This window comes from Streptomyces sp. NPDC050738 (assembly GCF_040654175.1).
Lineage (GTDB): Bacteria > Actinomycetota > Actinomycetes > Streptomycetales > Streptomycetaceae > Streptomyces.
In genome coordinates this window covers 227,424-282,963 of record NZ_JBFAHN010000005.1, presented here as the reverse complement: position 1 = coordinate 282,963, position 55,540 = coordinate 227,424, and the positions used below count along the sequence as shown (strand labels likewise).

The following is a 55,540-nucleotide window of genomic DNA, read 5'->3' as shown; positions in this document are numbered from 1 at the left end:
GCAGCGCGGCCGCCAGATCCCAGGGCTCCCCGCTGCTCAGCACGTCCTCGGTCTGCAGCCCGATGTCCTTGGGCCCGGACCCCGCCCAGCACCGGAACCGCTCGAAGATGTCAGGGAGGTCGAGCCCTCCGCACTCCAGCAGCGACTCGCCGACCATCACCGCCATCTGCGTGTCGTCCGTGGCCTCGCCCGGATCCCAGCCGCCGCCTCCGCGCATCTGGCCCGCCCCGTCGGGGAACCGCTCGGCGAAGATTCCGGGCAGGGCGAACTCGAACGGCGCCCCCAGCGCATCACCCACCGCCGAGCCGACGACGGCCCCTGCCACTCGCTCGCTGCGCTCCATCTCACCAGCGTACGGAGGGCGGTTACGCGTTCTCGGTGCGCCCCCGCCGCAGCCGGTAGGCCGCGCCGAGCGCGACCGTGGCGCCGACGAACAGCACCGCGAACCAGCGGAAGTACCAGTGGCCGCCCGTCGGGTCGTAGACCGCCGCCCGCGGCCACGCCAGGTTGACCGTCATGAACAGGCCGTAGACCAGGGCCAGCGCATTGACCGGCACACCCCACCTCCCGAGCGAGAACAGCGGCTCGCCCCGCTCGTCCACCGCGTCCGTGCGCGGTGCGTACTCGCCGCGCAGACGGCGCAGCAGCATGGGGCCCGTCACCATCGAGTACGCCAGGTACAGCATCACGATGCAGGTGGTCCCGATCGCCAGGAACGCGTCGGGCGAGGCGAAGTTGAGCAGCAGGAGCGCCGCCGCGAGCACGCCCACGACCAGCGCGGGCGCGGTCGGCATACCGGTGCGGGGGTTGACCCGCGAGAGCAGGCCTGAGCAGGGCAGCCGGCCGTCGCGGGCCATGGAGAAGAGCATCCGGCAGCCCGCCGTCTGGATCGCCAGCGTCGCCACGGCGATGGCGACCACCACGTCCACGAGCAGGGCCCGGCCGATGCCGTCGCCGAGGCTGCTGGTCAGGACGTAACTCAGCCCGTCGACCGCCAGACGGCCGTCGGTCAGGCTGGGCGCCGCGAGCAGACCGCCGAGTACGAGCAGCCCGCCCAGGACCCCGGCCGCACCGAGCGCGGTGAGGACGGTACGGGGCGCGGTGCGGCGGGGGTCGCGCGTCTCCTCGCTCATCTCGCCCGCGCTGTCGAAGCCGATCAGGACGTACGCCGCCGTGAACGAGCCGACCAGCAGGGCGCCGAGCAGGCCCGCCTCCGTACCGCCCGTGTGGAAGGTGATCCCCGGGGTGCGCTCGGAGTGGGTGAAGAGCAGGATGGCGATCAGTACGGCGCCGATGATCTCCGCGGTGACGCCGACCCGGTTGATGACCGACATCAGCCGGTTGTCGAGGACGTTCACGAGCGTCGTCAGGAGCAGCAGGACCGCCCCGAGCACGGCCGCGTTCGCCGCGCCGCTGGGGGAGAGAGGTGACGGGTCGTCGCCGATGAGCTGGAAGCCGGACCAGATCGGCGGCATCACCATCTGCAGCGCGAGCGCCGCCGCGGCGACCACCACGACCTGGCCGATGACCATGATCCAGCCGGCGAACCAGCCGAAGGAGGGCGTGCTGAGCCGGGTGGACCACTGGTAGATCGCACCGGAGATCGGGTAGCGCGCGGCGAGTTCGGCGAAGCAGGCGGCGACGAGGAGCTGGCCGGTGAGGACGGCGGGCCAGGCCCAGAAGAAGACCGGGCCGCCGAAGGCGTAGCCGACGGCGAAGAACTGGAAGACGGTCGTCAGGACGGAGATGAAGGAGAACCCGGCGGCGAAGGACGCGTACCGGCCTAGGCTGCGGTGCAGCTCCTGCTGGTAGCCGAACTCCCGCAGGGAGAGGTCGGGTTCGGCTTCGGGGCGTACGGGCGGATCCGGACGGACGTCCGTGGGGGCGACGGCGGACATGACGGCACCTGCTCTCAGGCGGGGCACGCGGCCTGGGCCGCATTCCTGTCGGATGACAGAAATTAGGGACGGCCTGTTTCTGGCGGATGACGCAGCCGTGTCCGGGGGGCACCTAAGTGCTCACGGTGCCGGCGTCCCCGCCGAGGTTGATCGCCGCACCCAACGCCGCCTCGAAGCCGGTGGTTCGCAGCGCCCACAGCGCGGAGCCCAGGCAGGGGCCAGACCGCGCTGTTGAACTCGGCGGCTTGCTCCGGGTGCCAGTCGGGCGTCAAGGCCGTGGTCCACCAACCGCGGTGATCGGCCGGCTGAGCCCAAGCTCAGGAGATGCTGGACGTGGCCGAGCAGGCGGGATTTGCTGGTCCCGTCGCCGTTGACCGGTGAGCAGTGGGAGCGCGTCTGTGCGGTCATTCCGTCGGCGGGCCGCTCCGACTGCATGGATATGCGCCTGTTGCTCGAAGGGGTCCTGCACAAGCTGCGGGAGGGGATCGCATGGAAGGATGTTCCGAAGGATCGGTGGCCTTCATGGAGGCCCGTGTACAACCGTTCGCGCGAGTGGTTGGAGGACGGGACCTGGAAGGCCGTCATCGAGGCCTTGGGGTCGTATGAAGGGACGGAGATTCCGCCCGCTTATCAGCTCCCGCCACTGCACGTTACGGGAACCTTTAGCCCTCGGCTCATGGGCACCGCTATTGAGATGAGCGAAAGCGGCGATGCATTCGGCGCACCTTCTTGATGCTGTCGGCGGCGTTCCTCACTTCGGCCTTCGTGATGCCGTCCTGGATGCAGCACATCGCGGACTTCAACCCGGTCAACTGGGCGATGCTCGCGGGCCGTTCGGCGATGTCCGCCGACCCGGACCGGGGCGTGGTGCTCGGCCGGGGCGGCGCGCTGCTCGCCCTGGCCGTCGCCGCGGTGTGGCTCTCCACGCGCACCTTCTGCTCGTACCGGAAGTCCGTCTAGTACGAGGGCGGGGCGAGCCCGGGCCGGTCAGGCGGAGGCCTGCTCCTGCTCGGCCTCGACCTGCGCGTTCCAGTCGCGCTTGATGGCGCGCCAGCCCTCGTCGGTCTGACCGAGCCGCCAGTAGCCCGAGATCGAGAGGTTCTCGCGCGGAACCTCCCGGTCCAGGCGCAGATGACGGCGGAGTTCCTTCACGAAGCCCGCCTCTCCGTGGACGAAGGCGCAGACGTCCCCCGCGGGGAAGTCCAGTTCGCGTACGGCGGCGAGCAGGGCCTTGCCCACCGGGGCGTCGCCGCGGTGCAGCCAGGTGATCTCCACGCCGTCGGGGGAGGCGACCTTCTGCTCCTCCGAGGAGTCCGTCACCTCGACGAGGGCGCGGACGACCGCGCCCGGCGCCATGCGCTCCAGGGAGGCGGCGATCGCGGGCAGTGCGCTCTCGTCGCCCACCAGGAGGTGCCAGTCGGCGGCCGGGTCGGGGGTGTAACCGCCGCCGGGGCCCAGGAAGTTGACCTTCGCGCCGGGCTGGACCCGTGCCGCCCAAGGACCCGCGAGACCCTCGTCGCCATGGACCACGAAGTCGACGGTGAGCTCGCGCTGCACCGCGTCCCAGGCGCGCACCGTGTACGTACGGGTGACGGGCCACTGCTCGCGCGGGAACTCCTCGCGGATGCGGTCCATCGCGAACGGCTCGGGATAGCTCACACCCTCAGGGGCGAAGAGCACCTTGATGTAGTGGTCGGTGAACTCCGTGGCGTCGAAATCGGACAGCCCCTCGCCGCCGAGCACGAGGCGCACCATGTGCGGTGTGATCCGCTCGGTGCTGAGGACCTGCGCCTCGCGGGACTGCGGCGCCTTGCGGACGGGCTGTTCTGCCACGGAGCTCTCCCCTGATCACGTATCGCTTAGGTTTGCCTAAGTTAGCACTCTAGGCCGAGAGCGTGGTGAGCAGGCGCTGAAGAGAGCCGCCCAGGCCCCACTGCGCCGCCAGCTCGTCCAGCGTCGCGGGATCCAGCGGCTCCTTCGGCAGCGCGGGGTCGAACTCCGGCAGGGGGACGTCCGACGCGACCCGCACCACGGTGGGGGCGACGGCGATGTAGGGCCTGGCCTCGTCCAGCTTCTTGCGCTGGGAGGGGGTGAGCTTCGCTGCCGGGTCGTCGACCGCGGCCATGATCCCCGCCAGGTCGCCGTACGCGTCGAGCAGCTTGGCCGCGGTCTTCTCGCCGATGCCGGGAACGCCGGGCAGACCGTCGCTCGGGTCGCCGCGCAGCAGCGCCAGATCCACATACCCCGAGCCGGTCACGCCGTACTTCTCGCGGAGCACCGCCTCGTCGGTGAGCTGCAGATTCCCGACGCCCTTGAGGGGATAGAGCACCCGCGCACCGCGGGCGTCGTCGACCAGCTGGTACAGGTCACGGTCGCCGGTGACGATGTCGACGGGTCCCCGCGCAAGGCCCGCGAGGGTGCCGATGACATCGTCCGCCTCGTACCCCTCGACACCCACGCGTGCGATGCCGATCGCGTCCAGTACGTCCTCGATCACCGGGATCTGCGGGGCGAGAGTGTCCGGCGTCTCCTCCGCATCGGGTCCCTCCTCCGTCTCCTCCGCGACCCGGTGCGCCTTGTACGAGGGGATCAGGTCCACCCGCCACTGCGGACGCCAGTCGGCGTCCATGCAGGCCACCAGGTCGTCGGGACGGTGGTCCTGGACCAGGCGTGCGATGAAGTCGAGCAGCCCGCGCACGGCGTTGACCGGGCTGCCGTCGGGTGCGCGCACCGAATCGGGGACCCCGAAATACGCGCGGTAGTAGAGGGAAGCGGTGTCGAGAAGCATCAGACGTCGGGTCATCACTCGATGATGCCGTACCGCACTGACAGTCACCGCTGGTGAGCTGGCTCACTCCTGTGTTTGGTGCGCATAAACGAGGGCAGGCGCGGCATCGGAGCGAAACCTGTCCCAATTTCAAGTAACGGACAGGTGAGAGCGGGCCGAACCCGTGTCGCTCCACGACCTGTCGACACGGGGGTGCCAGGTCGTTTTCCGTTCAACGCGTGAGGTGTATGTGTCCAGGCTGCAGGCCGAGCACTTGTACAAAGTCTTCGGCAGACGACCCGACGAAGCTGTGACCCGGCTCAAGGGCGGGACCGACCGGGACGAGCTGCGCGCCGACGGGACGACCGCCGCCGTGATCGACGCCTCGTTCAGTGTCGACCCGGGCCAGATATTCGTCGTCATGGGTCTCTCCGGATCAGGTAAGTCCACGCTTCTGCGCATGCTCAACGGCCTGCTGGAGCCGACCGACGGACGCGTCCTCTTCGACGGCCAGGATCTGACCGCGCTGAGCGCCCGTGACCTGCGTGCCGTGCGCTCCAAGAAGATCAGCATGGTCTTCCAGCACTTCGCTCTCTTCCCGCACCGCAGCGTGCTGGAGAACGCCGCCTACGGCCTGGAGGTCCAGGGCGTACCGCGTGCGGAGCGCGAGAAGCGCGCCACCGAAGCACTGGAGATGACCGGTCTGGCCGGCTGGGAGAAGTCCTGGCCCGACGAGCTCTCGGGCGGTATGCAGCAGCGCGTGGGCCTGGCCCGCGCCCTGGCGACCGACGCCGACCTGCTCCTGATGGACGAGTCGTTCAGCGCGCTCGACCCGCTGATCCGCCGTGACATGCAGGACCAGCTCCTTGAGCTGCAGAAGCGGCTCAAGAAGACGATCGTCTTCATCACCCACGACTTGAACGAGGCCATGCGCCTCGGCGACCGTATCGCCGTCATGCGCGACGGGGAGATCGTCCAGAACGGCACCGCCGAGGACATCCTCATCAACCCGGCCAACGACTACGTCGCCTCCTTCACCAAGGACGTCGACCGCACCCGGGTGCTCACCGCCGCCTCGATGATGACCGACCCGCACCGCCCCGACGCGGGCAGCGGCTGCAGCTGCGAGACCGTCACTCCTGACACGAGCTTCAACGACCTCTGCGGAGTGGCCGCGCGCGTGCCGCACCCGGTGACCGTGAAGGACGCCCAGGGCAAGCTCGTCGGTGTCGTGCATCAGTCGCGGCTCGTCGGCTTCCTCGGGGAGTACGCCGAGGGACCCGTCCCCTGTGACGCCGCCCCCACGAAGAAGGCGGTCGCCAGTGCCTAGGATTCCCTTCGGTGACTGGGTCAACAGCACCGTCGACTGGCTTCTGGACCACATGTCCTGGCTGTTCGACTTCTTCAAGACGATCTTCGAGGGCGCGTACGACGGCGTCTACGACGTCCTGTCCGCCCCCGAGTCCCTGCTCATGGCCGGCATCCTCGCGCTCATCGCCTGGTGGTTGCGCGGTCTGCTCGGCGGCGTCCTCGCGTTCGTAGGGTTCTCCTTCATCATCTCCCTCGAGCTGTGGGACCACGCGATGATGACGCTGTCCCTGGTGCTCGTCGCCACGGTCATCGCCCTCGTGATCTCCGTGCCCGTCGGCATCTGGGCGGCCCGCTCCCAGACGGTCAGCTCGATCGTCCGCCCGGTCCTGGACCTGATGCAGACGCTGCCGGCGATGGTCTACCTCATCCCGGCCCTGCTCTTCTTCCGGATGGGCGCGCCCGCGGGCATCGTCGCCACCCTCGTCTTCGCGCTCGCCCCCGGTGTGCGCATGACGGAGCTGGGCATCCGGCAGGTCGACAAGGAACTGGTCGAGGCCGCCGAGGCGTTCGGCACCTCGCCGCGCAACACCCTCCTGCGCGTCCAGCTCCCCCTCGCACTCCCGACGATCATGGCGGGTGTCAACCAGGTCATCATGCTGGGCCTGTCCATGGCCGCCCTCACGGGCATGGTCGGCGCCGAGGGTCTCGGCGCGGACGTCAACCAGGCGATCGGCCAGCTCGACGTCGGACTCGGCGCCGAGGGCGGCATCGCCATCGTGATCCTGGCCGTCTTCCTGGACCGCATCACCAGCGGCCTGGGCCAGCAGGTCTCCCCGCTCGGCCGCCGCGCGCTCGCCAAGCTGCGGGCCGCGCAGGGCGTGAAGCTCTGGAACTACCAGCTGCAGCCCGTCGCCGCACTCGCCGGTGTGGTCGCTCTCGCGCTCGTCGCGGGCGGCATGGGCGTCTTCGGCGGTACGTCGTCGCCGGCCACCACCTCGGACGCGAAGAACGTGGGCCAGGGCAAGAAGGTCAACATCGGCTACATCCCGTGGGACGAGGGCGTCGCCTCCACCTTCCTGTGGAAGGAGGTCCTGGAGCAGCGCGGTTACGAGGTGACCACCAGCCAGCTCGACGCCGGCCCGCTCTACACCTCTCTCGCGCAGGGCGATGTCGACTTCCAGACGGACTCCTGGCTGCCGACGACGCACGCCGAGTACTGGAAGAAGTACGGCAAGGACCTGGAGGACCTCGGTTCCTGGTACGGCCCGACCTCGCTCGAGCTCAGTGTGCCCTCGTACATGAAGGGCATCGACTCGCTCGATGACCTCAAGGGCAAGGGCGGCACCTTCGACGGCAAGATCACCGGCATCGAGCCGAGCGCCGGGATGATGTCGATCCTCAAGGACAAGGTCCTCAAGGAGTACGGCCTCGACAAGGAGTACAAGGTCGTCGACGGCTCCACGCCCGCGATGCTGGCCGAGCTGAAGGCCGCGTACGCGAAGAAGGAACCGATCGTCACGACGCTCTGGTCCCCGCACTGGGCGTACAGCGACTTCGACCTGAAGAAGCTCAAGGACCCGAAGGGTGCCTGGGGCAAGGGCGACGGCGTGCACACGCTGGCGCGCAAGGGCTTCTCCAAGGAGAACCCCACCGTCGGCAAGTGGCTGAAGAACTTCAAGATGACGGAGAAGCAGCTCACCGGTCTCGAGGCGGAGATCAACAAGGCCGGCAAGGGCAAGCAGCAGGAGGCCGTGCAGTCCTGGCTGAAGGCGAACCCGGACGTGGTCGACAAGATCGCCCCGCTGCCGAAGAAGTCCTCGGGGTCGGGCGAGTCGAAGAGGCCGCTGAACGCCGCGTACTTCGCGTGGGACGAGAACATCGCGGTCGTGAATCTGTGGAAGCGCGTGCTCGCCGACCGCGGCTACAAGATGAACCTGACGCCGTCCGACGTCGGCCCGGTCTACACCGGGCTCGCGCAGGGCGACCTCGACATCAACTTCGACGCGTGGCTGCCGACGACGCAGAAGACGTACTGGGAGAAGAACAAGGCGAACCTCAACGACCTGGGGTCCTGGTACAGCCCCACCTCTCTCGAGGTCGCCGTCCCGTCCTACGTCAAGGACGTGAAGTCCCTCGCCGACCTCAAGGGCAAGGGCAGCACGTTCGGCGGCAAGATCATCGGCATCGAGCCGGGCACCGGCGTGATGGCCGCGCTCAAGGACAAGGTCCTGCCGGGGTACGGCCTCGACAAGGAGTACAAGATCGTCTCCGGGTCGACGCCGGCGATGCTGACCGAGCTGAAGGCCGCGTACGCCAAGAAGGAGCCGATCGCGGTGCTTCTGTGGTCGCCGCACTGGGCGTACAACGAGTACAAGCTCACCAAGCTGGCGGATCCCAAGGTCGCGTTCGGTGCGGGTGACAAGATCCGCACGATCACGAGCAAGGACTTCCCCTCGCAGTACCCGCAGCTCACTCAGTGGATCAAGAACTTCAAGATGAGCGAGTCCGAACTCGCCGGCCTGGAGAACGAGATCAACAAGAAGGGCAAGGGGCATGAGGCCGACGCGGTCGACGCGTGGCTGAAGGCCCACCCGGGGTACGAGGACAAGATGGCTCCGCAGTAGTCCCAGCGAGCCGGTAACTCCTTCGCTCCGTAAGGGGTGGGCGGCGTCGCACAGCCAGGACACAGTCCCGGCGTGGTGTGGCGAAGCCCACCCCTTCGCGCTGTCCGCGCGGTCGCTGCCCGCGCCTAGTGTCGGCCAGATGCAGCAGTCGACCGCCACCACCCTGCGACGGCCTGTGGCCCTCGCCGCGGTCGCCCTCGCCGCAGTTCTCGCCCTCGCGCAGATACGGACCGCCGACGCGACGCCCGTCGCGGCGGCCGCCACCGCTCTCGCCTCGTCGATCGAGGACGTCCAGGCGTCGGACGGTCATGAGTACAACGCCACCGACTCCGCCGGGCACACCATGGACGCCGCAGAGATCGTCCAGTCCGCCGACGGCAGCTATCTGGCCGTCTACCACTCGATGCTCGCCGACGGCCGTTTCCACGCAGCCCTCGCCACCTCCACCGACCTGCTCCACTGGCAGCGCCGCCACGACTTCGGCCCCGGAACCTCCCAGCCGGACCTCGCCCGCGCGGACGGCGGCCGCTATGTGCTCGCCTGGGAGCAGGACCCGCACAACCACATCGCCGTACGCGGCTACCGCGACCTCGATGCGCTCATCGCCGGACACGCCGACCGTGCCTTCGACGCACCGCGCACCCTCTCCGCCTGCGCCGAGGGAACCCCCAGCATCACCTCCGTGCACGGCGGCACCATCGAGCTCACCGGCCACTACCGCAACCGCTGCGACACCGACCACCAACTGCGCGCCACCCTCACGGACTTCACCACCTGGCAGGCGCGGCCCGACACGCGGATCGACCGTGCGCTCTACGCCTGGGGCGACGGCGGGAACATCGGCGACCGCGACCCGGTGACCTACCAGGGACACCGACTCCTGCTGGTCGAGGGCCAGGGCAGGCGCGGCGACTTCGCCAGCTGGCGCACCTACGTCTACGACCCCAAGAGCGGCCGGGCCGTCCTCGCCGCCCTGCGCACCCACGGCGGCAGCACGGCCTTCGCCAACCCCTCGGCCACCCGCATCACCGCCCCGGACGGCACGCCCGCCCTGCTGGTCAGCGTGTTCATCCCGAGCGAGGGAGCGGCAGCGGGCGAAGCAGGTCAGCTGCTGTACTGGCACTCCCTCTGAGCCCGCCGCGCACTATGGTGGTGCGACCGGACGGGAGGGGAGGCGCGATGTCGGATCAGAAGCCGGACGAAAAGGACGTGCTCCGGGTCGGCGCGGCCGTCAGAAGGCGCCGCCGCGGTCTCGGCCTGACCCTCACCACCGTCGCCGCACGCAGCGGCCTCTCGGTTCCCTTCCTCAGCCAGATCGAGAACGAGCGCGCCCGCCCCAGCACCCGCTCCCTGCACCGCGTCGCCGAGGCGCTGGAAACGACCGCCGACCGGCTGCTGACCGCCGCCGACGCGGCGCGCGTGGTCGACCTCGTACAAGCGGGGGAAGACCCGGAGACCGAGGCGGACACCGAGGCGGGTGTGCGGCTGCTGGTGCGCGGACAGCATCAGATGCAGGCCCTGGAGTTCACCGGCGAGCACGACGCGGGCCGTGAATTCCTGCACCGCAACGACGAGTTGATGTACGTGGTGGAGGGCGCCGCCGAGGTCGAGGCGGAGGGCCGGGTCTATCTGCTGGGCCGTGGCGACACCCTCTATCTGTCCGGCGGGGTACGCCACCGCTGGCGCGCCACCCTCGCCTCCACCCGCATCCTGCTGGTCGCCGTGGCCGACCACATCGACGCGACGGCCCAGACCACCACGGCCCGCCAGTCCTCGGACGACGCGCCCTGCCGTTAGGCCAGTTTCGGACCTAGACCTTCACCGGGGCCGCGAGCAGCCGGCCGGCGGCCAGTCCTCGTACGGTACGGATCCCGGCCACCGCCCAGGCGGTCACGAGCACGATCCACAGGGCCACCGCCAGCCACTGGTAGGCGACCAGGCCGGTGTGCCGTGCCAGTCCCGCCGCGCCCGTCACGCAGGTGCCGACGGGGAAGGTGAAGGCCCACCAGGTCATCGTGAACGGCATCCCTCGGCGGGCGGCCCGCGCCACCAGCGCCACCGAGAGCGCCAGCCAGAGCAGGGCGAAGCCCAGCACCGGGACCCCGTAGACGACGGCGAAGGCGCTGAACGCGTCGGCGTACGGAGCCCCGATCGCGCCCTGCGCGACGTCCGCCAGCTGGTTGACGGCGGTCGTGGACTGGCCCAGCGGGCCGAGTACGAGAAAGACGGCCGGCGTCAGCGCGAGGGGCAGCGGACCCGAGGTGATCAACCGGGCGAAGACCATCGGCAGCATGACGAGGGTGGCGAGCAGGCTCACCCCGAACAGCGCGTAGCAGCCCAGGAGCATCGCCTCCTGCCACTGCCCCGCGGGCAGATGAGGGATCAGACCGGGGCCGACGGCGGCGGACACCATCGGGGCGACCACCGGAAGCAGCCAGACCGGTGAGGCGCTGCCCGGCTCGACGCGGTGGCGCACCACCATCAGATACGGGATCCCCGCGGCGGCCACCAGCCCGGTGACCAGACCCGCGCTCCACAGCACCGCGTCGACGGCGACCGCCGTCGACGTGCCCGTCCAGGCGCTGCCCACGGCCAGGGTGGCGCCGCCGACCGCCGTGAGGGCCATGGAGAGGCAGCCGTAGAAGGGGGCGACGGTGGGGTCGTCGAGATGGGCGCGGGCCTGGTCCCGGTGGAAGGTCCAGTGCCCGGCGCGGGCCACGAGCAGCACGAGCAGCATGACCGCCGACAGCGCCCAGACGAACGGCAGCCCGGGGATGTGCACCGGAAGGGCGGCCCCAGCCGTCGCGACGATGGCCGTTCCCATCACCGGGGCGTACCAGTTGGGGCCGAGATGGCGCAGCGCGGCGGGGGCGGCCGCGTAGGGGCGGGACTGAGCGAGGACGGTCATGGGACCAGGGTCCCGTCGCGCGGGACCGCCCACCAGGGACCGCGTACCTATGAGGGCATAAGCTCGGCTTATGAGCAGCCCGCTGTCCCACCGCGTCCCCGACCTCGCCGCCCTGGAGCTGCTGCTCGCCGTCGCCCGCCACGGCAGTCTCGGCAAGGCGGCCCGCGAACTGGGCATCTCCCAGCCCGCCGCCAGCGGCCGTATCCGCTCGATGGAGGCGAGGCTCGGCGTCGTCCTGGTCGAGCGCTCCCCGCGCGGCTCCCGGCTCACCGACGCGGGCGTCCTCGTCACCGACTGGGCGCGCCGGATCGTCGAGGCGGCCGAGGCCTTCGACGCGGGCGCCCAGGCGCTGCGCGACCGGCGCGACTCGCGGCTGCGCGTCGCCGCGTCCATGACGATCGCCGAGTACCTGCTCCCCGGCTGGCTCATCGCACTGCGCACCCAGCGTCCGGACACCGCGGTCTCCCTCCTCGCCGGGAACTCCGTCGCGGTCGCCGCACACCTCCTGCACGGCGAGGCGGACCTCGGCTTCGTCGAGGGCCTCGCGGTCCCGGACGGCCTGGAAGGTACGGTCATCGGCCGCGACCGCCTGATCGTCGTCGCGGCGCCCACCCACCCCTGGGCCCGCCGCCGGTCGCCCCTCACCCCGGGCGAACTGGCCGCCACCGCCCTCATCCTGCGCGAACAGGGCTCGGGGACCCGTCAGGTCCTGGACGCCGCACTCGCCGCGCACGGCGGCCTCGCGGCCCCCCTCCTCGAACTCGCCTCCACCACCGCGGTCAAGGCGGCGGCCGTCAGCGGCGCGGGCCCCTCCGTGCTGAGCGAGCTCGCCGTACGGGAGGAACTCGCGTCCCGCCGCCTGGTGAAGATCCCGGTCGAGGGCATCAGGCTCAGCCGCGATCTGCGCGCCGTCTGGCCCACCGGACCCCAACCTGCGGGTCCGGCGCGGGACTTGCTGGTCCTGACACGCCCCGGCGGTGAAGGCGCCGGTTTGCCGGGCGCGCCTCGGGCAACCCGAAACGTATGACTGATCAGAACAAGACAACCCACAGCACAGGAACCGCCGCACGCCGCACCGCCAAGGCGGCCAAGAGCGACGCCGATGCGGCGCTCACCCAGTCCAAGGAGGCGACGGAGACCGCGAAGGACGCGGCAGGCACGGCCACGGACGCGGCGGGCACCGCAGGACAGGCGGCCCTGAAGGGCGTGCAGGCCGGCCGCCAGGCCATCGAATCCGCCTCGGGCCAGGTCGTGGCGGCGGCCACGACGACCTGGACGCTGATCACCTCGCGCAAGGCGCTGGTGATGGGCGCGGGGGCGGGCGCCGCGGTGCTGAGCGCCGCCTCGTACATGGCGGGCCGCCACAGCGAACACCACGCCCACGGCCCGGTCACCCGCCTCACGGGCGGGCGTATCTGACCGCACCACCGCGGAAATCCACTGGTGTCCGGCGGGCGCGGCGCGGACCATACGGTCATGAGAGCCGCCGCGCCGCCCGCCGCAGGAGTACGCCTCCCCTGGGAGGAGCTGCCCGCCGCCGTCCGGCGCGCCGTCGAGGAACTCCTCGGGGCGAAGGTCGAGGCCGCGGCGACCCAGTCCGGCGGCTTCTCGCCCGGTCTCGCGGCCCGGCTCCTGCTCGCCGACGGGCGGCGCGCCTTCGTCAAGGCCGTCAGTGCCGGCGCCAACGCGCGCAGCCCGCATTTCCACCGCGCCGAGGCGCGCAACGCCGCCGCACTTCCGGACGGCGTTCCGGCGCCCCGGCTGCTCGGTGCGTACGACGACGGCGACTGGGTCGTGCTCGCCTTCGAGGACATCGACGGGCACCAGCCGCAGATCCCCTGGCAGCGCGAGCAGCTCGCGCGCGTGCTGGATGCCGTCGGGGATCTCTCCGACAGGCTCACCCCCTCACCCGTCGAAGTGCCGTACGCGGCCGACGTCCTGTCCGGCGACTTCAGTGGCTGGCGCAAGCTGGCCGAGGCCGGTGATCCCGGGGAGCGGGACGCTCTCGACCCCTGGGCCGGCCGCCACCTGGACACCCTCGCCCACCTCGCCGACGGCTGGGCCGATGCCGCACGCGGCGAGACCCTCGCCCACGGCGATCTGCGCGCGGACAACATCCTGCTCACCCCTGAGAGGGTCGTCTTCGTCGACTGGCCGCACGCCTGCAGGGCCGTGCCCTGGTTCGATCTGCTGGTCATGCTGCCGTGCGTGGCGGCCCAGGGCGGCCCGGATCCGCAGGAGCTCTTCCTGCGGCACCCGCTGGGGCGGGACGCCGACCCGGACGCGGTGACCGCCGTACTCGCCGCGCTCACCGGCTACTTCGTACGCGGCTCCCTGCAGCCCCCGCCGCCCGGACTGCCCACCCTCCGCGCCTTCCAGGGCGCGCAGGGCGCCGCGGCCCTCGGCTGGCTCAGGAAGCGGCTCGCACCAGCGCTTCCATGACCCGCAGGTCCTCGCCCATCTCCGGATGCCACTGCACCCCGAGCACCCAGGCCCCACCGGCCGGTTCGAGCGCCTCGACGGTCCCGTCGGCCGCGTACGCCGATGCGGTCAGCCCCCGTCCCAGCCGGTCCACGCTCTGGTGGTGGTACGTGGGCACGCTCGTCTCCTCCGGCACGGCCCCGGCCAGCCGCGTGCCCGGCACGGGCTTGACCGGGTGCGCGGCGAAGGCCCCGACGACCTCGCCCCGGTGACCGTCCAGATGCTGTACGAGCGTCCCGCCGAGCGCCACATTGAGCAGCTGCATCCCCCGGCAGATCCCCAGCAGGGGCGTCCCCGACTCCAATGCCGCCGCGATCAGCGCCAGTTCCCAGGCGTCGCGCTCCGGGGCGGCGGGTCCGCACCGGGGGTCGCGCTCGGCCCCGTACCGTACGGGATCCACATCGGGACCACCCGCGATCACCAGACCGTCCAGCCGGGCCACCACCTCCGCCGCCGCCGAGGGGTCGTCGGGCGGCAGCATCGCCGCGAGGCCGCCGGCCGTCCGCACCAGCCACGGATAGCCCGCGGGCAGCAGGGCGGCGGGCAGGTCCCAGACGCCCCAGCGGGTGGACGATTCCAGATAGGTGCTGATCCCGATCAGCGGACGACGGCTCACGTGCAGGCTCCTCGCTGTCGCGGCACGCGGAAATAACCGGCACCGTATCCAAATCCCTTGCCCAGAGCCTACGTTTGGATCATCTTCCGGCCCGTGAGGAGAGGATCCGCCCGTGCCAGTCCGCCCGCCCGCGCTCACCGTCGACGAGCTGCGCAGCCTTGTCGACAGTGGCGAGATCGACACCGTCGTCCTGGCCTTCCCCGATATGCAGGGGCGCCTCCAGGGCAAGCGGTTCGCCGCACCCTTCTTCCTCGACGAAGTCCTCGAACACGGCACCGAGGGCTGCAACTACCTGCTCGCCGTCGATACGGACATGAACACCGTCGACGGTTACGCCATGTCCTCCTGGGACCGCGGCTACGGCGACTTCGCCATGCACCCCGACCTCGCCACCCTGCGCCGCATCCCCTGGAACGAGGGCACGGCCCTGCTCGTCGCCGACCTCGCCTGGAACGACGGTTCGCCCGTCGTCGCCGCGCCGCGCCAGATCCTCCGCCGCCAGCTGGAGCGTCTCGCCGGGCACGGCTTCACCGCGCACGTCGGCACCGAGCTCGAATTCATCGTCTTCAACGACACCTATGAGCAGGCCTGGGACCGCAATTACCAGGGCCTCACCCCGGCGAACCAGTACAACATCGACTACTCGGTCCTGGGCACCGGCCGTATCGAGCCCCTCCTGCGCCGCATCCGCAACGAGATGGCGGCCGCCGGACTGACCGTCGAGTCCGCGAAGGGCGAGTGCAATCCGGGGCAGCACGAGATCGCCTTCAAGTACGACGAGGCGCTGATCACCTGCGACCAGCACGCGGTGTACAAGACCGGGGCCAAGGAGATCGCCTCCCAGGAGGGCGTCTCGCTGACCTTCATGGCCAAGTTCAACGAGCGCGAGGGCAACTCCTGCCACATCCACCTCTCCCTCCAAGATCAGGAGGGCCGGAGCGTCATGGCGGGCGAAGGCCCCGACGGGATGTCGCAGGTCATGCGGCGCTTCCTCGCCGGCCAGCTGGCCGCCCTGCGCGACTTCTCCCTCCTGTACGCACCGAACATCAACTCCTACAAGCGCTTCCAGCCCGGCTCCTTCGCCCCCACCGCCGTCGCCTGGGGCCACGACAACCGCACCTGCTCGCTGCGCGTGGTGGGCCACGGCCGCTCCATGCGCTTCGAGAACCGCCTCCCCGGCGGTGACGTCAACCCGCACCTGGCCGTCGCGGGCCTGGTCGCGGCCGGTCTGTACGGCATCGAGCACAAGCTCGAACTCCCCGAAGCGTGCGCGGGCAACGCCTACACGGCCGACTACGAGCACGTCCCGACCACCCTGCGCGAGGCAGCCGAGCTCTGGTCCGCCAGCCCCATCGCCCTGGCCGCATTCGGCGAGGAAGTCGTCGCCCACTACCGCAACATGGCACGCGTCGAGCTGGAGGCCTACGACGCCGCGGTCACCGACTGGGAGCTGCGCCGCTCCTTCGAAAGGCTCTGACGTGCAGCACAGCATCCTCAACCCGGCGACCGAAGAGGTCGTCGCCACCGTCCATGCGACGACTGCCGCCGAAGTCGACGCGGCGGTGGTACGGGCCACCGCGGCCCAGCGCGGCTGGGCGGCCGCGGCCCCCGCCGACCGTGCCCGGCTGCTCCGCCGATTCGCGGCCACCGTCGACGAACACATCGAAGAACTGGCCCGGTTGGAGGTACGCGAAGCCGGCCACACCCTCGGCAACGCCCGCTGGGAGGCGGGCAATGTACGCGACCTCCTCGACTACGCCGCCGGGGGAGTGGAGCGCCTCACCGGCCGCCAGATCCCCGTCCCCGGCGGCCTCGACATCACCCTCCTGGAACCCCTCGGCGTCATCGGCGTGATCGCCCCCTGGAACTTCCCGATGCCGATCGCCGCCTGGGGCACGGCCCCCGCACTGGCGGCAGGCAACGCCGTACTCTTGAAGCCCGCCGAGACCACCCCGCTCACCGCGCTGCGCCTGGCCGAACTCGCCCTGGAAGCAGGCCTGCCCGAGCACCTCTTCCAGGTCCTGCCCGGCGCGGGGGACACCGCGGGCGACGCGCTGGTCGAACACCCCGGCGTCGCCAAGATCGTCTTCACCGGTTCCACGCGGGTCGGCAAGCAGATCATGGCCAAGTGCGCGGACCGCGTGAAGCGGCTCACGCTCGAACTGGGCGGCAAGAGCCCCAACATCGTCTTCGCCGACTCCGACCTCGAAGCGGCCGCCGCGGCCACCCCGATGTCCTTCCTGGACAACTCGGGGCAGGACTGCTGCGCGCGCACCCGCATCCTGGTGGAGCGCAGCGTGTACGACCGCTTCCTCGAGCTCACCGCCCCGGGGATCACCTCGGTGGTCGTCGGCGATCCGCTCGACGAGAAGACCCAGATGGGCCCGCTGATCTCCAGGTCGCAGCTGGAGAGGGTGCGTCGCTACGTACCCGGCGAAGCCGAGGCGATCCGCGGGAGCGCCCCCGACGGCCCCGGATTCTGGTTCCCGCCGACCCTCCTGACCGCCGAGGCCCCCGACTCCCCGGCCGCCACCGAGGAGATCTTCGGGCCGGTCGCGGTGGTCCTCCCCTTCGACGACGAAGCCGATGCCGTACGCCTCGCCAACGCCACCGCGTACGGCCTCTCCGGCTCGATCTGGACCCGCGACGTGGGCCGCGCCCTGCGCGTCTCCCAGGCGGTCCGCGCGGGCAACCTCTCCGTCAACTCCCACTCCAGCGTGCGCTACTGGACCCCCTTCGGCGGCTACCGGCAGTCCGGGCTCGGCCGTGAGCTGGGCCCCGACGCCCTCGCCGCTTTCACCGAAACCAAGAACGTCTTCATCTCCACGGAGGCCTGACCACCCATGACCGACACCACCCCCGTCTGCCGCCGCCTGATCGGCCGCACCGCCGTGATCACCGGCGCCGGCAGCGGCATCGGCCTCGCCACCGCCCACCGCCTCGCCTCCGAGGGCGCCCACATCGTCTGCGGCGACATCGACGAAACCGCGGGCAAGGCGGCGGCAGAAGCGGTCGGCGGCACCTTCGTGCGCGTGGACGTGACCGACGCCGGGCAGGTCGAGGCGCTGTTCAAGACGGCGTACGACACCTACGGCAGCGTCGACATCGCCTTCAACAACGCGGGCATCTCACCGCCGGACGACGACTCCATCCTCACCACGGGCCTCGAAGCGTGGAAGCGCGTCCAGGACGTCAACCTCACCTCCGTCTACCTGTGCTGCAAGGCCGCCATCCCGTACATGCAGCGCCAGGGCCGGGGCTCGATCATCAACACGGCGTCCTTCGTGGCCAGGATGGGTGCCGCGACCTCGCAGATCTCGTACACCGCGTCCAAGGGCGGGGTGCTCGCGATGTCCCGTGAGCTGGGAGTGCAGTTCGCCCGCGAGGGCATCCGCGTCAACGCGCTCTGCCCGGGACCGGTCAACACCCCGCTGCTGCGGGAGCTGTTCGCGAGCGACCCCGAGCGGGCCGCCCGCCGTATCGTCCACATCCCGCTGGGCCGCTTCGCCGAGGCGAACGAGATCGCCGCCGCCGTCGCCTTCCTGGCCAGCGACGACTCCTCGTTCGTCAACGCCACCGACTTCCTGGTCGACGGCGGGATCTCGGGGGCGTACGTCACCCCGCTTTAGGCCCTACAGGAAGGTGTGGCCCTCGCCCCGGTACGTCGGGACGGTGGCCGTCACCTTGTCACCCTCGACCAGCTGCAGCGCGTCGAACCGCTCGCACAGCTCGCCCGCCTTCGCATGGCGGAACCACACCTTGTCGCCGAGTCGCAGATCGTCGGCGGGCGAGCCGAGCAGCGGGGTCTGCACCTCGCCGGGGCCCTCCTGCGGGTCGTAGCGCAGCCCTTCGGGGAGGTACGGAACCGGCAGCCGGTCCGGGCCCGCCGCCCCCGAGGCCGGATAGCCCCCGCCGAGGACCGTCACGATGCCGACACCCGGGCGGCGCACCACCGGCTGGGCGAAGAGGGCGGCCGGGCGGCCCGTGAACGAGGTGTAGTTGTCGAAGAGGCGCGGCACATAGAGCCCCGACCCGGCGGCGATCTCCGTCACCGCGTCCTCGGCGGCGGTGTGCTGGACGCTGCCGGTTCCGCCGCCGTTGACGAACTCCAGGTCGGGCACCACCGCACGGACCGCCCGTACGACGGCCGCCCGCCGGGCCGCGAGCTCCTTGCGGGCCGCGGACTGCATCAGGCGCACCGCGCGCGAACGCAGCGGGCGGCCCGCGATCGAGTCCCCGACGCCGGCCACATGACCCTCGTACGCCATCAGGCCCACCAGCCTGAACCCCGGCCTGCGGGCCACCGACCGTGCCAGCTCGGCCAGTTGGGCAGGCTCGCGCAGCGGGGAGCGCAGGGCGCCGATGCGCACCTTCCCGCCGAGCATCCGCAGCGAGGTGTCCAGCTCCAGACAGACCCTGATCTCCTCGGCGCCGCCGTCGCGCGCCCGGTCGATGAGCTCCAGCTGCGCCACGTCGTCGACCATCACCGTCACCGCGGCCGCCAGCTTGGGGTCGGCGGCCAGCTCCGCGTATCCGGTACGGTCCGCCGACGGATACGCGAGCAGTACGTCCTCGAAGCCCGACCGTGCCAGCCAGAGCGACTCGGCCAGCGTGAAGGACATGATCCCCGCGAACCCGTCCTGCCCGAGGACCCGCTCCAGGAGCGCCCGGCACCGAACGGACTTGCTGGCCACCCGGATCGGCTTGCCCGCCGCGCGGCGGACCAGATCGCGGGCATTGGCGTCGAACGCCTCCAGATCGACAATCGCCACGGGGGCGTCGAGGTGGGCGGTGGCCCGGTCGTACCGGGTCCGGTCTGCAGCACGGGGCGTCATGACCGAAGCCTGCCAGATGTGATTACCGCAGGGTAGGGGGATGTTCCGGGCAGATGCCGCAGCCCGGAACACTGGTTCCTGCACCGTCGGTGCCAGCCCTTAGAGTTACGGAAAGACCGATGACCTGGGGGCGGGATGAGTACCGAAGCGCGACGCGCTCCTGTTCCGCCGCGGCCGACAACACCCCCGCGTACGCCCCCGGTCGCTCCCGCGGGCCCTCCGCCCGAGGCCCCCGCCGAGACCACGACCCGGCTGCGCCCCGTCAAGGCACCTCCGCGCACGGCGCCGCGCGCCGGTGCGGCTCCGCTGCCGCCCGAGATGCCGCCACGCCCGGTGGCGCCCCCGCTCCCGCCAGGGCCCCCGCCGCCGGCGCCGAGCCGGCGCAGGCCGGTCGGTGCCGTGGACCTCACGCCCCGGCCCGGCGCGGGACCGCCCACGCAGTACGCGCAGCCGCGCCCGTACGCGGCCGAGCACCCGGCCGAGATGACCACCCGGCTGCGCCCCGTCTCCGGCCGCCACCCGGCCAGGACCGCGGCGGCGGCCGCCTGCATGGTGCTCGGCCTCGGGCTCATCGGCGGTGCGGTGGCCGGGAGTTGGCTCACCGGGGACAGCTCGGCCGAGCCCAGCGCGCGTACCGCGTACACCGAGGCGCGCGGCCTCTGGCACTCCAGCCCCGTCGACTCGCTCTTCCCGCGCACCCTCAAGGGCGCCGGCGCGGGCCCCGGCGGCGCGGACCGCACCTGGACCCGGCTGGCGGTCGCCCCCGACAGCACCTGCACGGGCGGATTCGACGCGCTGCTCCTCAAGGTCCTCCAACCGGTCGGCTGCGTACGGATGCTGCGCGCCACCTACACCGACGCCACCCACTCCAGCGTGACCACGGTCGGCATGGTCTTCACCGAGGCGGACCCGGCAGCCATGGCCGCGCTGCGCAACCGCTTCAGCCGTGAGGGACTGTCGGAGCGCACCGACCTCATCCCGCGCACCTTCCCGGTCAAGGCCACCGACGCGGCGGCCTTCGGCGACAAGCAGCGCGCGAGCTGGACGGTGAGCGTGCTGACCGACGCACCGGTCGTCGTGTACTCCGTCACCGGCTTCGCCGACGGCCGTACGGTCACCGACCCCCAGCCCGCGCACCAGGCCGTCATGGACGGTGCGACAACCGCCGCCGGCCAGGCCGGACTCGGCCACGACGCCAAGGGCATCGAAGAGCGCATCGAGCGCGGCGTACGCGCCTCGGTCGCCAAGGCCACGGAGGCTCCTCGTTGATTCCCTGGCCGATGAGACGCCGAGGCCTTCTCGCCGTGTTCACCACGGTCCTGGTGGCCGTGCTGCCGCCGGCCGCGGCCCACGCCGACTCCATCCGCGCCCAGCAGTGGGAGCTGGGCGCGATGCACGCCGAGCAGGTCTGGCGGACCACCAAGGGCAAGGGGATCACGGTCGCCGTTCTGGACACCGGGGTCGACGCGAGCCATCCCGATCTGACCGGACAGGTGCTTCCCACCAAGGACTTCATCGGTTTCGGCGCCAAGCAGGGCGAGCGCCCCTGGGCCCGCCACGGCACCGCGATGGCCGGGATCATCGCAGGCCACGGGCACGGCGCGGGCGGCGGTGACGGAGTGCTCGGCATCGCGCCCGGGGTGAAGATCCTGCCGGTCAGGGTGATCCTGGAGTCCACCGACCCGGCCCGCAAGCAGGCCCGTACGAGCAAGGGCAGCGCACTCGCCGAGGGCATCCGCTGGGCCGCGGACCACGGCGCCGACGTCATCAACCTCTCCCTCGGAGACGACAGCGCCTCCGCCCACCCGGAGGCCGCCGAGGACGCGGCGGTGCAGTACGCGCTGGCCAAGGGCGCCGTCGTGGTCGCCTCGGCCGGCAACGGCGGCGAGGACGGCGACCACATCTCCTACCCGGCCGCCTACCCCGGGGTGATCGCGGTCGCGGCCGTCGACCAGAGCGGCACCCACGCCTCCTTCTCCACCCGCCGCTGGTACGCCACCGTCAGCGCCCCCGGCGTCGGCGTGGTCATCGCCGACCCCGACCGCAAGTACTACGAGGGCTGGGGCACCAGCGCGGCTTCGGCCTACGTCTCGGGTGCGGTCGCCCTGCTGCGTGCGGCCCAGCCGAAGCTGAACCCGGCCCAGATCAAGAAGCTCCTCACGGACACGGCACGCAACGCCCCTCAGGGCGGCAGGGACGACGCCCGCGGCTACGGCTTCATCGACACCCCCGCCGCCATCGCGGCCGCCGCGAAACTGACCCCCGAGGCGCCTCCCGCCCGCTACCGCAGCACGTACTTCGGCACCGGACCCGACGCCGTACAGAAGGACGGAGACCCCTCCGGCTGGCTCGTCCCGCTCGCGGCGAGCGGCGGGGTGGGGCTGGCCGGCGGGGCCGTGGTCATCTGGCGCGGCGGGTTCAGACGGCGCCGGACATGGCGCTGACGGCCGCTGCCGCCGCGGCCTCGACCAGTGAAATGCCCGCCTTCTGCGAGACGTTGCCGTCGGAGAGCACCGCGAGCAGATAGCTGCGACCGTCCTCGGTGACCTGCCCGATGCTGTTGATGTCCCACAGCCCGGTGGCACTCCTGGGCAGCCAGCCGTTCTTGAGCTCCCAACTGCTGCCCGCGGCGGACACGCCCCACTGCTGGTCGGCCTCGACCTGACCCATCAGTCCCCGGATGTACGTGCGCGACTCCGCATCCAGCGCCGGGCCCGATCCCGAGCCGGACCCGAACACGGCCTTGAGCAGCGTCAGTTGATCGGCCGCAGTGGTCTGCGTCAGTCCCCACCGGGGCCCGTCGCCGCCCGTGGTGCCGGTCAGCCCCAGCCGCTCGTTCGCCGCATCGAGGCCGTCGGCGCCGCCGATCGCGTCCCACAGGGCCGTCGCCGATGCGTTGCTGCTGTTCTCGATCATGGAGGTCGCGTACGTCTTCTCCTGCGCGGTCAGCGAGCGCCCGTCGTCCTGCGCCTGCAGCAGCAGCGCCGCGAGGATGTCGACCTTGACGATGCTCGCGGTGTCGAACGCACCGTCCCCGTACACCGCCGATTCCCCGCTGCGCACATCGAGCACGGCCACCGACACCGCGGCGTCCGCGCCCGGCACGACGGACTTCATCGCCCCGGCCAGCACTGCGTCATAGTCCACTGCGGGCTCCTCGCTCGCCGCCACGGTCCGTGTATGCGATGGATTCGACGACGGAGCCGAGGATATGTCCCGCGACGAGGCCTCGATGGTGGGCAGGGCCGTATATGCGCCCCCGACGGCCACCACGACGGCGGCCGCGGACACGTACAGGCGGTTTCGTCCGCCGCGCCTCGGGCGCGAGTGGGTACGGGGCATGGGGCGGACGCTAGAAAGCGAACCTGGGCAGGTGCTGTGCCCGAGCTGAAGCCCCGGTGAGAAAGCCGCCCCCGCCCGGAAGCTACGCTCGCAGCGTGGAGCTCAAGAACATCCCGGACCCCGGTTTCTCCGACGACGACGGCACCGCCGACACCCGTCTGGCCTCGGCCCTCGCCGCCTGGTCGGCGGACCGCACAGCCGAACCGCAGTTGCTCGCGGCACTCCGCGAGGCCCGACTCCTGGTCCCGGTCGTCGCCGTACTGGGCGAGGTGGAGACGGGTGAGGACGGGCTGCGCCGGGAGAAGACGAGCGACATGGCGGTCCCCACGCTCCAGGCCGGCGACCGCCGCGCGCTGCCCGCCTTCACGTCCATCGAGTCGCTCGCCCGCTGGGATCCGGAGGCCCGCCCGGTGGCCGTACCGCTGCACCAGGCGCTGCAGGCGGCCGCTCACGAGAAGGCCGACACGGTGGTCATCGACCTCGCCGGGCCTGTCGCCTACGAGCTGAAGGGTGCGGCGCTGCGCGCGCTCGCCGAAGGCCGTACGAGTGCGGATCCGCTCGACGATCCCGCCGTCACCGAAGCTGTACGTTCTGTGGTGGAATCGCAACTCTCTGTGATGAGAGCCCACTTGGGGCCGGGTCAGGCGGACGGCACGCTCGTTCTGGTCATTGCGCCAGACGTGGACCCGGCATCGGTGGCCCGCTCCGTCGCCTCCGCACTGGCGGCCGACGAGACGCTACGGGCGCGCCTGGTAAGGGGGTTGGACCTCGCGCTGCTGCCGCCGGAGGCGCCTGCACCCAACCCGCCGCTGTTCACGCGCTGAGACAGAACAGGCAAAATCCGTCAACTGGGCGAATAATTGCGGAGAAATCAGACAATCTTCGCGAGGTGTACCCCATGAAGACGGAGACTCGGACGATTGCGGCGGAGTTCCTCGGGACTCTGCTCCTGGTCTTCTTCGCAGTTGGAGCAGCGGTTCTCGCCGGCGAGTACATCACTGCCATCGGCATTGCGCTCGCCTTCGGCTTCACTCTGCTCGCCCTGGCCTACGCGCTGGGCCCCATATCCGGCTGCCACGTCAATCCGGCCGTCACGCTCGGAATGCTGGCGGCCAGGCGGATCAACCTTCGTACGGCAGTCGAGTACTGGGTCGCCCAACTGCTCGGCGGCATCGCCGGCGCGGCCCTGCTCTTCCTGGTCGCCAAGCAGGTCCCGGGCCTCAAGACCAGCGGAGCCTTCGGCAGCAACGGCTACGGAGACCGCTCGGACGTCCACATCAACGTGGGCGGCGCCTTCATCGTCGAGGTGGTGCTGACCTTCCTGCTGGTCTTCGTCGTCCTGGCGGTGACGCACAAGGTCGCGGTCACCGGCTTCGACGGGCTGCCCATCGGGCTGGCGCTGGCCGCCATCCACCTCATCGGCATTCCGCTCACGGGTACGTCGGTGAACCCGGCCAGGAGCATCGGCCCCGCGCTCTTCGCGGGCACCGCGGCGCTCTCCCAGCTCTGGCTGTTCATCCTGGCCCCGCTGGTCGGCGGGGTGCTCGCGGCGCTCGCGCACCGGCTTACGCACCCCGCGAACAACGCGCCAGGACCCGAGGTCGTGGCGGAGATCACCGGCGTGAAGGCCTAGCCGTAGACGGGCCCGGTGTACTTCTCGCCGGGCCCCTTGCCGGGCTCGTCCGGCGCCACGGAGGCTTCGCGGAAGGCCAGCTGCAGCGACTTCAGACCGTCACGCATCGGCGCCGCGTGGAAGGAGCTGATCTCCGTCGCGCCGGCGTCCAGCAGACCGGCCAGCGCATGGATCAGCTTCCGGGCCTCGTCCAGGTCCTTGTGCTTCTCGCCCTCTTCGGCCAGGCCGAGGTTGACGGCGGCCGCGCTCATCAGATGCACTGCGACCGTGGTGATCACCTCGACCGCGGGAACGTCCGCGATGTCGCGGGTCATGGCGTCGAAGCTGGGGGCTTCTTCGAGGTGCTCTGTGCTCTCGGCGTTCTCGTCACTCATGACGCACACGATAAAGGGCCGTGCACCCGATTAGCCCCATCCCCCCTCGGGTGCTAACCTTGTGTAACGACCGGCCAGACACGTGTGTGTCCGGCCCACAAGTGGAGGCTCCGATCTCCCACCTGGCTGTCCTCACGGACGGCGGGTCACCGGTCAGGCAGCGCCCATCGTTCCGTACGGACGATGGAAGTTGCCCGATGTGCGCCCCGCGGTAGTACGCGGCGGTGCTCCGGTATTTCTTGGAGCTCCCGCCTGTGTCCCGTCGGGGCATTTTTTGTGTTCCCGCTCGGTTGGTCGTCAGCAACAGACGTTACGCGGCTGCTCTCCAGGCAGCAGCGTGGTGCTACCGAGGAGGATCCATCAGCGCCGAGCCCCGCATCAACGACCGGATTCGCGTTCCCGAGGTGCGACTTGTCGGACCCAGCGGCGAGCAGGTGGGCATTGTCCCGCTGGCCAAGGCCCTGGAACTGGCACAGGAGTACGACCTCGACCTGGTCGAGGTCGCGGCGACCGCCCGTCCGCCCGTGTGCAAGCTCATGGATTACGGGAAGTTCAAGTACGAGTCGGCCATGAAGGCCCGTGAGGCGCGCAAGAACCAGGCGCACACGGTCATCAAGGAGATGAAGCTCCGGCCGAAGATCGACCCGCACGACTATGACACCAAGAAGGGTCATGTCGTCCGGTTCCTCAAGCAGGGCGACAAGGTCAAGATCACGATCATGTTCCGTGGTCGTGAGCAGTCCCGCCCCGAGCTGGGTTTCCGACTGCTGCAGCGTCTCGCTTCGGACGTCGAGGAACTTGGGTTCATCGAGTCGAACCCGAAGCAGGACGGCCGGAACATGATCATGGTTCTTGGTCCGCACAAGAAGAAGACCGAGGCCATGGCCGAGGCTCGCGAGGCTCAGGCCGCCCGCAAGGCGGAGCGCCAGGGCTACGCGACCGACGAGGCCACGGACGAGTCCGAGGTCGAGGTCGACGAGACCCCGGCCGAGGCCGAGGTCGAGGTCGCAGAAGAAGAGGTCAAGGCCGAGGCTGTCGAAGCCCCGGTCCAGACACCCTCCGAAGCGTGATCGGCGGGGCCGCCACCCAGGCGGCCCCGGGTCCCGCCCAGGAACCACAAACCAAGATCTGACGCTCCTGCAGTCCGGTGCACCACCGGGGGAGCGTCACTGACGAGGAGAGTACGGCGCCATGCCGAAGAACAAGTCGCACAGCGGTGCCAGCAAGCGCTTCAAGGTCACCGGTACCGGCAAGATCCTGCGCGAGAAGGCCGGCAAGCGCCACCTGCTCGAGCACAAGTCTTCCAAGAAGACCCGCTCGCTGACCGGCACGGTCGTCGTGTCCCCGGCGGACGCCCCGAAGATCAAGAAGCTTCTCGGCAAGTGATCTCGCGGCTCCGGGTGACCGGAGCTGTGAATCGACCGGGACCAATTCGTTTCCGGGCTGGATGAGTTCTCCGTCTGAACCCCAGCCCCGCTGCAAGGAGTCAACAAGTGGCACGCGTCAAGCGGGCAGTCAACGCCCACAAGAAGCGCAGGGCAGTCCTCGAGGCCGCCAAGGGTTACCGCGGTCAGCGTTCGCGCCTGTACCGCAAGGCCAAGGAGCAGGTCACCCACTCCCTGGTCTACAACTACAACGACCGCAAGAAGCGCAAGGGCGACTTCCGCCGTCTGTGGATCCAGCGCATCAACGCCGCTGCCCGCGAGAACGGCATGACGTACAACCGCCTCATCCAGGGTCTGAACGCCGCCAACATCGAGGTGGACCGCAAGATCCTCGCCGAGCTGGCCGTCAACGACCCGAACGCGTTCGCCGCGCTGGTCGAGGTCGCGCAGAAGGCCCTCCCGGCCGACGTCAACGCGCCGAAGGCCGCTGCCTAGTCGGAGGGCACTGGAGATCCGGCCAAGATCTCCAGCACCCTCCCAGCACGTACTTCCTCCAGTGGACCCGCAGGCACACGCTGCCTGCGGGTCCACTGTGTTCAGCAGTTCCCCCAGTTCGACCCGTACGTAAGGTGAGCCACCGATCATGGGCACCCCCGCCGAGCTGATCTCCCCGCGTTCCCCGCGCGTCGCCGCCGCCAAGCGCCTGGAGCGGCGCAACTTCCGTACCAAGGAACGCCGGTTCATCGCCGAGGGACCGCAGGCCGTACGGGAAGCCGCACTGCATCGCGCCGACGGCGAGGCGACCCTGATCGAGCTGTTCGCCACCGTCGAGGCGGCCGAGCGGTACGCCGACATCGTGGCCGCCGCCGAGGCCGCGGGCGCCCGGGTGCACCTGGCGAGCACCGAGGTCCTGGCCGAGATCTCCCAGACCGTCACCCCCCAGGGCATCGTGGGCGTCTGCCGCTTCCTGGACTCGCCGTTCGACGCGATCCTCAAGGCGGAGCCCCGCCTGGTGGCCGTACTCGCCCATGTGCGCGACCCCGGAAACGCCGGCACCGTACTGCGCTGCGCGGACGCGGCGGGAGCCGACGCGGTCGTGCTCACCGACGCCTCCGTCGACCTCTACAACCCCAAGTCCGTGCGGGCGTCGGTCGGTTCGCTCTTCCATCTCCCCGTCGCGGTCGGCGTACCCGTCGAGGAAGCGGTCGCCGGGCTGAAGGCGGCAGGCGTACGCATCCTCGCCGCCGACGGCGCGGGCGAGGACGACCTCGACGCGGAACTGGACGCGGGCACCATGGGCGGACCGAGCGCCTGGGTCTTCGGCAACGAGGCCTGGGGGCTCCCGGAGGAGACCCGCGCACTCGCCGACGCCGTGGTGCGCGTTCCCATCCACGGCAAGGCCGAGAGCCTCAACCTCGCCACGGCGGCGGCCGTTTGTCTCTACGCCTCCGCCCGTGCGCAGCGCGCTTCCGGAGGGTGCCGCTCCGTCACCTCCACCTAGTAGTGTGACCAACTCGGGGGCCCACTGCGCTATATGGAGAGGTGGGGTACGGCGATGGCTGTCGCGGCACGAAGTACATCGACACAGGCACAGGGGCACAGTGCCCTGTGGCGTGCGAGCGATGGCCTTCAGGACGCGGGTATCGACCCCGACGATCTGCCCGACGGGCTGGTCGTCGTCGACGAGAGCGGCCGCGTGATCTGTTTCAACGCCGCAGCCGCACGCATCACCGCCGTACCGAAAGCCACCGCACTCGGCGCCCCGCTGGAGACCGCGCTGCCGCTCGAGGACCTCAAGGGCCGCCGCTGGTGGACCCTGACCGATCCCTTCGGCGGGCTCGCCACGCGACGGGGACAGCCCGAGCGCAATCTGCTGCTGCCCGGCGGGCGCGAGGTCCTGGTCTCGGCCCGTTACGTACGGGAGTACCCCACCGGACCCGTCCGGCGCCTGGTCGTCTCCCTCCGCGGCACCGAGGCCCGGCGGCGCACCGAGCTCAGCCATGCCGAGCTGATCGCCACCGTCGCCCATGAGCTGCGCTCCCCGCTGACCTCGGTCAAGGGCTTCACCGCGACGCTCCTCGCCAAATGGGAGCGGTTCACCGACGACCAGAAGCGCCTGATGCTGGAGACCGTCGACGCCGACGCCAACCGCGTCACCCGGCTCATCGCCGAACTGCTCGACATCTCCCGGATCGACTCGGGCCGCCTCGAACTGCGCCGCCAGCCCGTCGATGTCGGTGCGGCCGTCGGCCGGCACATCCAGGCGCACATCGCATCGGGCCAGGTCCCCGACCGCTTTCTCGTACGGATCAGGCAGCCGCTGCCCGATCTCTGGGCGGATCCGGACAAAATCGATCAGGTGCTCGGCAATCTGCTGGAAAATGCGGTGCGCCACGGCGAGGGAACCGTCACCATCGAGGTGGCGGCAGCCCCCGCCAAAAACGATGAGAAGGGCACGGCAGTCACCGTGAGCGACGAAGGCCCCGGCATCCCCGAGGAGTCGCTGGGCCGTGTCTTCACCCGGTTCTGGCGGGGGAGCAAACGCGGCGGCACCGGTCTCGGCCTGTACATCGTCAAGGGCATCGTCGAGGCGCACGGCGGCACGATCACCGTCGGCCGCGGCCCCGGCGGCGGCGCCGAATTCCGATTTATTCTGCCCGTCGGCGCTCCTGCTTATCTGAGCTGAGCCGCCCTCGGGCTTCTTCGCCTCCCCGCGGCCTTTAGACTCGACCATTGGCACCATTGCGCCCTCAGGCGTCGAGCGAGGCACGCGCCACCAGCCAATCGGAAGTACGGGAAGAGATGTCGGCACCGAACAAGTCGTACGACCCTGTCGAGGTCGAGGCACTGAAACCGGAAGAGATCGAGCGCATGCGGGACGAGGCGCTCGCCGCCTTCGCCGCCGCAGGCGACCTCGACGCGCTCGCCCAGGCGAAGACCGCGCACACCGGTGGCACCTCGCCGCTCGCCCTCGCCAACCGCGAGATCGGCGCCCTGCCCCCGCAGGCCAAGGCCTCGGCGGGCAAGCTCGTGGGCATGGCCCGCGGCGCCGTCTCCAAGGCCCTCGCAGCCCGCCAGAGCGAGCTGGAGGCCGAGCGCGACGAGCGCGTCCTGGTCGAGGAGGCAGTGGACGTCACGCTGCCCTACGACCGGGTACCCGCCGGCGCCCGCCACCCGCTGACCACGCTCATGGAGCGCCTCGAGGACATCTTCGTGTCCATGGGGTACGAGGTCGCCGAGGGCCCCGAGGTCGAGGCGGAGTGGTTCAACTTCGACGCCCTCAACTTCACGCCCGACCACCCGGCCCGCCAGATGCAGGACACCTTCTTCGTCCAGGCTGCGTCCGACAGCGGCTCCGCCGCGGGCGAAGGCTCCCGGGGCGACGAGTCCGGTGTCGTACTGCGCACCCACACCTCGCCGGTCCAGGCCCGCACCCTGCTCGACCGCGAGCCGCCCGTCTACGTCGTCTGCCCGGGGCGGGTCTACCGCACCGACGAGCTCGACGCCACGCACACCCCGGTCTTCCACCAGATCGAGCTGCTCGCCGTGGACGAGGGCCTGACGATGGCCGACCTGAAGGGCACCCTGGACCACATGGTCCAGGCGCTGTTCGGCAAGGACATGACCACCCGGCTGCGTCCGAACTTCTTCCCGTTCACCGAGCCGTCCGCCGAGATGGACATGCAGTGCTACGTCTGCCGCGGCGAGTCCGTGGGGAACCCGGACCGGCCCTGCCGTACCTGCTCCTCCGAAGGCTGGATCGAGCTCGGCGGCTGCGGCATGGTCAACCCCAAGGTGCTGACCGCCTGCGGCGTCGACCCCAAGAAGTACAGCGGATTCGCCTTCGGGTTCGGCATCGAGAGGATGCTGATGTTCCGCCACAACGTCGAAGACATGCGAGACATGGTCGAGGGTGACATCCGGTTCACCCGGCCGTTCGGGATGGAGATCTGATGCGGGTCCCGCTTTCCTGGCTGCGGGAGTACGTCGATCTCCCCGCCACCGAGACCGGCCGTGACGTACAGGCCAAGCTCGTCGACGTCGGCCTGGAGGTCGAGACCGTCGAGCAGATCGGCGCGGGCCTCAAGGGCCCCCTGGTCGTCGGACAGGTCCTGACCATCGAGGAGCTGGAGGGCTTCAAGAAGCCCATCCGCTTCTGCACCGTCAATGTCGGCACGGCCAATGGCACCGGTGAGCCGCAGGAGATCGTCTGCGGCGCCCGTAACTTCGCCGTCGGCGACAAGGTCGTCGTCGTACTGCCCGGCGCGGTGCTCCCCGGCGACTTCGCCATCGCCGCGCGCAAGACGTACGGCAGGACCTCGCACGGCATGATCTGCTCCGGCGACGAGCTGGGCATGGGCGACGACGGCAGCCACGGCATCATCGTGCTGCCGCCCGAGCACGAGGTCGGCACCGACGCGATCCAGCTGCTCGAACTGGTCGACGAGGTCCTGGACATCGCCGTCACGCCCAACCGCGGCGACTGCCTCTCCATGCGCGGCATCGCCCGCGAGACCGCCATCGCCTACGGCATCGCGCTGCGCGACCCCGCGCTCCTGGACGTCCCGGCGCCCAACTCGTACGGCTACCTGGTGAAGGTCGCCGACCCGTCGGGCTGCGACCGCTTCACCGCACGCACGGTCACCGGCCTCGACCCCGAGGCCCGCTCCCCGATCTGGCTGCAGCGCAGGCTGCAGAAGGCCGGGATGCGCCCGATCTCGCTCGCCGTCGACATCACCAACTACGTGATGCTCGAACTCGGCCAGCCGCTGCACGCCTACGACCGCTCGCGCGTCGACGGACCCATCGGGGTGCGCCGCGCGGAGCAGGGCGAGAAGTTCACGACGCTCGACGGCGCTCAGCGCGTGCTCGACGCCGAGGACCTGGTCATCACCGACAACCGCGGGCCGATCGGCCTCGCGGGAGTGATGGGCGGCGCCAACACCGAGATCGCGGACGCCGTGTACGACCCCGAGACCGGTGTCGTGAACGGGACGACCGAGGTCGTCATCGAGGCCGCGCACTTCGACTCGCTGACCATCGCCCGCACTGCTCGCCGCCACAAGCTCCCCTCCGAGGCGTCCAAGCGCTTCGAGCGGGGCGTCGACCCGCAGGCCGCGTCCGCGGCCGCCCAGCGGACCGTCGACCTCCTCGTGCTGCTCGCCGGCGGCACCGCCGAGGCCGGCGTCACCGAGATCATCGCGCCCTCCGCGCCGCGCACCATCTCGATGAGCGCCGACCACCCGGACAAGGTCGCCGGTGTCGAGTACGGCCGCGAGACCGTCGTACGCCGTCTCCAGCAGGTGGGCTGCGACGCCTACGGCCAGGACGAGCTCGTCGTCACCGTCCCCAGCTGGCGCCCCGACCTGGCCGAGGTCAACGACCTCGCCGAAGAGGTCATCCGCCTCGAGGGATACGCCAACCTGCCGTCCACGCTCCCGACGCCCCCCTCGGGCCGCGGGCTCACCGAGCGGCAGCGGCTGCACCGCCGCGTCGGCCGGGTGCTCGCCGGAGCCGGTTACGTCGAGGCGCTGAACTACCCCTTCATCGGTGAGACGGTCCTCGACCAGCTCGGCCTGGACGCGGACGATGCCCGCCGTCGTACGGTCACGCTCGTCAACCCGATCTCCGACGAGGAACCGTCGCTGCGCACCACGCTGCTGCCGGGCCTGCTCGCCGCGCTGCGCCGCAACCACGGCCGCGGCTCGCACGACCTGGCGCTCTTCGAGACCGGTCTCGTCTTCCGGCCGACGGGCGATGAGGGCAAGTCGGTCCGCCTCCCGGTCGACCGGCGCCCCACCGACGAGGAGATCTCCTCGCTCAACGCCGCGCTGCCGCGTCAGCCGCGCCGCGCCGCGGTCGTCCTGTCGGGCGCCCGCGAGCAGGCCGGCTGGTGGGGCAAGGGCACGCAGGCGCTCTGGGCCGATGCCGTCGAGGCGGCCCGTACCGTCGCCCGCGAGGCCGGTGTGGAGCTGACCGTACGGAGCGACCAGCACGCCCCGTGGCACCCCGGCCGCTGTGCCGCGCTCTACGTCACGGTCGCAGGTGAGGAGACCCTCGCAGGTCACGCCGGCGAGCTGCACCCGCGCGTCACCAAGGCGCTCGGGCTGCCCGAGCGCACCTGCGCCATGGAGATCGAGCTCGACCTCGTCGAGCAGGCCTCCACCGGTGCACTGCAGGCGCCGCGGATCTCCACCTTCCCGGTGGCGACCCAGGACGTCGCGCTGGTCGTCGACGGAGCCGTCCCGGCCGCCCAGGTCGAGAGCGCGCTGCGCGAGGGCGCGGGTGAACTCCTCGAATCGCTGCGGCTGTTCGACGTCTACGAGAGCGAGCAGCTCGGCGAGGGCAAGAAGTCGCTGGCCTACGCACTGCGCTTCCGGGCGGCCGACCGGACGCTGACCGTCGAGGAGGCATCGGCCGCGCGCGACACGGCCGTCGCACTCGCGGCCGAGCGCACGGGCGCGGTACTGCGCGGGGCCTGACCGTCCCGCAGTCTCATGTTGCCTGGTGAGGGGCGCATCCGGATCTCCGGATGCGCCCCTCACTCATTCGGGTGAGAAGCAGAGGTGATTTCCGCAAAAAGGTCCGGTCCGTGGACACAATCGTCCAGCCCGACCAGGACTTGAGGGGGCCGACGGATGATCCGCACCAGGCCATGGCGAGCGCTGCTCGCCTTCGGCCTCCCCGCCCTCTGGCTCGCGCTCGTGACCACGTGGGAACTGACCTGCCCGATGGCCACGGACGATGCGATGGGCGTGCGGATCGGTCTGTGCGCCGCCTTCCTCATCGCCGCCGTGTACCTCTGCGCGAGCGTGCGGATCGGTTCCGTACGGGAGTTGAAGCTGGCGCGCGAAGTCGCCCACGCCACCCAGCAAGCGCTGCTCAGGCCGCTGCCGGCCCGGATCGAGGGGCTCGCGGTCGCGGCGGGGCAGCTCTCGGCCAGCCCGGGCGCCACGGTGGGCGGTGATCTGTACGAGGCGGTCTCCACCGTGCACGGGGTGCGCATCGTCATCGGGGATGTACGCGGCCACGGGCTGCCCGCGATCGGGGCGGTGGCCGCCCTGCTCGGCAGCTTCCGCGAGGCGGCCCACGACGAGCCCGAACTGGGCGGTGTCATGCGGAGGTTGGAGCGGGCGCTGGAGAGGCACCTGCGGGAGCGGTCGCGGGCGGAGCACCCGGCGTCGGGCGGAGCCGATCCGGAGAACCCCCTGGCGGAGGAGTTCGTGACCGTACTGCTCATCGAGATCGGTGCGGCGGGCGAACTGCGGGCGGTCAACTGCGGGCACCCGTGGCCCTACCGGCTCGCGGGCAGAGCCCGCCAGCTCTCCGCCGCCGACCCGCTGCCGCCGCTGGGCCCCTTCCCGCTGCCCGCCGCGATCGCGCTGCAGCAGTGCGGAAGGCTGCTGCCCGGCGAGGCGCTGCTCCTGCACACCGACGGGGCGGCCGACGCGCGGGACTCCAGGGGCAGGTTCTTCCCGCTGGAGGAGGTGCTCGGGGCGGCGGCACTGGACTCACCGGTTTCGCCCGCCGAGGTGATCGACCGGGTGCACAGGGCGCTTCGGCGGCACACGGGCGGCCGCCTGTCCGACGACGTGGCGCTGCTGGTCCTCCGTAACGACCGGAGCCGGATCCCCGCACAGCCGGGCGCCGTGCAGTCGGTCCGGGCCCGCGGATAGCCGCGGGTCGCCGTCCGTCCTGCCGCGGAGGATGCCGGGCAGATCCGGCAGGACGGACGGCGCCGGGAGCGGGCCGCCGCACTGTACGAGGGGGAGCCGGCGGCCCGATCGCCTCTGCTTGAGAGGCAGTTCAGTACATCGGGGCGCGGGGTCTCCGGGCAGAGTCCAGGGGGCCCGGATGTGGTCATTCCGATCACACCCCGTGTGAACCCCACTCCATTACGCTGTGCTGCACCGAGCCACCGGAGGGCCCTGATGCTGCCCAATACCTTGCTCGACGCCTTGCTCGACGAGGCGGGAATGTCCAACGCGGGCCTCGCGGTGCGGGTCAACAACGCCGGCAAGGCACGCGGACTGCTGCTGCGGTACGAACACACCGCCGTGGCCCGCTGGCTGAAGGGCCAGCGCCCGCGCGGCCAGGTCCCCGACCTGCTCTGCGAAGTCCTCGCGGTCCGGCTGCGCAGGCCCGTCACGCTGGACGACATCGGTCTGGGCGTACCCGGCAGTCCCGCGCCCCAACACGGCACCCCGCTCTCGGGGTTCGTGGAACGGGCGGCCGCCCTGTGGCGCTCCGACGAACAGCAGCGTCCGCACATACTCGGTGCGTCCGCCGTCACCGGAACGCCCGCCGTCCTGCCGGTCTGGGAGTGGGAGAACCCGCCCGAGGACGTGGACGTCTCCCGGAGCGGCCAGACACGGGTGAGCCTCGCGGACACCGAGACGCTCCGCGCGGCCCGCGCGCACTACGAGCAGATGTACCGCAAGGCGGGCGGCATCGCGACGCGCGCCCGGATCGTCGGCTTCCTCAACACCGAGACGGCGCCGCTGCTCCGCGGCAGCTACAACGACGCCACCGGGCGCCAACTGCACCGCGCCACCGGCGGGTTGGTGGCCATCGCGGGGATCTGCGCGTACGACTCCAATGCCCAGGGTCTTGCCCAGCGCTACTTCCACCAGGCCCTGCGTCTCGCCAAGGCCAGCGGGGACCGCGGGCTCGGTGCGTACGTGGTGGCACTGCTGGTCAACCAGACGCTGTTCATGAAGGAGTACCGGCAGGCGGTGGCCTTCGCGGAAGCCGCGCTGCGGGCGGCGGGCACGGATCTGACCCCGGCGCTGGCGACCGATCTCCATGCCATGCAGGCCAAGGCGTACGCCTATCTCGGCGACAGCAGCAACGCTCTGTCGTGCATCAGGCGTGCGGAGGCGGCTGCCGAGCGCATCAGCCCCCGTGCGGAACCCGATGAGACCGGCTACGTCCAGCCGGGCCTCGTCAATGTGCAGGTGGCGGAGGCGCTGCTCAGACTCGGTGATCTGCCGGCCGCGCGGGAACAGGCCGCCGTGGCGGCCGGCGCTCCGGCACATGACCGGGGACGGGTCCACCGTCTGGCGATGCTCGCCCAGATCGAACTGCGGCAGGGGGAGGCTGACCGGGCCGTGGCCACCGCTGTCGAAATGGCCGAGGCGGCCCGAGGGATGGAGTCGCAGCGGCTCCGGGACCGACTGCGTGCCGTACGGAATCATCTCGCCGCGAGCGGATTCGCACAGGCGGATGAAGCCGCTGCACTCATCGACGGGGCTTTGCGCGTTCCGCTGTGACCGTGCTCCTGCTGCGATATTGCCATCTACTTGTCGGAAGGTGGCAGAAACGTGCAGTGGACGAACTTAAGCGAACAGACTGTGTACAAGAACCGCTGGTTCCAGGTGAACCTCGCGGACGTCGAACTCCCCGACGGCCGCCACCTCGATCACTTCGTGATACGGCTCCGCCCCGTCGCCGTAGCGACGGTCGTCAACGAGGCCAACGAGGTGCTGATGCTCTGGCGCCACCGCTTCATCACCAACAGCTGGGGCTGGGAGCTCGCCGCCGGAGTCGTGGAGGACGGTGAGGACATCGCGGTGGCCGCCGCCCGGGAGATGGAGGAGGAGACCGGATGGCGGCCCGGTCCTCTCCAGCATCTGCTGACCGTCGAGCCGTCCAACGGACTGACCGATGCCCGCCACCATCTCTACTGGTCGGACGAGGGGACGTACATCGGTCATCCCGAGGACGACTTCGAGTCCTCGCGCCGCGAGTGGGTCCCGCTCAAACTGGTCCCCGACATGATCGCCCGCGGCGAGGTGCCGGCCTCCAACATGGCCGCCGGGCTGCTGATGCTCCACCATCTGCGGCTCGGCTGACCCGCGGGCTAGTGTCCGACGGCCTGCCAGACCGTGACCGTCAGTGCGCCGACCGCGGTCAGCGCCGCAACCGCGGGCAGTGGCCAGCGGGTGTGCTCCAGGGTTGCTATGCGCGCGGTCAGATCGGTGAGGTCCTTGTCGATCTGGCCGTCGCGCTGGGTGATCAGCGCGAGGCGTCCGTCGATCCTGGCGAGACCGACATCGAGGCTGCGGTGCAGCTCGGCGAATTCTTCGACGACCACGGGAAGGTCGGGGTCGGTTGACACGGTTCCGCTCCCTTTCTCCTTGAGGAGGGACGGAACCGAGTCAACTCGCCTTGTCCGTAACGCGACAGGCAGTGCGCGGGGCATATGCGAGCACGCCCCGCACACTCCGTGCGAATCAGGAGTACGGGTAGAAGCCAGAGCCTGTCTTGCGGCCGAGCCGACCCGCGTCCACCATCCGCTGCAGCAGCGGGGGAGCGGCGTACAGCGGCTCCTTGAACTCGGCGTACATGGAGTCCGCGACCGAGGCGACGGTGTCCAGGCCGATCAGGTCCGCGAGCTTCAGCGGACCCATCGGGTGGGCGCAGCCCATCTCCATGCCGTTGTCGATGTCCTCGCGGCTGGCGATGCCCGACTCGAACATCCGGATCGCGGAGAGCAGATACGGAATGAGCAGCGCGTTGACCACGAAGCCCGAGCGGTCCTGCGCGCGGATCGCGTGCTTGCCCAGGACGTTCTCCACCAGCGTCTGCGAGCGCAGAACCGTCTCCTCGGAGGTGGTCAGCGCGGGGATCAGCTCGACGAGCTGCTGCACCGGCGCCGGGTTGAAGAAGTGGATGCCCATGACCTGGTCGGGACGCGAGGTCGCGACGGCCAGCTTCACCAGCGGGATGGAGGAGGTGTTGGAGGCGAGGATCGCGTCCTGGCGGGTGACCACCTGGTCGAGCACCTGGAAGATCTCGGTCTTGACCTGCTCGTTCTCCACGACGGCCTCGATGACGAGGTCGCGGTCGGCGAACTCCCCGAGGTCGGTGGTGAAGCTCAGGCGGGCGAGCGTCGCGTCGCGCTCCTCCTCGGAGATCTTGCCGCGCTCGGCTGCCTTCGAGAGGGAGTTGTACAGCCGGGTGCGGCCGATCTCCAGAGCCTCGCCGGTGGTCTCGGCGACCTTCACCTCGAGGCCGCTGCGGGCGCACACCTCCGCGATGCCGGCGCCCATCTGGCCACAGCCCACCACTCCGACGCGAGTGATGTCCGTAAGCGAGTCCGTCACTTCCAGCCTTCCGCAGATCTGTCCGGACGAGTCCCCCGTACGATTCCGGCGCCCGTCCCAGCCCTTGACGTTACTACTGGCCTGCGGGTGAATGGCCTGCTGGGTTAACAATCACTTACTGAGCTTGGGGCGACGCGTGAGGTCTGTGAGCAGAAGAGCACTGGTGGCCGGAGCGGCCGCGGTCGTGTCGGGCCTTGTGCTGCCCGGGGAAGCCGTGGCCGGGCAGCATCGCGGGCGCCGGGAAATGCGCGGGATGTGGATCGCGACGGTCGCCAATGTGGACTGGCCCTCCGTGGCGGGACTCACAGCGGCCCAGCAGCGCGAGGAGCTCCTCGCCTACCTCGACACGGCGGTGCGGCTCAAGCTCAACACCGTCATCCTCCAGGTCAGGCCGACCGCGGACGCGCTCTGGCCTTCGCCGTACGAGCCGTGGGCCGAGTGCCTCACCGGAGTGCAGGGGCAGGACCCCGGCTGGGACCCGCTGGGCACGGCGGTCAAGGAGGCCCACCGGCGGGGGCTCGAACTGCACGCCTGGTTCAACCCCTACCGGGTCGCCAACCACACCGACCTCTCCCGGCTTTCGCCCACGCATCCCGCGCGCCTCCACCCGGACTGGACCCTTCCGTACGGCGGGAAGCTCTACTACAACCCCGGTCTGCCCGAGGTCCGGCGCTTCGTGCAGGACGCGATGCTCGACGCCGTACGCCGCTACGACATCGACGCCGTGCACTGGGACGACTACTTCTACCCCTACCCCGTGGCCGGTCAGACCTTCGCCGACGACGACGCGTACGCGCGCTACGGGGCGGGCTTCGCCGACAAGGCGGCATGGCGACGGGACAACACGGACCGCCTCGTGCGCGAGACGGCCGCCAGGATCAAGCGGATCAAGCCCCGCGTGCGCTTCGGGATAAGCCCCTTCGGGGTGTGGCGCAACGCGTCCAGCGACGCGCTCGGCTCGGCCACGACGGCCGGCGTGCAGACGTACGACAACCTCCACGCGGACACCCGTAAATGGGTCAAGGAGGGATGGATCGACTACATCTGCCCGCAGGTCTACTGGAATATCGGCTTCGCACCGGCGGACTACGCGACCCTCGTCCCCTGGTGGGACGACGTCGTACGCGGCACGGGCGTCGACCTCTACATCGGTGAGGCCCTCTACAAGGCGGGCGACCCGGCCCAGCCCGCACCCTGGCAGGACCCGGCCGAGCTGTCGCGCCATCTCACCTTCGCCGAGGGCTACCGCCAGGTGCGCGGCCACATATTCTTCTCCGCCAAGCAGGTCGCCTCGGACCGGACCGGCGCGATGGCCCGGCTGGTGGCCGACCACTACCGCACGCGGACCCGCCCCTGAGTCACTGCTGCGCCGGGCGCCGCTTGACCACCGAGTCGGGGCCCGGCGACATCAGCGCTTCGTGGCCGTCCTCGAAGCGCACGCGGTACGGGGGCAGCCCGTCGGTCCCCAGTACTTCGACGATCTCGGCGAGCCTGTCCTGCTGTCCGACGGTCCTGCCATGCACCAGGAGATGGTCGCCCACGCTTGCCTGCATGGCATCAAGTCTACGGCTGGCAGCGGGAGTTGAAGCCCGCTGCGTCACCGCGATACAGACCAGGACGGCACCCGCGGCGACCGGTGCGGCGGGGGAGAGGTGCTCACCGAGCAGGGTCACCGACCAGACCAGCGTGAGCAGCGGCTGCGCGAGCTGGAGCTGACTGGCCCGCGCGACACCGATGTCCGCCATGCCCCGGTACCAGACGACCAGGCCGAGGAACTGAGACCCGACGGCCACCCAGGCCAGTCCCAGGACGCTGTGCGCGGTGAGGTGCGCCGGCTCGAAGGACAGGGCGAGCGCGGCGGCCGGGACGGCCAGGGGCAGGCACATCACCAGCGCCCAGCCGATGACCTGCCAGCCGGGCATCTCCCGCGCCAGGCGCCCGCCTTCGGTGTATCCGGCCGCGCACACCAGGAGGGCCGCGAAGAGGAAGCCGTCCCCGGCGGAGAGCGCGCCGCCGGACTGCTGCACGGTGAAGGCGATCACCACGGCGGCCCCGGCCAGGGCGGCCGTCCAGAAGGTGCGCGAGGGCCGGATCCCGGTGCGTACGGCGGAGAAAGCGGCCGTGGTCAGCGGCAACAGGCCCACCACCACTGCCGCGTGGGATGTGGTCGAGGTCTGCAGGGCGAGCGTGGTCAGCAGCGGGAATCCGGCGACCACCCCGAGCCCCACCACCGCGAGACCGGCCCAGTGGCGGCGGTCGGGCAGTGGTACCCGGAAGAGCAGGAGCGCGGCCCCGGCGACCAGGGCTGCCAGCACGCACCGTACGGACACCAGGGACCAGGGGCCGAAGCCCTCAAGTCCCCACGCTGTTGCGGGGAAGGTGAGCGAGAAGGCGACGACGCCCAGGGCGGCCTGGGCGGTACCGCTGCCGACTGCTATCGCGCCGGGGAGAGTAGCGCTATTCTGTACTGTCATGCACGAGAGTAGCAGCGTGGCCGAACTGGTGAAATCCCTTAAGGGAGAGCTCGATCGCTATCCAGAGCATGGAAAGCTGCCGTCGAGTCGCGCCATGGTGGAGCGCTTCAAGGTCAGCCCCGTGACCGTCTCGCGCGCACTGGCCCAGCTGGCCTCCGAAGGCCTGGTCGTCACCCGCCCCGGCGCCGGAGCCTTCCGCGCCGAGCCCCGCACCCGGCCGCCCGAGCCCGGCGACACCTCCTGGCAGGAGGTCGCGCTCAGCGTGGAGGGCGCCACCGGCGCGGTCCCCCGCACGGTCGACGCGTCGGGCGTACTGGTCTGCCTCGCCGCGCCCGCGCCGGGCGTCATCGAGTTCAACAGCGGCTATCTGCACGCCTCGCTCCAGCCCGAGCAGGCCATGGCCGCCGCCCTCGCCCGCGCCGGCCGCAGGCCGGGCGCCTGGGGGCGGCCGCCCACCGACGGACTCCCCGAGCTGCGCGAGTGGTTCGCACGCGGCATCGGCGGCATGATCACCACGGCCGAGGTGCTGGTCACGGCGGGCGCCCAGAGCGCGCTCACCACCGCGCTGCGCGCCGTCGCCCCGCCCGGCGCCCCCGTGCTGGTCGAATCACCCACGTACCCGGGCATGCTGGCCATCGCCCGCGCGGCGGGGCTGCGCCCGGTTCCGGTCCCGGTGGACCGCGACGGTGTACGCACCGAACTCCTGGAGGCCGCCTTCAAGGCCACCGGAGCCCGCGCCTTCATCTGCCAGCCGCTCTTCCAGAACCCCACCGGAGCCGTCCTCTCCGCCGAGCGCCGCCCCGAAGTCCTGCGCATCGCCCGCGAGGCCGGGGCCTTCGTCATCGAGGACGACTACGTACGCCGCCTCGCGCACGAGGACGCGGGTCCGCTGCCGCGACCGCTCGCCACCGACGACCACGACGGCACCGTCATCCATGTCTGCTCGCTCACCAAGGCCACCTCGCCAAGCCTGCGCATCGGCGTGCTGGCCGCGCGCGGGCCCGTCCTCGAACGGATGCGCGCGATCCAGATCGTCGACAGCTTCTTCGTCCCGCGGCCCCTGCAGGAAGCCACCCTCGAACTGGTCGGCTCGCCCGCCTGGAACCGTCATCTGCGCCAGTTGGCGGCCGAGTTGAGGAAACGCCGCGACACCCTCACCACGGCGCTCGCCCGCCACCTCCCCGAACTCTCCCTGCCCCACATCCCCTCGGGCGGCTACCACCTCTGGCTCCGCCTCCCGGACGGCACCGACGAGACGGCCCTCACCTCCGCGGCCCTGCGCGCGGGCGTCGCGGTCACGCCCGGCCGCCCGTACTTCTCCGCCGAGTCGCCCGCGCCGCACCTGCGCGTGTGCTTCGCGGGGGTGTCGGGCCCCGGCGAGATCACGGAGGGGGTGCGCAGGCTCCGTACCGCCTGCGACGAGGTGCTCCGATAGCCTCCGGGCATGAGCGAAACGACCTTCGGCGCGTACGAGATATCGGCCGACCCTGCCCGCGTCGACGCCGCCCGCGTCCACCACTGGCTGTCGACCGACGCCTACTGGGCGATGGGCCGCAGCCGTGAGAAGCAGGACGCGGCCATCGCGGGATCTCTCAACTTCGGTGCGTACGAGGCCGCTTCGGGCGAGCAGGTCGCCTATGCCCGCGTGATCACCGATGGTGCCACCTTCGCCTGGCTCTGCGATGTGTACGTCGACCGCGCGGCCCGCGGCACGGGCCTGGGCACCGCCCTGGTCGCCGCCGTACGCGACCACCTGGAGCCCAGCGGACTGCGCCGCATCCTGCTCGCGACCGCCGACGCCCACGGGGTGTACGAGAAGATCGGCTTCAAGGTGCTGGAGAGCCCGGAGAAGTGGATGGCGCTCGGCAGGCAGTGATCAGGGCGTAGCCCGCTCGAACCGGGTGACCAGCAGCAGCTCCTTGGCCGGACCGCCCACCCGCCACACCATCCGCCAGCTGTCGGGGCCCAGCACCTCGAACTCGCCCCGGTAGAGATCCGCCGAGCACGGATGGTCGGCGGTGTGGCGCCCGGTCCGCAGATCGAGGTCGTGGAAGAACCGCCCGTCGGCGAAGTGGACGGCCACCGTCCCCGGAATCCCGCCGGGCAGAAAGCGCAGGGTCCGCTCCGCGGGCCGCGCCACACCCTGCCAGACGAAGACGCCCGACTCCTGGTGCAGCAGCCCCGGTGCGCCGCCCTCCAGCAGCCCGAACTCCGTACGCCCGGTGAAGCGCCCCTCCGCGCCTCCGGCCAGATCGCGGACGGTGCGCTCGACGTGCCAGGTCCCGGCGAGATGGGCCAGGGCGTCGGGCACGGGATGCATGGGGGCCGATCTCCTCGGGACGGTTTCCCACGAGCCTACTTCCACCCCTTGACCACCAGGGCTTTCGGCCGGACGATCACCGCCATGGACATACGGGTCACGCTGGTCGCCGCCGCGCGCAGTTCCTCCCGGCTGGCCGAGCGGTTCGACGACGACCGGCAGCTCGACCAGACAGGCTGGCACGAGATCCAGCTCGTCGCCCACACACTCGTCCCGCTCGGCGCGGCCGAGCTGCGCTACTGCTCGCCGACCGCCCGCTCCCGCGCCACCGGAGAGGCGCTCGGCTACGCACCGCTCGTCCAGCCCGCGCTCAGCGACTGCGACATGGGCCGCTGGCGCGGCCACACCCTGTCCGAGGTGACGGCCCGCGAACCGGGCGCCGTCGACGCCTGGCTCGCCGACCCGCGCTCGGCCCCGCACGGCGGCGAGTCGCTGCTCACCTTCATCTCCCGGATCGGCCGCTGGCTGGACACCAGGCCCGCCGACGCCGGCGGCAACATCGTCGCGGTGGCCGAACCCGCCGTCGTACGGGCCGCGCTGGTGTATGCGCTCAAGGCACCCCCGTCCACGTACTGGAACGTGGACGTCCGCCCCCTGTCGACGGTCACGGTCAGCGGCCGCGCGGGCCGCTGGAGCCTGCGCCTGGACGCCGGGGTCTGACCCGGCGCCGTACGGCAGCCCTATGCTCCCGCGCATGCGCATCACCAAGTACACCCATTCCTGTGTCCGGCTGGAGCTCGACGGCGGGGGCACCCTGGTGATCGACCCCGGTGTGTGGAGCGAGCCGAGGGCTCTGGCCGGTGCGGACGCGGTGCTGGTGACCCATGAGCACGGCGACCACGTCGACGCCCTGCGGCTGAAGGGGCTGGGCGTCCCCGTTTTCGCACCCGAGGGCGCCCGGATCCCCGGCCTGGACTTCACGGGCGTACGCCCCGGCGAGGAGTTCACCGCGGCAGGCTTCAAGGTGAGCGCCCACGGCGGCCGGCACGCGCGCGTCTTCGGCGGCCTGCCGGACTGCGCCAACCTCGGCTACCTCGTCGAGGACAGCCTCTACCACCCGGGGGACTCGCTGCACCGCCCCGGCCTGCCGGTGGAGACCCTGCTGGTTCCCCTGCAGGGGTCCTGGCTGAAGACGGACGAGGCCATCGACTTCGTGCATGCCGTCGCTCCGGACAGGGCGTACGGAATCCACGACGCGCAGCTCAACGAACGGGGCCTGGACAGCCTCAACGGCTGGCTCGCCGAAGAGTGCCGTGGCCGCTACCGCAGGCTCCCGCCGGGTACGTCCGTCGTGCATTCCGAATGATCCTTTGCATAAACGTGCATCACTGCGTATAGTCATGCCATCGACGAGGAGGGTCCGATGGCGGTACGAGCAGCAGTGGCAGGGGCGAGCGGGTACGCGGGCGGGGAAGTCCTGCGCCTGCTCCTCGCCCACCCCGGCATCGAGATCGGGGCCCTCACCGGCAACTCCAACGCGGGCCAGAAGCTCGGCGCACTGCAGCCGCATCTGTTCCCGCTGGCCGACCGGACGCTGGAGCCGACCACCGCCGAGGTCCTCTCCGGCCATGAGGTCGTCTTCCTCGCGCTGCCGCACGGCCAGTCCGCCGCCGTTGCCGAGCAGCTCGGCGAGGACGTGCTCGTCGTCGACATGGGCGCCGACTTCCGGCTGAAGGACCCGGCCGACTGGGAGGCGTTCTACGGCTCCCCGCACGCCGGCACCTGGCCCTACGGCCTCCCCGAACTCCCGGGCGCACGCACCGCGTTGGCGGGCAGCAAGCGCATCGCCGTCCCCGGCTGCTATCCGACCGCCGTCTCCCTCGCGCTCTTCCCCGCGTACGAAGCCGGACTGGCCGAGCCCGAAGCGGTCGTCGTCGCGGCCTCGGGCAGCTCCGGCGCGGGCAAGGCCGCCAAGCCGCACCTGCTCGGCTCCGAGGTGATGGGGTCGATGTCCCCGTACGGCGTCGGGGGCGGCCACCGCCACACCCCCGAGATGATCCAGAACCTCTCCGCCGCGGCGGGCGAGCGGGTCTCCGTCTCCTTCACCCCGACGCTCGCCCCGATGTCCCGCGGCATCCTCGCCACCTGCTCGGCGAAGGCGAAGCCCGGGGCCGGGGTCACCGCGGAGACGGTGCGGGCGGCGTACGAAAAGGCCCTCGCCGACGAGCCGTTCGTCCACCTGCTCCCTGAGGGGCAGTGGCCCGCCACCGCCTCCGTGTACGGCTCCAACGCCGTGCAGATCCAGGTCGCGTACGACGAGGCCGCCGGCCGCATCATCGCGATCAGCGCCATCGACAACCTCGCCAAGGGCACTGCCGGCGGCGCGATCCAGAGCATGAACATCGCCCTCGGGCTCCCCGAGGACACCGGACTTTCCACGATCGGAGTAGCACCGTGAGCGTCACGGCAGCGCAGGGATTCACGGCGGCGGGCATCACCGCCGGAATCAAGGACAGCGGCAACCCCGACCTGGCCCTCGTGGTCAACAACGGGCCCCGCCGAGCCGCTGCGGGCGTCTTCACCTCCAACCGTGTGAAGGCCGCACCCGTCCTGTGGTCGGAGCAGGTCCTCAAGGGCGGTGAGGTCACCGCGGTCGTCCTCAACTCCGGTGGCGCCAACGCCTGTACGGGCCCCAAGGGCTTCCAGGACACCCACGCCACGGCCGAGAAGGTCGCGGACGTCCTCGGGCAGAACGCCGGCGAGATCGCCGTCGCATCGACCGGGCTGATCGGCGTGCTCCTCCCCATGGACAAGCTGCTCCCCGGCATCGAGAAGGCCGCGGCCGAACTCTCCGCGCACGGTGGCGAGAAGGCCGCCATCGCCATCAAGACCACCGACACCGTCCACAAAACGTCGGTCGCCACCGGCGACGGCTGGACCGTCGGCGGCATGGCCAAGGGCGCGGGCATGCTCGCCCCCGGCCTGGCCACCATGCTGGTCGTCCTCACCACCGACGCCGACCTGGACAGCGCGACGCTCGACAAGGCGCTGCGCGACGCGACCCGCCAGACCTTCGACCGGGTCGACTCCGACGGCTGCATGTCGACCAACGACACGGTGCTGCTGCTCGCCTCCGGCGCCTCCGAAGTGGCCCCCGGCTACCCGGAGTTCGCCGAAGCGGTACGTACCGTCTGCGACGACCTCGCCCGCCAGCTGATCGGCGACGCGGAGGGGGCCAGCAAGGACATCCGTATCGAGGTGATCAACGCCGCGAGCGAGGACGACGCCGTCGAGGTGGGCCGCTCCATCGCCCGGAACAACCTCCTCAAGTGCGCCATCCACGGCGAGGACCCCAACTGGGGCCGGGTGCTCTCCGCGATCGGCACCACCGCCGCAGCCTTCGAGCCCGACGAGCTGAACGTCGCCATCAACGGCGTCTGGGTCTGCAAGAAGGGCTCCGTCGGAGACGACCGGGACCTGGTCGACATGCGCTACCGCGAGGTGAAGATCACCGCCGACCTGGCCGCCGGGTCCGAGTCGGCCGTGATCTGGGCCAACGACCTCACCGCGGACTACGTCCACGAGAACAGCGCGTACAGCTCATGAGCGCCCGCAAGCACACCGCGCTGCCCAAGGCGCAGATCCTCATCGAGGCGCTGCCCTGGCTGACCCGTCACCAGGGCAAGACCGTCGTCATCAAGTTCGGCGGGAACGCCATGATCGACGAGGAGCTCAAAGCCGCCTTCGCCCAGGACGTCGTCTTCCTGCACCACGCCGGCCTGCGGCCCGTCGTCGTGCACGGCGGCGGCCCGCAGATCAGTGCCGCGCTCGACAAGCACGGCATCGTCAGCGAGTTCAAGGCGGGCCTGCGCGTCACCACCGAGGACGCCATGGACGTCGTACGGATGGTGCTCGCCGGACAGGTGCAGCGCGAGCTCGTCGGACTGCTCAACCAGCACGGCCCGCTCGCCGTCGGTCTCACCGGCGAGGACGCGCACACCATCACCGCGACCAAGCACCAGCCCCGTATCGAGGGCGAGTTGGTGGACATCGGCCGCGTCGGTGAGATCACCGGGATCAACACCGGCGCCATCGAAGCACTGCTCGCCGACGGCCGTATCCCGGTCGTCTCCTCCATCGCGCGCTCCCAGGACGACCACCATGTCTACAACGTCAATGCTGATACGGCGGCTGCGGCACTCGCTGCTGCGCTGGACGCCGAAACCCTGATGGTCCTCACGGACGTCGAGGGCCTCTACGAGGACTGGCCGAACAGCGACGACGTGATCAGCCGCCTGACCGCCACCGAGCTGGAGAAGCTCCTGCCCGAGCTGGCCAGCGGGATGGTCCCCAAGATGGAGGGCTGTCTGCACGCCGTACGCAACGGCGTCACCACCGCCCGCGTGATCGACGGGCGGGTCCAGCACTCGATCCTGCTGGAGATCTTCACCGACGAGGGAATCGGCACGATGGTCGTGCCCGACGCAGCACCGGCACCTTCATTGGTACGGGACATCGAGGGGGACTCATGAGCAACCAGGAGCTGTCGCAGCGCTGGCAGGGCGCGCTGATGGACAACTACGGCACCCCGAAGCTCTCCCTCGTACGCGGCGAGGGCGCGAAAGTCTGGGACGCCGACGGCAAGCAGTACACCGACTTCGTCGGCGGGATCGCGGTCAACGCACTCGGCCACGCCCACCCGGCGATCGTCGAAGCGGTCAGCCGGCAGATCGGCCAACTCGCGCATGTCTCCAACCTCTTCATCGCCGAGCCGCCCGTAGCGCTCGCCGAGCGCCTCCTGCAGCTCTTCGACCGGCCGGGCGGCAGGGTCTTCTTCTGCAACTCGGGCGCCGAGGCCAACGAAGCCGTCTTCAAGATCGGCAGGCTCACCGGCCGCACCCACATGGTCGCCACCGACGGCGGCTTCCACGGCCGCACGATGGGCGCCCTCGCGCTCACGGGCCAGCCCGGAAAGCAGACCGGATTCAAGCCACTCCCCGGCGATGTGACGCATGTGCCGTACGGGGACGTGGACGCGCTGCGCGCGGCCGTCACCGAGGACACCGCCTTCGTCATCATCGAGCCGATCCAGGGCGAGAAGGGCGTGGTCGTCCCGCCCAAGGGCTACCTCACCGCCGCCCGCGAGATCACCCGCGCCACCGGCACCCTGCTGGTCCTGGACGAGGTGCAGACGGGCATCGGCAGGACCGGCACCTGGTTCGAGTACCAGGCCCACGAGGGCGTCGACCCCGATGTCGTCACCCTCGCCAAGGGGCTCGGCGGCGGCCTGCCGCTCGGCGCGACGATCGCCTTCGGCGAGGCGGCCGAACTGCTCCACCCCGGCGGACACGGCACCACCTTCGGCGGGAACCCGGTGGCGTGCGCCGCAGGGCTCGCCGTGCTCGACACGATCGCCGACGAGGGAATCCTCGACCGGGTGAAGCGGACCAGCGAGAAGCTCCGCAGCGGAATCGAGACTCTGGGCCACCCGCTGATCGCCCACGTCCGTGGCGCGGGCCTGCTGCTGGGTATCGTGCTCACCGAGCCCCTCGCACCCCGAGTGCAGCAGGCGGCTCAGGACGCAGGATTCCTGGTGAACGCGCCCGCCCCCGATGTCGTACGGCTGATGCCTGCGCTGATCATCGGCGACGACGAGGTGGACACGTTCCTCCGGGCACTGCCCGGCGTTCTCGACGCGGCCAACGGGGAAGAGCGAACTTGAGAATGAGGCGACGACGATGACCGAGGCGCAGGAGACCGAGCACAACGGACAGTCCGTGCCCCAGACCCGCACGGCCCGGCACCGCAGGATCGTGGACATCCTCAACCGGCAGCCGGTCCGCTCCCAGAGCCAGCTCGCCAAGCTCCTCAGCGACGACGGGCTGAGCGTCACCCAGGCGACGCTCTCCCGCGACCTCGACGAGCTGGGCGCGGTCAAGATCCGCAACACGGGCGGCGAGCTGATCTACGCGGTGCCCAGCGAGGGCGGTTACCGCACCCCGCAGGCGCCGCTCGGCGAGTCGGCGAAGGAGGAGCGGATGCGCAGGCTCTCCTCCGAACTCCTGATCTCCGCCGAGGCCTCGGCCAACCTCGTCGTGCTGCGTACGCCGCCGGGCGCGGCCCAGTTCCTCGCCTCGGCGATCGACCAGGCCGAGCTGCACGACATCCTCGGCACCATCGCCGGAGACGACACCCTGATGCTGATCAGCCGCGACCCGGCTGGCGGCCAGGCGCTGGCCGACCACCTGCTGCGCCTGGCCCAGAACGCCCGCTAGGCGCGCTGGGCGCAGCTAGGCGAGGGTCCCCGCCAGCTCGGGGTCCACGGCGTGCCGCAGGGGCTCTCCGCGCACCAGCCGGCGGAGCTCGTCCAGGACCAGCTCGCCCATGCGCGCCCGCTCCCGTCCCATGGCCCCGGCCAGATGGGGCGTCAGCACGACGTTGGGCAGCGTGAACCAGGGCGAGTCCGGGTCCGGCGGCTCGGGGCACGTCACGTCGAGCACGGCGGTGAGGTCCGGGCGGCCGCCCAGCACGCGTATGGCCTCCTCCTCGTCCACCAGCCCGCCGCGTGCGGTGTTGATCAGCGTCGCCCCCTCCCTGAGCCGGGACAGCAGCCGCTCCCCGACCAGCCCCTCGGTCTCCGGCAGCAGGGGCGCGTGCAGACTGACGACGTCGCAGGTCGCGAAGAGTTCCTCCGTACCCACGAGCCGCAGTCCCAGCCCTTCTGCCGTGTCGGCGTCCGTCATGGGGTCCGATGCGAGGACCTCGACGTCGAAGCGGCGCAGATGCGTGGCCACCAGCCGTCCGATCCGGCCCAGGCCGAACAGGCCGACCCGGGAGCCGTATCCGCCCGGCACCTGCGGGTCGGCGGGGAACTTCCGGTGTGCGCGGGCCTCGCGGCTGATGCGGTGGACCTGCTTCAGCCCGAGCAGGATCTGGGCAAGCGTGTACTCGGCCACCGGTACGGCGTTGGCCGCCGCGGCGGAGACGATGGGGATCCGGCGGTCCCAGAACTCGGGTGTGGTCAGCGGGCGTACGGATCCGCCCGCCACGAGCACCGCGCGCAGGTCGGGTGCGTGACCGAGGAGTCCGCCGTCGAGCACCGGGGCGCCCCACCCGCTGAGCAGGACGTCCACGCCTGCCAACACCCCTGGATCCGCTGCCAGTTGCGTACGGGTGAGCGGCGGTCCCTGCCAGCGGGCGACCTGCCCGATCTCCTCCAGGAGCGACGCGGGGTAGACGTCGGCCCTGCGCTCCTCCTCCATGACGAGCAGCGCGGTCAGTGTTGTTCGCATGGCCGGACGATACGTCGGACGTGTGGTGGAGGCGAGAGGTTCAGGCGAAGAGACTTCCCGGACTTAGTCCCCGTATTTTACAAAGTCATCGGACTATTGACCCTGGTTTAACGCAGACGTTACCGTCCCGGGCAAGCGCTTTCCACAAGTGCGAACGCCGTTCAAGTAGCCGATCGGGAGTCGTCTTCATGCACAAGCAATGGTTGATCGGTGCCGGGATCCTCACGTCCGCCGTGCTCCTGACGGGGTGTTCGTCCGGCCCCGCCGGTACGCAGGCGAAGCAGAACCCCGACGCACCGCTCGAGCTCTGGACCAGAACCACGCCGGGCGGGCCCGGTGAGAAGGCGACGCTCAAGCTGGCGGCGGGCTTCGAGAAGGCGACCGGCAAGAAGGTCAAAGTCACCGCCATCTTCGACGACTTCGAGACCAAGCTGCAGCAGCGCGCCGCCCAGAAGAACCTCCCCGACATCGTCCTCAACGACGTGACGCAGCTCGGGACGATGCACAGTCAGGGCCTGCTCCGCGAGATCGACCTCACCAAGATCAAGAACAGCAAGGACATTGCGGCCCAGGGTCTCACCTCCGGCAAGAGCGTGGACGGCAAGCAGTTCGGCCTGCCCTACTCGGCCCAGGCCAGCGCCCTGCTGATCCGCAAGGACTGGCGCGAGAAGCTGGGGCTCAAGGTCCCGGCGAGCTGGGACGAGTTCAGCGCCATGGCCAAGGAGTTCACCACCAAGGACCCCGACGGCAACGGCAAGCAGGACACCTACGGCCTCGCCGCTCCGCTCTCGACCAAGCGCGGCTACGCCTCCTGGTACTTCTCCAACTTCCTCTGGGCGGCAGGCGGCGACTTCATCACGGAGTCGGGCGACGGCAAGTACAAGGCGTCCATGACGACCCCCGAGGCGACCAAGGCCGTCCAGTGGTTCCGCGACCTGGGCTGCAAGGACAAGACGATCCAGCCCGGCGCCGTCACCATGGACACCCCGCCGACCAACGAGACGTTCGAAGCGGGCAAGGCCGGCATGTACGTGGTCGGCCCCTATCTCCTCCCGCGCTTCGACAAGTCCCTGGGCAAGGACAAGTACGAGGTCGTCCCCATGCCCAAGGGCCCCAAGGACGCCACCGTGCTCGCCGAGGGCGGCTCCGTCTATCTGATGGCGGGTTCGGACAACCAGGCGGGCCAGGACGCCTTCGCCGACTACGCGATCTCCGCCGAGGGCCAGAAGCTCGGCGTGCAGGGGACCGAGGGCAACATCGTGCAGCTGCCGGTCAACAAGACCGTCGACATCACCAAGGAGCGCCCCGACCCGCGCTGGAAGACGTACTCCGAGATCTACAGCACCTCGGGCCGCTACGCCCCGTCGATACCCAACTGGACGCCCGTGCGCCAGGCGGCGGCCGACACCGTCAACGCCCTGGTGGCCGACTGCGGACTCGACACCGGCGCCAAGCTGAAGGAGCTCGACTCCAAGCTCACCTCCGTACTCGAAGAGCAGGGGATCGCCGCGTCATGAGCGTCGACCAGGCACGGCCGTCCTCGAACGGCTCCGCCGTCGGGAACGCCCGGCCCACCGCCGCGTTGACGGCGGCGAAGAGCTCCCGGCCGCGCAGCCGCCGGGCAGGGCGCTGGTGGACGCCCTGGCTGTTCCTGGCCCCGGCTCTGATCCTCTTTGTGTACTTCAAGTTCATCCCGATGGCCAACGCCATCACCATGTCGTTCCAGGAAGTTCAGCCCTACCTCGGCAACAAGTGGGTCGGCACCGACAACTACAGGACGGTCCTGACCGACGACGGCTTCCGCGAGGCCGCCTGGCACACCGTTGTGCTAGCCGTCGGCCAGACCGCCGGCTGCCTGGTGCTCGGCCTCGCGCTCGCGCTGCTGATGGAAGGGCAGAGCAAGCGGCTCGGCTTCATCCGCTCAGCGGCCTTCCTGCCCGTCGTGGTGCCGATCGCGGTCGTCGCCGAACTCTGGCGGATCATGTACCACCCGACCGCCGACGGAATGATCAACTCCGTGCTCGGTCTGTTCGGTTCGTCCCCCTCGGGCTTCATCAACGACCCGCACAGCTCGATGGCCTCCATCATGGTCACCGGCATCTGGAGGGGCGCGCCCTACGACATGATGATCTTCCTCGCGGGCCTGGGAAGCGTCGACCGCGGACTGTACGAGGCCGCCAAAGTCGACGGCGCCTCCCGCTTCCAGCGGGTGCGCCATGTCACCGTCCCCGGGTTGCGGTCGGTCTTCTCGATCCTGTTCGTTCTCGCCGCCATCCGCGGGCTGCGCGTCTTCACCGAGGTCTTCCTCCTCACCAACGGCGGCCCCGACGGATCCACCGAAGTCGTGATGACGCTGATCTACAAGCTGGGTCTCGAACAGAACCGGCTCGGAGTCGGCGCCGCCGGCGCCGTCCTGCTGTTCCTCGCGACGCTCGTCCTGACCGTCTGCGTCCACCTGTTCCGACGGAGGGGTAACGAATGAGCGCGCCGACCGAGACCGCGCTGGGGCTCACCGAGAGCAAGAGCGTGGGCGCCAGGGTGGTCAAGGCGATCACGTACGCCCTCGTCCTGATCCTCTTCGCGGGCCCGCTGCTCGCCCTGCTCGTCAGCGCGTTCAACCACGTCAAGGACCCGACGCAGCTGAGCCTCATCCCCTCGGGCGCCACCCTGGACAACTTCAGGACCGCCTTCGACCAGGGCGTCCTGAAGTACCTCCTCAACTCCTTCTTCGTCGTCGGCTTCGGACTGCTGCTGCAGGTCGCGGTCTCGGTCCTGGCGGGCTACGCCCTCGCCCGGAAGAAGTTCCGCGGGATGACCGTGGTGATGGTGGCCATCCTCGCGACGCTGATGCTGCCCGAGGAGATCCTCGCCATCCCGCTCTCGCTGATCCTCGCGGACCTTCCGGTGGTGCACTTCAACCTGATCGGCACGCTCGCCGGCATGATCGTGCCGCTCGGCGCCTGGGCCTTCTCCATCCTGGTGATGACGGAGTTCATGAAGGACGTACCGCGCGAACTCGAAGAGGCAGCCCGCATCGACGGCGCCGGTGACCTGCGGATCTTCGCGCAGATCATCCTGCCGATGTGCAAGCCCGCACTCGGCGTGATCGGGGTCTTCGGCTTCACCATGATCTGGGACCAGTACCTGCTGCCCCTCCTGGTGGCCACCGACTCCTCCTCGTACACCCTCCCCCTCGCCCTGCGGACCCTGCGGATCGACCCGTCCGTCACCCCGGGCGTCGTGATGGCCGCATCGCTGCTCGCCCTGCTGCCCTCGGTGATCGTCTTTCTCTTCTTCCAGCGTTCCTTCGTCCAGGGCCTGACCTCCGGCGCACTCAAGGGCTGACCGGCCCCTTCCCTCACCCACTTAAGGAGCAGCGCCTTGCGTGCGCGCAGCGACACCACCTGGTTCACCCATGACCGCTTCGGCCTGTTCGTCCACTGGGGTCTGTACGCGCTCCCGGCCCGGCACGAGTGGGTCAAGAACCGCGAGCGGCTGACCGACGACCAGTACCAGGTCTACTTCGACCACTTCGACCCCGACCGCTACGACCCCGCCGCGTGGGCGAAGACGGCGAAGGCCGCCGGCATGCGGTACGTCGTCCTCACCACCAAGCACCACGACGGCTTCTGCCTCTGGGACAGCGCGCTGACCGACTACAAGGTCACCAACACGCCGTACGGCCGCGATCTGCTCGGCCCCTTCGTCGACGCCTGCCGCGCCGAGGGTCTCAAGGTCGGCTTCTACTACTCCCTCATCGACTGGCATCACCCCTCCTTCCCCGTCGACGGCACGCACCCGCAGCGCGACGACGCCGCGTTCATCGAGGCGGCCGCAGACCGGGACATCGCCGAGTACCGGACGTATCTGCACGGCCAGGTAAGGGAGTTGCTCACCTCCTACGGCACGATCGACTACCTCTTCTTCGACTTCTCCTACGCCGGCCGCGAGGAATGGTGGGGCGGCAAGGGCGCCGACGACTGGGACGCGCCCGCACTGCTCGACCTCGTCCGTGAGCTTCAGCCGGACATCCTGGTCAACGACCGGACCGGCATACCCGGCGACTTCATCACCCCCGAGCAGTACCAGCCCTCGGGACCGATGACCGAGAACGGCCGCCCGGTGGTCTGGGAGGCCTGCCAGACCCTGAACGGCAGTTGGGGCTACGACCGCGACAACGTCGACTTCAAGAGCGCCGACCTGCTGATCAGGATGCTGGTCGACGGGGTGTCCAAGGACGGCAACCTGCTCCTGAACGTCGGCCCCACCGGACGCGGCGACTTCGACCCGCGCGCCGTGGACACCCTGGCCGAGATCGGCCGGTGGATGGACCTGCACGAGAGGTCCGTACGAGGCTGCGGCCCCTCCCCGCACCAGCCGCCTGCCGACTGCCGCTACACCCAGCGCGGCGACCGCCTCTATCTGCACCTCTTCAACTGGCCGCTGCGCCATGTGCACCTGCCCGGACTCGCGGGCCGGGTGCGGTACGCGCAGCTGCTCGGCGACGCCTCGGAGATCGTACGCATCGAGGTGGACCCCTCCCTGCCCGCCCAGAACACCCGGATGGGAGGCCAGCCGGCCGGCACGCTCACGCTCCAACTGCCCGTACGGCGGCCGGAAACGCCCGTCCCCGTCATCGAGCTCTTCCTCAACTGACCCGTCCGCTCAGCACTGTGGAGGCATTATGCAACGACGCACCTTCCTCACCGGCACCGCACTCGGCATCACCGCGGCCGCGCTTCCGACCGTCAACGCCCGGGCGGCGACGTCGAAGACGGTCACCTCGCTGACCGCCCTGCAGACCGCGATCAATACCGCGGGACCCGGCGATGTGATCACCGTGGCCAACGGCACCTACGCCGTACCGGACAGCGCCCCGATCACCGTCCAGGGCAGGCACGGCACGAACAAGGACGTCCCGATCACGATCGTCGCGCAGTCGCGCGGCGGCGTCGTCCTCACCGGGAAGCAGAGCTTCGTCTTCTCCGACTCCTCCTGGGTCACGATCTCCGGCTTCGCCTTCCGGCAGAGCACCACGCTGGAGGTCCCGACGAGCTGCACCGGCATCCGCCTCACCCGCAACGACTTCCAGCTCGCCGACATCAGCGGTCTGCACTGGGTCATGATCCGGGGCAACGACAGCAAGATCGACCGCAACCACTTCCACAACAAGTCCCAGCTGGGCATCATGCTCGGGGTGGAGGGGGAGCCCCCGGTCAACGGCGACGGTGACATCGCCACGGGCGTCGTCATCTTCAAGAACTACTTCTCCGACCACTCCTTCACCGGCGACAACGGCGGCGAGCCGATCCGTCTGGGCGTGAGCCCGTACGCGCTCTCCACCGCGGGCGCCACGGTCGAACTGAACCTCTTCGAGCGGTGCAACGGAGACCCCGAGGCCATCTCGGTGAAGTCGTCCGGGAACTTCGTCCGCCGCAACACGATCCGTGACAGCAAGGGCGGCATCGTCCTGCGGCACGGCAACAGCACCACGGTCGACAGCAACTGGATCCTCGACGGCGAGGAGGGGATACGTATCTACGGAAACAACCACGTGATCGCCAACAACTACGTCTCCGGCCTCTCCGGAACGGCCCTGATCATCGGCAGCGGCTCCGAACGCGACCACCTGCCCGGCGAGCCGTCCACTTCCCGGACCGGCAACGACGCACCCGACGGGGTGACCGTCGTGCACAACACCCTGCGGAACAACGCCAAAACCCTCGCGGGCGAGCCCCAGCGCACCGAGGAGCCGCGCGACTGCGTGGTCGCGGACAACCTGCTCGTCGGCGACTCGGGCACGCTGGTGGCGATGGCGACCACGGTCCGCTTCACCTGGCAGAGCAACATCCTCTTCGGCGCGGCCACCGACGGAAACATCCCCGCCGCCACCTACACCCGCACCGACCCGAAGCTGGTGACCGGCTCGGACGGCATCGCCCGCCTCTCGGCCGGCAGCCCGGCGATCGGCCAGGCCACCTTCCAGCCCGCGCAGTCCATGCCGCCCCTGGCCTACGACATCCAGGGCGACCCGCGCGGCACCACCAGAGACGTCGGCTGCGACGAGTACTCCACCGCAACCGCCCTCTACCGCCCGCTCACCCCGGCGGACGTGGGCCCGAACGCAGCCTAGGCAGCAGCCTCGGTCTTTCTGGCCCGGTACGACATCCAGGCGGCGACCAGCGCCCCCGACACGTTGTGCCAGACCGAGAAGATTGCCGCGGGCAGGGCG

55 protein-coding genes and 3 pseudogenes (2 of these 58 only partly in view) are annotated in these 55,540 nt (G+C 70.5%); 41 read left to right on the top strand and 17 right to left on the bottom strand.

Features of this window, described 5'->3' with window-relative positions:
* From AB0H78_RS15730 to AB0H78_RS15720, 3 genes and pseudogenes are all read right to left on the bottom strand, one after another.
* A protein-coding gene (locus AB0H78_RS15730; protein WP_363234929.1) for an ADP-ribosylglycohydrolase family protein crosses the window boundary here: on the bottom strand, positions 1-343 show its 5' end (the start). The gene continues 596 nt to the left of window position 1, outside the view; the window shows 343 of its 939 coding nt (coding positions 1-343); the start codon lies at positions 341-343; its stop codon lies off the left edge, out of view.
* 22 nt (positions 344-365) lie between these two features.
* Entirely contained in the window at positions 366-1,898 is a 1,533-nt protein-coding gene (locus AB0H78_RS15725; protein ID WP_363234928.1) for an amino acid permease, read from the bottom strand.
* A 118-nt stretch (positions 1,899-2,016) separates the two neighbouring features.
* A pseudogene (locus AB0H78_RS15720) lies at positions 2,017-2,197 on the bottom strand (ADP-ribosylglycohydrolase family protein); the annotation flags it as partial.
* A gap of 53 nt (positions 2,198-2,250) precedes the next feature.
* On the opposite strand from AB0H78_RS15720, the gene AB0H78_RS15715 reads away from it, so the two are divergent.
* Both AB0H78_RS15715 and AB0H78_RS15710 read left to right on the top strand, forming a co-directional pair.
* The gene (locus AB0H78_RS15715; protein WP_363234927.1) at positions 2,251-2,631 is read left to right on the top strand and encodes a transposase; all 381 of its coding nucleotides are present in this window, start codon (positions 2,251-2,253) and stop codon (positions 2,629-2,631) included.
* Positions 2,622-2,858, top strand: a pseudogene (locus AB0H78_RS15710) (ABC transporter permease); the annotation flags it as partial. The gene AB0H78_RS15715 and the pseudogene AB0H78_RS15710, both read left to right, overlap by 10 nt.
* Before the next feature lie 27 nt (positions 2,859-2,885).
* Here AB0H78_RS15710 and AB0H78_RS15705 read toward each other — a convergent pair.
* Positions 2,886-3,731, bottom strand: a complete 846-nt coding sequence (locus tag AB0H78_RS15705) for a siderophore-interacting protein (RefSeq protein ID WP_363234926.1) — start codon at positions 3,729-3,731, stop codon at positions 2,886-2,888.
* 49 nt (positions 3,732-3,780) lie between these two features.
* Positions 3,781-4,686 (bottom strand): 5'-3' exonuclease, encoded by a 906-nt coding sequence (locus AB0H78_RS15700; protein WP_363235155.1) that lies wholly within the window; start codon positions 4,684-4,686, stop codon positions 3,781-3,783.
* A 229-nt stretch (positions 4,687-4,915) separates the two neighbouring features.
* On the opposite strand from AB0H78_RS15700, the gene AB0H78_RS15695 reads away from it, so the two are divergent.
* The 4 genes from AB0H78_RS15695 to AB0H78_RS15680 all read left to right on the top strand — a co-directional run bounded on the left by AB0H78_RS15695 (position 4,916) and on the right by AB0H78_RS15680 (position 10,397).
* On the top strand, positions 4,916-5,995 hold the full coding sequence (locus AB0H78_RS15695) for a betaine/proline/choline family ABC transporter ATP-binding protein (protein ID WP_363234925.1): 1,080 nt from the start codon (positions 4,916-4,918) through the stop codon (positions 5,993-5,995).
* Positions 5,988-8,600, top strand: a complete 2,613-nt coding sequence (locus tag AB0H78_RS15690) for an ABC transporter permease/substrate binding protein (RefSeq protein WP_363234924.1) — start codon at positions 5,988-5,990, stop codon at positions 8,598-8,600. The genes AB0H78_RS15695 and AB0H78_RS15690 overlap by 8 nt, the downstream gene beginning before the upstream one ends.
* A gap of 139 nt (positions 8,601-8,739) precedes the next feature.
* On the top strand, positions 8,740-9,732 hold the full coding sequence (locus AB0H78_RS15685) for a hypothetical protein (RefSeq protein ID WP_363234923.1): 993 nt from the start codon (positions 8,740-8,742) through the stop codon (positions 9,730-9,732).
* 47 nt (positions 9,733-9,779) lie between these two features.
* Positions 9,780-10,397 (top strand): XRE family transcriptional regulator, encoded by a 618-nt coding sequence (locus tag AB0H78_RS15680; RefSeq protein WP_363234922.1) that lies wholly within the window; start codon positions 9,780-9,782, stop codon positions 10,395-10,397.
* A gap of 13 nt (positions 10,398-10,410) precedes the next feature.
* On the opposite strand, the gene AB0H78_RS15675 is transcribed toward AB0H78_RS15680, so the two are convergent.
* Positions 10,411-11,508, bottom strand: coding sequence for a TDT family transporter (locus tag AB0H78_RS15675; protein ID WP_363234921.1), 1,098 nt, complete (start codon positions 11,506-11,508; stop codon positions 10,411-10,413).
* A gap of 70 nt (positions 11,509-11,578) precedes the next feature.
* Here AB0H78_RS15675 and AB0H78_RS15670 point away from each other — a divergent pair, with 70 nt between their 5' ends.
* From AB0H78_RS15670 to AB0H78_RS15660, 3 genes are read left to right on the top strand one after another with little or no spacing between them, the layout of a single operon-like run.
* On the top strand, positions 11,579-12,535 hold the full coding sequence (locus AB0H78_RS15670; protein WP_363234920.1) for a LysR family transcriptional regulator: 957 nt from the start codon (positions 11,579-11,581) through the stop codon (positions 12,533-12,535).
* A complete protein-coding gene (locus AB0H78_RS15665) occupies positions 12,532-12,927 on the top strand; it encodes a hypothetical protein (protein ID WP_363234919.1) in 396 nt (131 codons plus the stop codon). The genes AB0H78_RS15670 and AB0H78_RS15665 overlap by 4 nt, the downstream gene beginning before the upstream one ends.
* 57 nt (positions 12,928-12,984) lie before the next feature.
* The gene (locus tag AB0H78_RS15660; RefSeq protein ID WP_363234918.1) at positions 12,985-13,950 is read left to right on the top strand and encodes an aminoglycoside phosphotransferase family protein; all 966 of its coding nucleotides are present in this window, start codon (positions 12,985-12,987) and stop codon (positions 13,948-13,950) included.
* On the opposite strand, the gene AB0H78_RS15655 is transcribed toward AB0H78_RS15660, so the two are convergent.
* On the bottom strand, positions 13,919-14,605 hold the full coding sequence (locus AB0H78_RS15655) for a gamma-glutamyl-gamma-aminobutyrate hydrolase family protein (RefSeq protein WP_363234917.1): 687 nt from the start codon (positions 14,603-14,605) through the stop codon (positions 13,919-13,921). The genes AB0H78_RS15660 and AB0H78_RS15655 overlap by 32 nt on opposite strands.
* A 112-nt stretch (positions 14,606-14,717) precedes the next feature.
* Here AB0H78_RS15655 and AB0H78_RS15650 point away from each other — a divergent pair, with 112 nt between their 5' ends.
* From AB0H78_RS15650 to AB0H78_RS15640, 3 genes are read left to right on the top strand one after another with little or no spacing between them, the layout of a single operon-like run.
* On the top strand, positions 14,718-16,082 hold the full coding sequence (locus tag AB0H78_RS15650; protein WP_363234916.1) for a glutamine synthetase family protein: 1,365 nt from the start codon (positions 14,718-14,720) through the stop codon (positions 16,080-16,082).
* Position 16,083: 1 nt separating this feature from the next.
* Positions 16,084-17,442: an aldehyde dehydrogenase family protein gene (locus AB0H78_RS15645; RefSeq protein ID WP_363234915.1), complete on the top strand. Its 1,359-nt coding sequence runs from the start codon at positions 16,084-16,086 to the stop codon at positions 17,440-17,442.
* A 6-nt stretch (positions 17,443-17,448) separates the two neighbouring features.
* Positions 17,449-18,234, top strand: a complete 786-nt coding sequence (locus tag AB0H78_RS15640; protein WP_363234914.1) for a 3-oxoacyl-ACP reductase — start codon at positions 17,449-17,451, stop codon at positions 18,232-18,234.
* Between the two features lie 3 nt (positions 18,235-18,237).
* Here the strand turns inward: AB0H78_RS15640 and AB0H78_RS15635 are convergent, their stop codons facing one another.
* Positions 18,238-19,440, bottom strand: a complete 1,203-nt coding sequence (locus AB0H78_RS15635; protein ID WP_363234913.1) for an amino acid deaminase/aldolase — start codon at positions 19,438-19,440, stop codon at positions 18,238-18,240.
* Between the two features lie 399 nt (positions 19,441-19,839).
* Between AB0H78_RS15635 and AB0H78_RS15630 the strand changes: the two genes are divergently transcribed.
* Both AB0H78_RS15630 and mycP read left to right on the top strand, forming a co-directional pair.
* A complete protein-coding gene (locus tag AB0H78_RS15630; protein WP_363234912.1) occupies positions 19,840-20,709 on the top strand; it encodes a hypothetical protein in 870 nt (289 codons plus the stop codon).
* 11 nt (positions 20,710-20,720) lie between these two features.
* Positions 20,721-21,884 carry a type VII secretion-associated serine protease mycosin gene (gene mycP / locus AB0H78_RS15625; protein WP_363234911.1) on the top strand — a complete coding sequence of 388 codons (1,164 nt, stop codon included), beginning with the start codon at positions 20,721-20,723 and terminating at the stop codon, positions 21,882-21,884.
* Here the strand turns inward: mycP and AB0H78_RS15620 are convergent.
* Entirely contained in the window at positions 21,859-22,782 is a 924-nt protein-coding gene (locus tag AB0H78_RS15620) for a serine hydrolase (protein ID WP_363234910.1), read from the bottom strand. The two genes, mycP and AB0H78_RS15620, sit on opposite strands and share 26 nt — an antisense overlap.
* A gap of 95 nt (positions 22,783-22,877) precedes the next feature.
* Between AB0H78_RS15620 and AB0H78_RS15615 the strand changes: the two genes are divergently transcribed.
* Both AB0H78_RS15615 and AB0H78_RS15610 read left to right on the top strand, forming a co-directional pair.
* The gene (locus AB0H78_RS15615; RefSeq protein WP_363234909.1) at positions 22,878-23,606 is read left to right on the top strand and encodes an SseB family protein; all 729 of its coding nucleotides are present in this window, start codon (positions 22,878-22,880) and stop codon (positions 23,604-23,606) included.
* A 74-nt stretch (positions 23,607-23,680) separates the two neighbouring features.
* Positions 23,681-24,415, top strand: coding sequence for an MIP family channel protein (locus tag AB0H78_RS15610; protein WP_363234908.1), 735 nt, complete (start codon positions 23,681-23,683; stop codon positions 24,413-24,415).
* On the opposite strand, the gene AB0H78_RS15605 is transcribed toward AB0H78_RS15610, so the two are convergent.
* Positions 24,412-24,789: a DUF1844 domain-containing protein gene (locus tag AB0H78_RS15605; RefSeq protein ID WP_363234907.1), complete on the bottom strand. Its 378-nt coding sequence runs from the start codon at positions 24,787-24,789 to the stop codon at positions 24,412-24,414. The two genes, AB0H78_RS15610 and AB0H78_RS15605, sit on opposite strands and share 4 nt — an antisense overlap.
* Positions 24,790-25,079: 290 nt before the next feature.
* On the opposite strand from AB0H78_RS15605, the gene infC reads away from it, so the two are divergent.
* The 10 genes from infC to AB0H78_RS15555 all read left to right on the top strand — a co-directional run bounded on the left by infC (position 25,080) and on the right by AB0H78_RS15555 (position 36,028).
* Complete coding sequence (gene infC / locus AB0H78_RS15600; protein ID WP_363234906.1) at positions 25,080-25,859, top strand: translation initiation factor IF-3; 780 nt, start codon at positions 25,080-25,082, stop codon at positions 25,857-25,859.
* Positions 25,860-25,980: 121 nt separating this feature from the next.
* A complete protein-coding gene (gene rpmI / locus AB0H78_RS15595) occupies positions 25,981-26,175 on the top strand; it encodes a 50S ribosomal protein L35 (RefSeq protein WP_363234905.1) in 195 nt (64 codons plus the stop codon).
* A 107-nt stretch (positions 26,176-26,282) separates the two neighbouring features.
* A complete protein-coding gene (gene rplT, locus AB0H78_RS15590) occupies positions 26,283-26,669 on the top strand; it encodes a 50S ribosomal protein L20 (protein ID WP_100597075.1) in 387 nt (128 codons plus the stop codon).
* A 148-nt stretch (positions 26,670-26,817) separates the two neighbouring features.
* Positions 26,818-27,675: an RNA methyltransferase gene (locus tag AB0H78_RS15585; RefSeq protein WP_363234904.1), complete on the top strand. Its 858-nt coding sequence runs from the start codon at positions 26,818-26,820 to the stop codon at positions 27,673-27,675.
* Positions 27,676-27,729: 54 nt separating this feature from the next.
* Positions 27,730-28,860: an ATP-binding protein gene (locus AB0H78_RS15580; protein ID WP_363234903.1), complete on the top strand. Its 1,131-nt coding sequence runs from the start codon at positions 27,730-27,732 to the stop codon at positions 28,858-28,860.
* Positions 28,861-28,976: 116 nt separating this feature from the next.
* A complete protein-coding gene (pheS, locus tag AB0H78_RS15575; RefSeq protein ID WP_363234902.1) occupies positions 28,977-30,128 on the top strand; it encodes a phenylalanine--tRNA ligase subunit alpha in 1,152 nt (383 codons plus the stop codon).
* Positions 30,128-32,656, top strand: coding sequence for a phenylalanine--tRNA ligase subunit beta (gene pheT, locus AB0H78_RS15570; RefSeq protein WP_363234901.1), 2,529 nt, complete (start codon positions 30,128-30,130; stop codon positions 32,654-32,656). Before pheS ends, pheT begins: the two co-directional genes overlap by 1 nt.
* Positions 32,657-32,812: 156 nt before the next feature.
* On the top strand, positions 32,813-33,850 hold the full coding sequence (locus AB0H78_RS15565) for a PP2C family protein-serine/threonine phosphatase (protein WP_363234900.1): 1,038 nt from the start codon (positions 32,813-32,815) through the stop codon (positions 33,848-33,850).
* A gap of 255 nt (positions 33,851-34,105) precedes the next feature.
* Positions 34,106-35,446, top strand: a complete 1,341-nt coding sequence (locus tag AB0H78_RS15560) for a transcriptional regulator (protein WP_363234899.1) — start codon at positions 34,106-34,108, stop codon at positions 35,444-35,446.
* 51 nt (positions 35,447-35,497) lie between these two features.
* A complete protein-coding gene (locus tag AB0H78_RS15555) occupies positions 35,498-36,028 on the top strand; it encodes an NUDIX hydrolase (protein WP_363234898.1) in 531 nt (176 codons plus the stop codon).
* Between the two features lie 8 nt (positions 36,029-36,036).
* On the opposite strand, the gene AB0H78_RS15550 is transcribed toward AB0H78_RS15555, so the two are convergent.
* Both AB0H78_RS15550 and AB0H78_RS15545 read right to left on the bottom strand, forming a co-directional pair.
* On the bottom strand, positions 36,037-36,294 hold the full coding sequence (locus AB0H78_RS15550; RefSeq protein WP_363234897.1) for a hypothetical protein: 258 nt from the start codon (positions 36,292-36,294) through the stop codon (positions 36,037-36,039).
* Between the two features lie 115 nt (positions 36,295-36,409).
* On the bottom strand, positions 36,410-37,282 hold the full coding sequence (locus AB0H78_RS15545) for a 3-hydroxybutyryl-CoA dehydrogenase (RefSeq protein ID WP_363234896.1): 873 nt from the start codon (positions 37,280-37,282) through the stop codon (positions 36,410-36,412).
* 91 nt (positions 37,283-37,373) lie between these two features.
* Between AB0H78_RS15545 and AB0H78_RS15540 the strand changes: the two genes are divergently transcribed.
* Positions 37,374-38,639, top strand: coding sequence for a family 10 glycosylhydrolase (locus AB0H78_RS15540; RefSeq protein ID WP_363234895.1), 1,266 nt, complete (start codon positions 37,374-37,376; stop codon positions 38,637-38,639).
* A 1-nt stretch (position 38,640) separates the two neighbouring features.
* On the opposite strand, the gene AB0H78_RS15535 is transcribed toward AB0H78_RS15540, so the two are convergent.
* Together AB0H78_RS15535 and AB0H78_RS15530 are read right to left on the bottom strand one after the other, a co-directional pair.
* Positions 38,641-38,835 carry a DUF1918 domain-containing protein gene (locus AB0H78_RS15535; protein WP_363235154.1) on the bottom strand — a complete coding sequence of 65 codons (195 nt, stop codon included), beginning with the start codon at positions 38,833-38,835 and terminating at the stop codon, positions 38,641-38,643.
* Between the two features lie 33 nt (positions 38,836-38,868).
* Positions 38,869-39,756: pseudogene (locus AB0H78_RS15530) on the bottom strand (DMT family transporter); the annotation flags it as partial.
* Here AB0H78_RS15530 and AB0H78_RS15525 point away from each other — a divergent pair.
* Both AB0H78_RS15525 and AB0H78_RS15520 read left to right on the top strand, forming a co-directional pair.
* Positions 39,755-41,191 carry a PLP-dependent aminotransferase family protein gene (locus AB0H78_RS15525; protein WP_363234894.1) on the top strand — a complete coding sequence of 479 codons (1,437 nt, stop codon included), beginning with the start codon at positions 39,755-39,757 and terminating at the stop codon, positions 41,189-41,191. The pseudogene AB0H78_RS15530 and the gene AB0H78_RS15525 sit on opposite strands and share 2 nt — an antisense overlap.
* Before the next feature lie 9 nt (positions 41,192-41,200).
* Positions 41,201-41,632, top strand: a complete 432-nt coding sequence (locus tag AB0H78_RS15520) for a GNAT family N-acetyltransferase (protein ID WP_363234893.1) — start codon at positions 41,201-41,203, stop codon at positions 41,630-41,632.
* Here AB0H78_RS15520 and AB0H78_RS15515 read toward each other — a convergent pair whose 3' ends face one another.
* Complete coding sequence (locus AB0H78_RS15515) at positions 41,633-42,076, bottom strand: DUF6314 family protein (protein ID WP_363234892.1); 444 nt, start codon at positions 42,074-42,076, stop codon at positions 41,633-41,635.
* Between the two features lie 84 nt (positions 42,077-42,160).
* Here AB0H78_RS15515 and AB0H78_RS15510 point away from each other — a divergent pair, with 84 nt between their 5' ends.
* From AB0H78_RS15510 to AB0H78_RS15480, 7 genes are read left to right on the top strand one after another with little or no spacing between them, the layout of a single operon-like run.
* Complete coding sequence (locus tag AB0H78_RS15510; RefSeq protein WP_363234891.1) at positions 42,161-42,736, top strand: histidine phosphatase family protein; 576 nt, start codon at positions 42,161-42,163, stop codon at positions 42,734-42,736.
* A gap of 34 nt (positions 42,737-42,770) precedes the next feature.
* Positions 42,771-43,382 carry an MBL fold metallo-hydrolase gene (locus AB0H78_RS15505; RefSeq protein WP_363234890.1) on the top strand — a complete coding sequence of 204 codons (612 nt, stop codon included), beginning with the start codon at positions 42,771-42,773 and terminating at the stop codon, positions 43,380-43,382.
* Positions 43,383-43,439: 57 nt separating this feature from the next.
* The gene (gene argC, locus AB0H78_RS15500; protein WP_363234889.1) at positions 43,440-44,474 is read left to right on the top strand and encodes an N-acetyl-gamma-glutamyl-phosphate reductase; all 1,035 of its coding nucleotides are present in this window, start codon (positions 43,440-43,442) and stop codon (positions 44,472-44,474) included.
* On the top strand, positions 44,471-45,622 hold the full coding sequence (argJ, locus tag AB0H78_RS15495; RefSeq protein WP_363234888.1) for a bifunctional glutamate N-acetyltransferase/amino-acid acetyltransferase ArgJ: 1,152 nt from the start codon (positions 44,471-44,473) through the stop codon (positions 45,620-45,622). The genes argC and argJ overlap by 4 nt, the downstream gene beginning before the upstream one ends.
* Entirely contained in the window at positions 45,619-46,548 is a 930-nt protein-coding gene (gene argB / locus AB0H78_RS15490) for an acetylglutamate kinase (protein WP_363234887.1), read from the top strand. Before argJ ends, argB begins: the two co-directional genes overlap by 4 nt.
* Positions 46,545-47,738 carry an acetylornithine transaminase gene (locus AB0H78_RS15485; protein WP_363234886.1) on the top strand — a complete coding sequence of 398 codons (1,194 nt, stop codon included), beginning with the start codon at positions 46,545-46,547 and terminating at the stop codon, positions 47,736-47,738. Before argB ends, AB0H78_RS15485 begins: the two co-directional genes overlap by 4 nt.
* 16 nt (positions 47,739-47,754) lie before the next feature.
* Positions 47,755-48,291: an arginine repressor gene (locus AB0H78_RS15480; protein WP_363234885.1), complete on the top strand. Its 537-nt coding sequence runs from the start codon at positions 47,755-47,757 to the stop codon at positions 48,289-48,291.
* 15 nt (positions 48,292-48,306) lie between these two features.
* Here the strand turns inward: AB0H78_RS15480 and AB0H78_RS15475 are convergent, their stop codons facing one another.
* Positions 48,307-49,308 carry a hydroxyacid dehydrogenase gene (locus AB0H78_RS15475; RefSeq protein ID WP_363234884.1) on the bottom strand — a complete coding sequence of 334 codons (1,002 nt, stop codon included), beginning with the start codon at positions 49,306-49,308 and terminating at the stop codon, positions 48,307-48,309.
* Between the two features lie 188 nt (positions 49,309-49,496).
* Between AB0H78_RS15475 and AB0H78_RS15470 the strand changes: the two genes are divergently transcribed.
* From AB0H78_RS15470 to AB0H78_RS15450, 5 genes are read left to right on the top strand one after another with little or no spacing between them, the layout of a single operon-like run.
* On the top strand, positions 49,497-50,825 hold the full coding sequence (locus tag AB0H78_RS15470) for a sugar ABC transporter substrate-binding protein (RefSeq protein WP_363234883.1): 1,329 nt from the start codon (positions 49,497-49,499) through the stop codon (positions 50,823-50,825).
* Positions 50,822-51,790 carry a sugar ABC transporter permease gene (locus tag AB0H78_RS15465; RefSeq protein WP_363234882.1) on the top strand — a complete coding sequence of 323 codons (969 nt, stop codon included), beginning with the start codon at positions 50,822-50,824 and terminating at the stop codon, positions 51,788-51,790. The genes AB0H78_RS15470 and AB0H78_RS15465 overlap by 4 nt, the downstream gene beginning before the upstream one ends.
* Entirely contained in the window at positions 51,787-52,653 is an 867-nt protein-coding gene (locus AB0H78_RS15460) for a carbohydrate ABC transporter permease (RefSeq protein WP_363234881.1), read from the top strand. Before AB0H78_RS15465 ends, AB0H78_RS15460 begins: the two co-directional genes overlap by 4 nt.
* Positions 52,654-52,689: 36 nt before the next feature.
* The gene (locus AB0H78_RS15455; protein ID WP_363234880.1) at positions 52,690-53,964 is read left to right on the top strand and encodes an alpha-L-fucosidase; all 1,275 of its coding nucleotides are present in this window, start codon (positions 52,690-52,692) and stop codon (positions 53,962-53,964) included.
* Positions 53,965-53,992: 28 nt separating this feature from the next.
* Entirely contained in the window at positions 53,993-55,441 is a 1,449-nt protein-coding gene (locus AB0H78_RS15450) for a polysaccharide lyase 6 family protein (RefSeq protein ID WP_363234879.1), read from the top strand.
* Here AB0H78_RS15450 and AB0H78_RS15445 read toward each other — a convergent pair.
* Positions 55,438-55,540: the final stretch of a bile acid:sodium symporter family protein gene (locus tag AB0H78_RS15445; RefSeq protein ID WP_363234878.1), read on the bottom strand. Its footprint extends 875 nt past the window's final position; only the last 103 of its 978 coding nucleotides appear in the window; its start codon lies off the right edge, out of view; it ends in the stop codon at positions 55,438-55,440. The two genes, AB0H78_RS15450 and AB0H78_RS15445, sit on opposite strands and share 4 nt — an antisense overlap.

Excerpts from the sequence above, each read along its gene's own strand:
- AB0H78_RS15475 (WP_363234884.1), bottom strand. The coding sequence starts at position 49,308 with ATGCGAACAACACTGACCGCGCTGCTCGTCATGGAGGAGGAGCGCAGG.
- AB0H78_RS15560 (WP_363234899.1), top strand. The coding sequence starts at position 34,106 with ATGCTGCCCAATACCTTGCTCGACGCCTTGCTCGACGAGGCGGGAATG.
- argC (WP_363234889.1), top strand. The coding sequence starts at position 43,440 with ATGGCGGTACGAGCAGCAGTGGCAGGGGCGAGCGGGTACGCGGGCGGG.
- AB0H78_RS15465 (WP_363234882.1), top strand. The coding sequence starts at position 50,822 with ATGAGCGTCGACCAGGCACGGCCGTCCTCGAACGGCTCCGCCGTCGGG.
- AB0H78_RS15680 (WP_363234922.1), top strand. The coding sequence starts at position 9,780 with ATGTCGGATCAGAAGCCGGACGAAAAGGACGTGCTCCGGGTCGGCGCG.
- AB0H78_RS15660 (WP_363234918.1), top strand. The coding sequence starts at position 12,985 with ATGAGAGCCGCCGCGCCGCCCGCCGCAGGAGTACGCCTCCCCTGGGAG.
- AB0H78_RS15585 (WP_363234904.1), top strand. The coding sequence starts at position 26,818 with ATGGGCACCCCCGCCGAGCTGATCTCCCCGCGTTCCCCGCGCGTCGCC.
- AB0H78_RS15610 (WP_363234908.1), top strand. The coding sequence starts at position 23,681 with ATGAAGACGGAGACTCGGACGATTGCGGCGGAGTTCCTCGGGACTCTG.
- AB0H78_RS15520 (WP_363234893.1), top strand. The coding sequence starts at position 41,201 with ATGAGCGAAACGACCTTCGGCGCGTACGAGATATCGGCCGACCCTGCC.
- AB0H78_RS15535 (WP_363235154.1), bottom strand. The coding sequence starts at position 38,835 with ATGCAGGCAAGCGTGGGCGACCATCTCCTGGTGCATGGCAGGACCGTC.
- AB0H78_RS15485 (WP_363234886.1), top strand. The coding sequence starts at position 46,545 with ATGAGCAACCAGGAGCTGTCGCAGCGCTGGCAGGGCGCGCTGATGGAC.
- AB0H78_RS15480 (WP_363234885.1), top strand. The coding sequence starts at position 47,755 with ATGACCGAGGCGCAGGAGACCGAGCACAACGGACAGTCCGTGCCCCAG.
- AB0H78_RS15725 (WP_363234928.1), bottom strand. The coding sequence starts at position 1,898 with ATGTCCGCCGTCGCCCCCACGGACGTCCGTCCGGATCCGCCCGTACGC.
- AB0H78_RS15505 (WP_363234890.1), top strand. The coding sequence starts at position 42,771 with ATGCGCATCACCAAGTACACCCATTCCTGTGTCCGGCTGGAGCTCGAC.
- AB0H78_RS15470 (WP_363234883.1), top strand. The coding sequence starts at position 49,497 with ATGCACAAGCAATGGTTGATCGGTGCCGGGATCCTCACGTCCGCCGTG.
- AB0H78_RS15700 (WP_363235155.1), bottom strand. The coding sequence starts at position 4,686 with ATGCTTCTCGACACCGCTTCCCTCTACTACCGCGCGTATTTCGGGGTC.
- AB0H78_RS15605 (WP_363234907.1), bottom strand. The coding sequence starts at position 24,789 with ATGAGTGACGAGAACGCCGAGAGCACAGAGCACCTCGAAGAAGCCCCC.
- pheT (WP_363234901.1), top strand. The coding sequence starts at position 30,128 with ATGCGGGTCCCGCTTTCCTGGCTGCGGGAGTACGTCGATCTCCCCGCC.
- AB0H78_RS15450 (WP_363234879.1), top strand. The coding sequence starts at position 53,993 with ATGCAACGACGCACCTTCCTCACCGGCACCGCACTCGGCATCACCGCG.
- AB0H78_RS15685 (WP_363234923.1), top strand. The coding sequence starts at position 8,740 with ATGCAGCAGTCGACCGCCACCACCCTGCGACGGCCTGTGGCCCTCGCC.
- rpmI (WP_363234905.1), top strand. The coding sequence starts at position 25,981 with ATGCCGAAGAACAAGTCGCACAGCGGTGCCAGCAAGCGCTTCAAGGTC.
- AB0H78_RS15525 (WP_363234894.1), top strand. The coding sequence starts at position 39,755 with ATGCACGAGAGTAGCAGCGTGGCCGAACTGGTGAAATCCCTTAAGGGA.
- argB (WP_363234887.1), top strand. The coding sequence starts at position 45,619 with ATGAGCGCCCGCAAGCACACCGCGCTGCCCAAGGCGCAGATCCTCATC.
- AB0H78_RS15510 (WP_363234891.1), top strand. The coding sequence starts at position 42,161 with ATGGACATACGGGTCACGCTGGTCGCCGCCGCGCGCAGTTCCTCCCGG.
- AB0H78_RS15670 (WP_363234920.1), top strand. The coding sequence starts at position 11,579 with ATGAGCAGCCCGCTGTCCCACCGCGTCCCCGACCTCGCCGCCCTGGAG.
- AB0H78_RS15565 (WP_363234900.1), top strand. The coding sequence starts at position 32,813 with ATGATCCGCACCAGGCCATGGCGAGCGCTGCTCGCCTTCGGCCTCCCC.
- AB0H78_RS15515 (WP_363234892.1), bottom strand. The coding sequence starts at position 42,076 with ATGCATCCCGTGCCCGACGCCCTGGCCCATCTCGCCGGGACCTGGCAC.
- AB0H78_RS15580 (WP_363234903.1), top strand. The coding sequence starts at position 27,730 with ATGGCTGTCGCGGCACGAAGTACATCGACACAGGCACAGGGGCACAGT.
- pheS (WP_363234902.1), top strand. The coding sequence starts at position 28,977 with ATGTCGGCACCGAACAAGTCGTACGACCCTGTCGAGGTCGAGGCACTG.
- AB0H78_RS15460 (WP_363234881.1), top strand. The coding sequence starts at position 51,787 with ATGAGCGCGCCGACCGAGACCGCGCTGGGGCTCACCGAGAGCAAGAGC.
- mycP (WP_363234911.1), top strand. The coding sequence starts at position 20,721 with ATGAGACGCCGAGGCCTTCTCGCCGTGTTCACCACGGTCCTGGTGGCC.
- AB0H78_RS15620 (WP_363234910.1), bottom strand. The coding sequence starts at position 22,782 with ATGCCCCGTACCCACTCGCGCCCGAGGCGCGGCGGACGAAACCGCCTG.
- AB0H78_RS15635 (WP_363234913.1), bottom strand. The coding sequence starts at position 19,440 with ATGACGCCCCGTGCTGCAGACCGGACCCGGTACGACCGGGCCACCGCC.
- AB0H78_RS15640 (WP_363234914.1), top strand. The coding sequence starts at position 17,449 with ATGACCGACACCACCCCCGTCTGCCGCCGCCTGATCGGCCGCACCGCC.
- AB0H78_RS15675 (WP_363234921.1), bottom strand. The coding sequence starts at position 11,508 with ATGACCGTCCTCGCTCAGTCCCGCCCCTACGCGGCCGCCCCCGCCGCG.
- AB0H78_RS15540 (WP_363234895.1), top strand. The coding sequence starts at position 37,374 with ATGGCCTGCTGGGTTAACAATCACTTACTGAGCTTGGGGCGACGCGTG.
- AB0H78_RS15665 (WP_363234919.1), top strand. The coding sequence starts at position 12,532 with ATGACTGATCAGAACAAGACAACCCACAGCACAGGAACCGCCGCACGC.